The 54,917-nt window shown below is 59.5% G+C and carries 56 protein-coding genes (2 of these 56 only partly in view); 34 read left to right on the forward strand and 22 right to left on the reverse strand.

Features of this window, described 5'->3' with window-relative positions; all coding sequences use genetic code 11:
* Window positions 1–219: the 3' portion of a type IVa secretion system protein TapY2 gene (tapY2, locus tag I6L34_RS14055; protein ID WP_019445572.1), read on the forward strand. 63 nt of this gene lie to the left of the window's left edge; the window shows 219 of its 282 coding nt (coding positions 64–282); the start codon falls outside the window, past its left edge; the stop codon is at window positions 217–219.
* 27 nt (window positions 220–246) lie between these two features.
* On the opposite strand, the gene I6L34_RS14060 is transcribed toward tapY2, so the two are convergent.
* Together I6L34_RS14060 and I6L34_RS14065 are read right to left on the reverse strand one after the other, a co-directional pair.
* A complete protein-coding gene (locus tag I6L34_RS14060; protein ID WP_058058695.1) occupies window positions 247–774 on the reverse strand; it encodes a GspH/FimT family protein in 528 nt (175 codons plus the stop codon).
* Window positions 775–872: 98 nt separating this feature from the next.
* Complete coding sequence (locus I6L34_RS14065; protein ID WP_019445570.1) at window positions 873–1,391, reverse strand: GspH/FimT family pseudopilin; 519 nt, start codon at window positions 1,389–1,391, stop codon at window positions 873–875.
* A gap of 146 nt (window positions 1,392–1,537) precedes the next feature.
* Between I6L34_RS14065 and I6L34_RS14070 the strand changes: the two genes are divergently transcribed.
* The 5 genes from I6L34_RS14070 (at window position 1,538) to I6L34_RS14090 (ending at window position 5,046) form a co-directional block, all read left to right on the forward strand.
* Window positions 1,538–3,160 carry an NAD+ synthase gene (locus I6L34_RS14070; RefSeq protein WP_058058694.1) on the forward strand — a complete coding sequence of 541 codons (1,623 nt, stop codon included), beginning with the start codon at window positions 1,538–1,540 and terminating at the stop codon, window positions 3,158–3,160.
* 9 nt (window positions 3,161–3,169) lie between these two features.
* Window positions 3,170–3,508, forward strand: a complete 339-nt coding sequence (glnB, locus tag I6L34_RS14075; protein ID WP_005308848.1) for a nitrogen regulatory protein P-II — start codon at window positions 3,170–3,172, stop codon at window positions 3,506–3,508.
* A gap of 59 nt (window positions 3,509–3,567) precedes the next feature.
* The gene (locus I6L34_RS14080) at window positions 3,568–4,161 is read left to right on the forward strand and encodes a hypothetical protein (protein ID WP_272502552.1); all 594 of its coding nucleotides are present in this window, start codon (window positions 3,568–3,570) and stop codon (window positions 4,159–4,161) included.
* Window positions 4,162–4,179: 18 nt separating this feature from the next.
* Window positions 4,180–4,689: an S-ribosylhomocysteine lyase gene (gene luxS, locus I6L34_RS14085; protein WP_058058693.1), complete on the forward strand. Its 510-nt coding sequence runs from the start codon at window positions 4,180–4,182 to the stop codon at window positions 4,687–4,689.
* A gap of 177 nt (window positions 4,690–4,866) precedes the next feature.
* Window positions 4,867–5,046: a DUF5363 family protein gene (locus I6L34_RS14090; protein WP_074042662.1), complete on the forward strand. Its 180-nt coding sequence runs from the start codon at window positions 4,867–4,869 to the stop codon at window positions 5,044–5,046.
* Here I6L34_RS14090 and tppF read toward each other — a convergent pair.
* On the reverse strand, window positions 5,015–5,629 hold the full coding sequence (gene tppF, locus I6L34_RS14095; RefSeq protein ID WP_026034953.1) for a type IVa pilus pseudopilin TppF: 615 nt from the start codon (window positions 5,627–5,629) through the stop codon (window positions 5,015–5,017). The genes I6L34_RS14090 and tppF overlap by 32 nt on opposite strands.
* A gap of 41 nt (window positions 5,630–5,670) precedes the next feature.
* Here tppF and I6L34_RS14100 point away from each other — a divergent pair, with 41 nt between their 5' ends.
* From I6L34_RS14100 to deoD, 7 genes are all read left to right on the forward strand, one after another.
* Window positions 5,671–6,444 carry a TatD family hydrolase gene (locus I6L34_RS14100; protein WP_216954859.1) on the forward strand — a complete coding sequence of 258 codons (774 nt, stop codon included), beginning with the start codon at window positions 5,671–5,673 and terminating at the stop codon, window positions 6,442–6,444.
* A 222-nt stretch (window positions 6,445–6,666) separates the two neighbouring features.
* Window positions 6,667–7,941 carry a NupC/NupG family nucleoside CNT transporter gene (locus tag I6L34_RS14105; RefSeq protein WP_005340466.1) on the forward strand — a complete coding sequence of 425 codons (1,275 nt, stop codon included), beginning with the start codon at window positions 6,667–6,669 and terminating at the stop codon, window positions 7,939–7,941.
* 125 nt (window positions 7,942–8,066) lie between these two features.
* Window positions 8,067–8,237: a XapX domain-containing protein gene (locus tag I6L34_RS14110; RefSeq protein WP_005340467.1), complete on the forward strand. Its 171-nt coding sequence runs from the start codon at window positions 8,067–8,069 to the stop codon at window positions 8,235–8,237.
* A 424-nt stretch (window positions 8,238–8,661) separates the two neighbouring features.
* Window positions 8,662–9,435 carry a deoxyribose-phosphate aldolase gene (gene deoC / locus I6L34_RS14115; protein ID WP_005340468.1) on the forward strand — a complete coding sequence of 258 codons (774 nt, stop codon included), beginning with the start codon at window positions 8,662–8,664 and terminating at the stop codon, window positions 9,433–9,435.
* 109 nt (window positions 9,436–9,544) lie between these two features.
* On the forward strand, window positions 9,545–10,876 hold the full coding sequence (gene deoA / locus I6L34_RS14120) for a thymidine phosphorylase (RefSeq protein ID WP_216954860.1): 1,332 nt from the start codon (window positions 9,545–9,547) through the stop codon (window positions 10,874–10,876).
* Between the two features lie 14 nt (window positions 10,877–10,890).
* A complete protein-coding gene (locus tag I6L34_RS14125) occupies window positions 10,891–12,099 on the forward strand; it encodes a phosphopentomutase (RefSeq protein ID WP_216954861.1) in 1,209 nt (402 codons plus the stop codon).
* Between the two features lie 80 nt (window positions 12,100–12,179).
* Window positions 12,180–12,896 carry a purine-nucleoside phosphorylase gene (deoD, locus tag I6L34_RS14130; protein WP_005340471.1) on the forward strand — a complete coding sequence of 239 codons (717 nt, stop codon included), beginning with the start codon at window positions 12,180–12,182 and terminating at the stop codon, window positions 12,894–12,896.
* 67 nt (window positions 12,897–12,963) lie between these two features.
* On the opposite strand, the gene I6L34_RS14135 is transcribed toward deoD, so the two are convergent.
* The gene (locus tag I6L34_RS14135; protein WP_005340472.1) at window positions 12,964–13,584 is read right to left on the reverse strand and encodes an AhpA/YtjB family protein; all 621 of its coding nucleotides are present in this window, start codon (window positions 13,582–13,584) and stop codon (window positions 12,964–12,966) included.
* A 120-nt stretch (window positions 13,585–13,704) separates the two neighbouring features.
* On the opposite strand from I6L34_RS14135, the gene serB reads away from it, so the two are divergent.
* Window positions 13,705–14,715: a phosphoserine phosphatase SerB gene (gene serB, locus I6L34_RS14140; protein ID WP_216954862.1), complete on the forward strand. Its 1,011-nt coding sequence runs from the start codon at window positions 13,705–13,707 to the stop codon at window positions 14,713–14,715.
* A 28-nt stretch (window positions 14,716–14,743) separates the two neighbouring features.
* Complete coding sequence (locus I6L34_RS14145; protein ID WP_216954863.1) at window positions 14,744–15,649, forward strand: alpha/beta fold hydrolase; 906 nt, start codon at window positions 14,744–14,746, stop codon at window positions 15,647–15,649.
* Window positions 15,650–15,703: 54 nt separating this feature from the next.
* On the opposite strand, the gene I6L34_RS14150 is transcribed toward I6L34_RS14145, so the two are convergent.
* Window positions 15,704–18,082 (reverse strand): PilZ domain-containing protein, encoded by a 2,379-nt coding sequence (locus I6L34_RS14150; protein WP_058056750.1) that lies wholly within the window; start codon window positions 18,080–18,082, stop codon window positions 15,704–15,706.
* Window positions 18,083–18,182: 100 nt separating this feature from the next.
* Between I6L34_RS14150 and radA the strand changes: the two genes are divergently transcribed.
* Window positions 18,183–19,550, forward strand: coding sequence for a DNA repair protein RadA (radA, locus tag I6L34_RS14155; RefSeq protein ID WP_005340481.1), 1,368 nt, complete (start codon window positions 18,183–18,185; stop codon window positions 19,548–19,550).
* Window positions 19,551–19,629: 79 nt separating this feature from the next.
* Here radA and I6L34_RS14160 read toward each other — a convergent pair whose 3' ends face one another.
* Window positions 19,630–20,010 carry a PilZ domain-containing protein gene (locus I6L34_RS14160; RefSeq protein WP_005340482.1) on the reverse strand — a complete coding sequence of 127 codons (381 nt, stop codon included), beginning with the start codon at window positions 20,008–20,010 and terminating at the stop codon, window positions 19,630–19,632.
* A gap of 100 nt (window positions 20,011–20,110) precedes the next feature.
* Window positions 20,111–20,593, reverse strand: coding sequence for a sigma D regulator (rsd, locus tag I6L34_RS14165; protein ID WP_216954864.1), 483 nt, complete (start codon window positions 20,591–20,593; stop codon window positions 20,111–20,113).
* 337 nt (window positions 20,594–20,930) lie between these two features.
* Between rsd and hupA the strand changes: the two genes are divergently transcribed.
* The gene (hupA, locus tag I6L34_RS14170) at window positions 20,931–21,203 is read left to right on the forward strand and encodes a nucleoid-associated protein HU-alpha (protein ID WP_005340484.1); all 273 of its coding nucleotides are present in this window, start codon (window positions 20,931–20,933) and stop codon (window positions 21,201–21,203) included.
* Between the two features lie 127 nt (window positions 21,204–21,330).
* On the opposite strand, the gene I6L34_RS14175 is transcribed toward hupA, so the two are convergent.
* The 3 genes from I6L34_RS14175 to I6L34_RS14185 all read right to left on the reverse strand — a co-directional run bounded on the left by I6L34_RS14175 (window position 21,331) and on the right by I6L34_RS14185 (window position 24,129).
* Window positions 21,331–21,774 carry a PACE efflux transporter gene (locus I6L34_RS14175; protein ID WP_005358045.1) on the reverse strand — a complete coding sequence of 148 codons (444 nt, stop codon included), beginning with the start codon at window positions 21,772–21,774 and terminating at the stop codon, window positions 21,331–21,333.
* A 162-nt stretch (window positions 21,775–21,936) separates the two neighbouring features.
* A complete protein-coding gene (locus tag I6L34_RS14180) occupies window positions 21,937–22,794 on the reverse strand; it encodes a hypothetical protein (RefSeq protein ID WP_216954865.1) in 858 nt (285 codons plus the stop codon).
* A 111-nt stretch (window positions 22,795–22,905) separates the two neighbouring features.
* On the reverse strand, window positions 22,906–24,129 hold the full coding sequence (locus I6L34_RS14185; protein WP_216954866.1) for an Nramp family divalent metal transporter: 1,224 nt from the start codon (window positions 24,127–24,129) through the stop codon (window positions 22,906–22,908).
* Window positions 24,130–24,366: 237 nt separating this feature from the next.
* On the opposite strand from I6L34_RS14185, the gene rpsF reads away from it, so the two are divergent.
* The 4 genes from rpsF to I6L34_RS14205 all read left to right on the forward strand — a co-directional run bounded on the left by rpsF (window position 24,367) and on the right by I6L34_RS14205 (window position 26,355).
* Window positions 24,367–24,753, forward strand: coding sequence for a 30S ribosomal protein S6 (gene rpsF / locus I6L34_RS14190; RefSeq protein WP_005308887.1), 387 nt, complete (start codon window positions 24,367–24,369; stop codon window positions 24,751–24,753).
* 30 nt (window positions 24,754–24,783) lie between these two features.
* Complete coding sequence (gene rpsR / locus I6L34_RS14195; RefSeq protein WP_005308890.1) at window positions 24,784–25,014, forward strand: 30S ribosomal protein S18; 231 nt, start codon at window positions 24,784–24,786, stop codon at window positions 25,012–25,014.
* Window positions 25,015–25,066: 52 nt separating this feature from the next.
* Window positions 25,067–25,513 carry a 50S ribosomal protein L9 gene (rplI, locus tag I6L34_RS14200; protein ID WP_005340490.1) on the forward strand — a complete coding sequence of 149 codons (447 nt, stop codon included), beginning with the start codon at window positions 25,067–25,069 and terminating at the stop codon, window positions 25,511–25,513.
* Window positions 25,514–25,614: 101 nt separating this feature from the next.
* Window positions 25,615–26,355, forward strand: a complete 741-nt coding sequence (locus I6L34_RS14205) for a ferredoxin--NADP reductase (RefSeq protein WP_216954867.1) — start codon at window positions 25,615–25,617, stop codon at window positions 26,353–26,355.
* Between the two features lie 49 nt (window positions 26,356–26,404).
* Here I6L34_RS14205 and I6L34_RS14210 read toward each other — a convergent pair whose 3' ends face one another.
* Window positions 26,405–26,755: a hypothetical protein gene (locus I6L34_RS14210; RefSeq protein WP_058056756.1), complete on the reverse strand. Its 351-nt coding sequence runs from the start codon at window positions 26,753–26,755 to the stop codon at window positions 26,405–26,407.
* Between the two features lie 19 nt (window positions 26,756–26,774).
* Window positions 26,775–27,071, reverse strand: coding sequence for a hypothetical protein (locus I6L34_RS14215; protein WP_005348982.1), 297 nt, complete (start codon window positions 27,069–27,071; stop codon window positions 26,775–26,777).
* A gap of 255 nt (window positions 27,072–27,326) precedes the next feature.
* Here I6L34_RS14215 and I6L34_RS14220 point away from each other — a divergent pair, with 255 nt between their 5' ends.
* Complete coding sequence (locus I6L34_RS14220) at window positions 27,327–28,337, forward strand: Preprotein translocase subunit SecY (protein WP_216954868.1); 1,011 nt, start codon at window positions 27,327–27,329, stop codon at window positions 28,335–28,337.
* 54 nt (window positions 28,338–28,391) lie between these two features.
* Here the strand turns inward: I6L34_RS14220 and I6L34_RS14225 are convergent, their stop codons facing one another.
* On the reverse strand, window positions 28,392–28,559 hold the full coding sequence (locus I6L34_RS14225; protein WP_162484561.1) for a hypothetical protein: 168 nt from the start codon (window positions 28,557–28,559) through the stop codon (window positions 28,392–28,394).
* Window positions 28,560–28,615: 56 nt separating this feature from the next.
* On the opposite strand from I6L34_RS14225, the gene I6L34_RS14230 reads away from it, so the two are divergent.
* From I6L34_RS14230 to gshA, 4 genes are all read left to right on the forward strand, one after another.
* A complete protein-coding gene (locus I6L34_RS14230) occupies window positions 28,616–29,593 on the forward strand; it encodes an NADP-dependent oxidoreductase (RefSeq protein WP_216954869.1) in 978 nt (325 codons plus the stop codon).
* Window positions 29,590–30,027 carry a YqaA family protein gene (locus I6L34_RS14235; protein ID WP_005348990.1) on the forward strand — a complete coding sequence of 146 codons (438 nt, stop codon included), beginning with the start codon at window positions 29,590–29,592 and terminating at the stop codon, window positions 30,025–30,027. The genes I6L34_RS14230 and I6L34_RS14235 overlap by 4 nt, the downstream gene beginning before the upstream one ends.
* Before the next feature lie 27 nt (window positions 30,028–30,054).
* Window positions 30,055–32,868, forward strand: coding sequence for a pitrilysin family protein (locus tag I6L34_RS14240; protein WP_216954870.1), 2,814 nt, complete (start codon window positions 30,055–30,057; stop codon window positions 32,866–32,868).
* A 61-nt stretch (window positions 32,869–32,929) separates the two neighbouring features.
* Complete coding sequence (gene gshA, locus I6L34_RS14245; RefSeq protein ID WP_216954871.1) at window positions 32,930–34,528, forward strand: glutamate--cysteine ligase; 1,599 nt, start codon at window positions 32,930–32,932, stop codon at window positions 34,526–34,528.
* An 81-nt stretch (window positions 34,529–34,609) separates the two neighbouring features.
* Here gshA and I6L34_RS14250 read toward each other — a convergent pair whose 3' ends face one another.
* The gene (locus I6L34_RS14250) at window positions 34,610–36,400 is read right to left on the reverse strand and encodes a long-chain fatty acid--CoA ligase (RefSeq protein WP_216954872.1); all 1,791 of its coding nucleotides are present in this window, start codon (window positions 36,398–36,400) and stop codon (window positions 34,610–34,612) included.
* Window positions 36,401–36,585: 185 nt separating this feature from the next.
* On the opposite strand from I6L34_RS14250, the gene I6L34_RS14255 reads away from it, so the two are divergent.
* Window positions 36,586–37,131 (forward strand): hypothetical protein, encoded by a 546-nt coding sequence (locus I6L34_RS14255; RefSeq protein WP_216954873.1) that lies wholly within the window; start codon window positions 36,586–36,588, stop codon window positions 37,129–37,131.
* A 38-nt stretch (window positions 37,132–37,169) separates the two neighbouring features.
* On the opposite strand, the gene rimI is transcribed toward I6L34_RS14255, so the two are convergent.
* Together rimI and I6L34_RS14265 are read right to left on the reverse strand one after the other, a co-directional pair.
* Complete coding sequence (rimI, locus tag I6L34_RS14260; protein ID WP_005340505.1) at window positions 37,170–37,619, reverse strand: ribosomal protein S18-alanine N-acetyltransferase; 450 nt, start codon at window positions 37,617–37,619, stop codon at window positions 37,170–37,172.
* Between the two features lie 118 nt (window positions 37,620–37,737).
* Window positions 37,738–38,172: a DNA polymerase III subunit psi gene (locus I6L34_RS14265; protein ID WP_216954874.1), complete on the reverse strand. Its 435-nt coding sequence runs from the start codon at window positions 38,170–38,172 to the stop codon at window positions 37,738–37,740.
* A 314-nt stretch (window positions 38,173–38,486) separates the two neighbouring features.
* Between I6L34_RS14265 and I6L34_RS14270 the strand changes: the two genes are divergently transcribed.
* From I6L34_RS14270 to I6L34_RS14280, 3 genes are all read left to right on the forward strand, one after another.
* On the forward strand, window positions 38,487–40,100 hold the full coding sequence (locus I6L34_RS14270; protein WP_047436342.1) for an ATPase RavA domain-containing protein: 1,614 nt from the start codon (window positions 38,487–38,489) through the stop codon (window positions 40,098–40,100).
* A gap of 9 nt (window positions 40,101–40,109) precedes the next feature.
* Window positions 40,110–41,564 (forward strand): ATPase RavA stimulator ViaA, encoded by a 1,455-nt coding sequence (gene viaA / locus I6L34_RS14275; protein WP_216954875.1) that lies wholly within the window; start codon window positions 40,110–40,112, stop codon window positions 41,562–41,564.
* Window positions 41,565–41,791: 227 nt separating this feature from the next.
* Window positions 41,792–43,639 (forward strand): diguanylate cyclase, encoded by a 1,848-nt coding sequence (locus I6L34_RS14280; protein WP_216954876.1) that lies wholly within the window; start codon window positions 41,792–41,794, stop codon window positions 43,637–43,639.
* A gap of 142 nt (window positions 43,640–43,781) precedes the next feature.
* Here I6L34_RS14280 and I6L34_RS14285 read toward each other — a convergent pair whose 3' ends face one another.
* Window positions 43,782–44,504 carry an SDR family oxidoreductase gene (locus I6L34_RS14285; RefSeq protein ID WP_040067517.1) on the reverse strand — a complete coding sequence of 241 codons (723 nt, stop codon included), beginning with the start codon at window positions 44,502–44,504 and terminating at the stop codon, window positions 43,782–43,784.
* 429 nt (window positions 44,505–44,933) lie between these two features.
* On the opposite strand from I6L34_RS14285, the gene prfC reads away from it, so the two are divergent.
* A complete protein-coding gene (gene prfC, locus I6L34_RS14290) occupies window positions 44,934–46,523 on the forward strand; it encodes a peptide chain release factor 3 (RefSeq protein ID WP_085942070.1) in 1,590 nt (529 codons plus the stop codon).
* A 251-nt stretch (window positions 46,524–46,774) separates the two neighbouring features.
* Here the strand turns inward: prfC and I6L34_RS14295 are convergent, their stop codons facing one another.
* Together I6L34_RS14295 and mdtH are read right to left on the reverse strand one after the other, a co-directional pair.
* On the reverse strand, window positions 46,775–47,686 hold the full coding sequence (locus I6L34_RS14295; RefSeq protein WP_216954877.1) for a bifunctional helix-turn-helix transcriptional regulator/GNAT family N-acetyltransferase: 912 nt from the start codon (window positions 47,684–47,686) through the stop codon (window positions 46,775–46,777).
* Between the two features lie 139 nt (window positions 47,687–47,825).
* Complete coding sequence (mdtH, locus tag I6L34_RS14300) at window positions 47,826–49,022, reverse strand: multidrug efflux MFS transporter MdtH (protein WP_005340523.1); 1,197 nt, start codon at window positions 49,020–49,022, stop codon at window positions 47,826–47,828.
* A gap of 92 nt (window positions 49,023–49,114) precedes the next feature.
* Here mdtH and I6L34_RS14305 point away from each other — a divergent pair, with 92 nt between their 5' ends.
* Window positions 49,115–50,008 (forward strand): LysR family transcriptional regulator, encoded by an 894-nt coding sequence (locus I6L34_RS14305; RefSeq protein WP_005340524.1) that lies wholly within the window; start codon window positions 49,115–49,117, stop codon window positions 50,006–50,008.
* A gap of 32 nt (window positions 50,009–50,040) precedes the next feature.
* Here I6L34_RS14305 and I6L34_RS14310 read toward each other — a convergent pair whose 3' ends face one another.
* Window positions 50,041–51,816: a M4 family metallopeptidase gene (locus tag I6L34_RS14310; protein WP_201987899.1), complete on the reverse strand. Its 1,776-nt coding sequence runs from the start codon at window positions 51,814–51,816 to the stop codon at window positions 50,041–50,043.
* A gap of 347 nt (window positions 51,817–52,163) precedes the next feature.
* On the opposite strand from I6L34_RS14310, the gene I6L34_RS14315 reads away from it, so the two are divergent.
* Both I6L34_RS14315 and rimJ read left to right on the forward strand, forming a co-directional pair.
* Window positions 52,164–52,718 (forward strand): GNAT family N-acetyltransferase, encoded by a 555-nt coding sequence (locus I6L34_RS14315; protein WP_058058672.1) that lies wholly within the window; start codon window positions 52,164–52,166, stop codon window positions 52,716–52,718.
* Window positions 52,718–53,269 carry a ribosomal protein S5-alanine N-acetyltransferase gene (rimJ, locus tag I6L34_RS14320; RefSeq protein ID WP_058058671.1) on the forward strand — a complete coding sequence of 184 codons (552 nt, stop codon included), beginning with the start codon at window positions 52,718–52,720 and terminating at the stop codon, window positions 53,267–53,269. The genes I6L34_RS14315 and rimJ overlap by 1 nt, the downstream gene beginning before the upstream one ends.
* Window positions 53,270–53,331: 62 nt before the next feature.
* On the opposite strand, the gene I6L34_RS14325 is transcribed toward rimJ, so the two are convergent.
* On the reverse strand, window positions 53,332–53,580 hold the full coding sequence (locus tag I6L34_RS14325; protein ID WP_005340533.1) for a hypothetical protein: 249 nt from the start codon (window positions 53,578–53,580) through the stop codon (window positions 53,332–53,334).
* Between the two features lie 309 nt (window positions 53,581–53,889).
* Window positions 53,890–54,917: the 3' portion of an oxidoreductase gene (locus I6L34_RS14330; protein ID WP_216954878.1), read on the reverse strand. It continues 22 nt past the right edge of the window; only the last 1,028 of its 1,050 coding nucleotides appear in the window; the start codon falls outside the window, past its right edge; its stop codon occupies window positions 53,890–53,892.

The raw sequence follows: 54,917 nt of genomic DNA on the forward strand, positions 1-54,917 counted from the left end.
ATGAAATGTTATGTCACTCTGGAAGGTGGCGTGCAGATGGTGTTGCAGCAACCGGTTGCTGATACGAGCAAGGCAAATCTGGTCAGGGTGTTTAAACAGAAAGGTTATGAGATTGATGGGGTGGTGCATCTTGTCACAGAGGTAATCGAGTGCGTTCCTTTGGCGGCTACCTTTTCGCTGGCTGATGCAAAAAAACAAGATGAAATCCAACCCAGATAACGTTGGTTATTGAGTAGGGTAAAGGGGCTAAGAACAACTCAGCCCCTTTTTTTCGCTTCTGCTTCTGCCGGATGGGGAAACGATGATATCGACTCGGGGGGCCTGGTCGATACAAAACCGGAGTGTCATATTGGTGCCAATCGCAGTGCCATCTGGACTAAATCGCACAAATTGTCGATTGGCCGTCACGGTATGTTTTTCAAGAAAGGGTTCTGTTGCTGATAACAAGATATCGCCATTTGCAATATCGAATTGGCGATCCTGATTGGTGTCGATAAAGACAAGCATGCGCTGAGCGCCGGTTTGATTTGCGAGTACACAACCTTCTTTTGTGGAGTTTCTGACAGGCATGGCAAGACATGCTGTGACTGGTTGCTGCTGTGTGATGGCTTGCCGTTGGCCGAAGATCAGGTGGTCCTGCAGGTTTCTTGTGTAGATGTCGCTGTCGGTAGATGTCAGCAGATTTGCCAATGACGGCAGTCCCAAGGTCAGCAGGATGGTTGTCAGGCTTGCCGATATTAAAAACTCAAGCAGGGTAAATCCATTTCGTGCCATAGCGTATGAGTCCTTGTTCAAAGGAGACTCTAAGCATAGCTATTGGATTGAAATGGATCCTTTTGTGCTCGTGTGTGTTTCGCGGTAGTTAACGCAGGTCATGGACATACAGCACCACTTGCCTGGCTATGGGCACGCCCGGCAGGCATAACTGCAATCTCAATGCCCTTTTCACCGCTTACACAGAGTGAAAAGATGACCTCGCTATCAGACGTAATGGTGCCATCAGGGGTGAAGCGAAGCGCCTGTGCATCTGCAGAAATGGCCAGTTCTGCAGGAAACTCGGGACTTGCCGTCAGAGTTGTTTCGCTGCCATTGAGCTTCTGATCGCTATTAGTATCGATAAAAGCGATCTGCCGGGTCGCTCCATTTTGATTGGCAGTAACGCACTCTTCTACAGAATTATTGATAGTGGTCAGGCAGAGAGTAACCGTTTGCTGGTTAGAGATAGCCTGTTGCCTGGCATAGTTTAAGTGGTTGAGAAGACTTTTTTCCTGGGTCGCCAAATTATTGCTGCCAAGCAGGTTAGAGAGGGAAGGAATACCAATCCCCAAGAGAATGACGCCCAGCGCAATGGCTATCATCAACTCCATCAGGGTAAATCCGGCGTTTTTCATATCTGCGAAGGCCTGTCGTTCCGTGACTATCTACAGCTTATCCTTCCCGCAGGTTGCTGTCACACGGTTACGCCTGTCTTGAACTGGCAGATTGCCCCCCTTTTCTTTATCATTCCCCATCATTTTCGAATTCAAGATGCATCGCCATGGCAAAAGCCCTCTCTCTGATGCTTGCCCAGTTGAATCTGACGGTAGGCGCCATCGAAGATAACACTGACAAAGTGCTCGCTGCGGCAGCTCAGGCCGAGCAGCAAGGTGCCGATCTGCTGGTCTGCTCCGAGCTGGCCCTGACCGGCTATCCACCGGAAGATCTGCTGCTGCGCGCCGATCTGATGATCCGGGTCGAAGCCGCGTTGGCTCGTGTTGCCGAATGGCAGGGCAACTGTGCCATTTTGGTGGGTCACCCTTGGCGCGAAGGAGAGGCGCTCTACAACGCGGCTTCCCTCTATGAGCAGGGCCAGCTGATTGCCCGTTACTTCAAGCAGGATTTGCCCAACTACGGCGTGTTTGATGAGAAGCGCTACTTTACCGCTGCAACCGAGACCTGCGTGGTGCCATTCCGGGGTCACCAGCTGGGGCTGCTCATCTGCGAAGACCTGTGGCAGCCGGGTCCGGCGCTGGCCGCCAAGGCGGCGGGGGCCGAACTGCTGCTCACCATCAATGCCTCGCCCTATGATCAGGAGAAACCCTGGATCCGCCGCGAGCTGATGGCGGAGCGCTGCGATCAGACCGGTCTGCCGCTGGTCTACCTCAATCAGGTGTGCGGTCAGGACGAGCTGATTTTCGACGGCTGCTCCAAGGTGTTCAGCAGCCAGAGCGAGTTGACTCACAAGCTGGCCCCGTTTGCCGAAGAGCTGGCGCTAGTACGTTTTGCTGATGGCCAGCCGGTGAAGGAGCGGGAACCCGCTGCGCCGCTGGAGCCGTTGGCCGAGACCTATCAGGCGCTGGTGCTGGCGGTGCGCGACTATGTCACCAAGAACGGCTTTCACGGCGCTGTGCTGGGTCTCTCCGGCGGCATCGACTCGGCACTGACGTTGGCCATCGCGGCCGATGCCATCGGGGCCGACAAGGTGCAGGCGGTAATGATGCCGTTCCGCTACACAGCACAGATGAGTGTGGAAGATGCCAAGGAGCAGGCCGAGCGGATGGGGGTTGAGTTCAACATCATCTCCATCGAGCCGATGTTCGAAGGGTTTATGACCCAGCTGGCGCCGCTTTTTGAAGGTACCGCCCGCGATACCACCGAAGAGAACCTGCAGGCCCGCTGCCGCGGCGTGCTGCTGATGGCGCTCTCTAACAAGCGTCGTCGTATCGTGCTGACCACCGGTAACAAGAGCGAGATGGCGGTCGGCTATGCCACTCTGTACGGTGACATGGCCGGTGGCTTCGACGTGCTGAAAGATGTGCCCAAGACGCTGGTATTCAAGTTGTGCGAATATCGCAACTCGGTGGACTATGTGATCCCGCAGCGGGTTATCGACCGTCCTCCTTCAGCGGAGCTGGCGCCGGATCAGGTGGATCAGGACAGCCTGCCGCCATACGACATCTTGGATGCCATCCTCAAGCGTTACGTGGAAGAGGATGCGTCCGTGGCCGACATGGTGGCAGAAGGCTTCGAGGAAGCGGTGGTGCGCAAGGTGATCCGGCTGGTGGATCTCAACGAATACAAGCGCCGTCAGGCGGCGGTCGGGCCCCGCATTACGGCTCGCAACTTTGGTAAGGATCGCCGTTACCCCATTACATCCGGGTTCGGCAAACAGAACTGGTAAGGAGTCACCATGAAGAAGATTGAAGCCATCATCAAACCGTTCAAGCTGGACGATGTGCGCGAGGCCCTGGCCGAGATCGGCATCAACGGCATGACCGTATCCGAAGTCAAAGGCTTCGGCCGCCAGAAGGGCCATACCGAGCTCTATCGCGGCGCCGAATATATGGTCGACTTCCTGCCGAAAGTGAAGGTGGAGCTGGTGGTGCAGGACGAGGATCTCGATGCTTGCCTGGAAGCGATCCAGAACACCGCCCGTACCGGCAAGATTGGTGATGGCAAGATCTTCGTCTGCGAGGTGGAGCGTGTCATTCGTATCCGTACCGGCGAAGAGAACGAAGACGCGATCTGACCTTGGCTATCTCTTTACCTGACCAGAGGCGTGAAGTGTGGCCTCATTTGATGGGGTGGATGCGCTTCGTGGTGGTCGCCAGCCTGTTGGCGGGCCTGACTGCTTGCAGTACCCGTCCACCGGCCCAGCCGGAGAATCTGTGCCAGATCTTTCGCGAGAAGCCTGACTGGCACAAGGCCGCGCTCAAGATGAACGAGAAGTGGGGGACGCCGATTCATGTGGTGATGGCCATGATGTATCAGGAGTCCTCTTACGTACATGATGCCCAGCCGCCGATGCAGTATTTCCTCTTCATCCCGACCGGGCGGGCCAGTTCGGCTTATGGTTATGCTCAGGTCAAAGATGAAACCTGGGCTGATTACCAGCGAGAAACCGGCAACAGCTGGAGTGACCGCGATGATTTTGCCGACGCCATCGATTTTATGGGTTGGTACACTAACAAAGCCCAACGGCTCAATGGCACCTCCAAGTGGGATGCCTATGGCCAGTACCTCAACTATCACGAAGGGTGGGGTGGCTACCGGCGTGGCAGCTATCGCAGCAAGGGGTGGTTGATGAAGACCTCTCGCAAGGTAGAGGCTCGCGCCCAGCGCTACGGCGCCCAGTACCGTCAATGCAAGGATCAGCTCTCCCGCGGGGGCTGGTTCTGGTAACCAAATCAGGAGTCAGAAATGCCGTTATTGGACAGTTTTACCGTTGACCACACCCGTATGGAAGCGCCAGCGGTGCGTGTGGCCAAGACCATACAGACCCCGAACAAGGACACCATTACCGTGTTCGATCTGCGTTTCTGTGTGCCGAATCAGGAGATCCTCTCCGAGCGCGGTATCCATACGCTGGAGCACCTGTTCGCCGGATTTATGCGTGATCACCTGAACGGCAACGGCGTGGAGATCATCGACATCTCCCCCATGGGTTGCCGTACCGGTTTCTACATGAGCCTGATCGGCGCGCCGGACGAAGCCCGTGTTGGTGCAGCCTGGCAGGCGGCCATGAGCGACGTGCTCACCGTGCAGGATCAGGCCAAGATCCCCGAGCTGAACGAGTATCAGTGCGGCACCTACAGCATGCACTCGCTGGAAGAGGCGCACGCCATCGCCCGTCATGTGCTGGAGCGCGGTATCGGCGTCAACCACAACGACGAGCTGGCCCTGCCGGAAGAGAAGCTGAAGAGTCTGTGAGGCTGATGAGCTGTCGCTCATCGGATAACCTCTTCAGGGAATGTTAAAAGAGCCGGTCAGCCATGCTGACCGGCTCTTTTTTATTCCGCCTGATCGCGGTTATGGGGATGACTTGCTCCCCTTGCCGACTCTGATTAGGATGGTTTTTGACCTGAACCTGTTGGCGGAGGTGCGACGATGAAGGGGATATTGCTGCGTTGGCTGGCCCGTTACGACGCGTGGTGCGAGGAGTGGGGCCTCACCCAGGAGAACCGGCGCTGCTGTACGCCGGTTCGTTATGATGATGATTCAAGCAAAGAGCGAGCTTGCGCAGAAGAGGCTGAGCTCAATCAAAATTGCGGGTCACGGCACCGGTAACGCTGTTGTACTCGAAGCCGAGGCCGTTGGGGTGATCCGGGAGGCGGCCGATAGAATCGCGAAGAATATAACGGCAGTTATCGTGACGTAGCCCCCCGTCAATTTGGTCATCTGCAGCAATGATCTCAGAGGTGTAGTCTGTGTCCGTATTTTTGTCTGCTAGGTCAGGAACGGTTTGATTGGTATCAAGTAATCCAGTGAAAAGTAGTTTGCAGTCATCCGGGCTACTGACCGATATCTGGTCACTTGTGCCTCCGGGGAAAACAATATCAACACCTTGATTACCCTGATCCTCTTTTGTCCCCACAGGCCAGCCGTAGTGGTTGATATCCAAATCTTTATTGCCCATCCCACTGAAGTTATACAGTGCGAGGTCTTGTCCCTGCACTTTCACCGCCCAGCCAGCATGAGCCAGCTGAACTGCACTGGCAAAGCTGCCTGCGGTCGCCGAGACCGTGCTTTTCAGGGCATCATCCTTGATATTGATAAAGCGGGGCAGGGCGGTGACGGCCAGGATCCCCAGCACTATGATCACCAGCACCAGTTCAATCAGGGTAAAGCCGTTGTTTCTGTTGTTCATCATGTTCAATGACCCATTAAATACCGCAAACAGGTGTAAGTGATATGCAGCTGATAGATACCCATTGCCATCTCGACTTTCCGGTGTTCGACCAGGACAGGGAGGCACTGCTGGCCCGTTGTCGGGCATTGGGGGTGACGGAGTATATCATTCCTGCCATCGCAGAGGATAACTGGACTCGTGTGATGGCACAGGCAGATCAGCATGACGGCCTCTTTTATGGTCTGGGCATTCATCCCTGGTATGCAGGTGAACAGCGGGAGGGGGTGATGGAGCGGTTGCGAACGCTGGTAATGAGCCAGCCTGCCGGGCTGGTGGCCATAGGCGAGTGTGGGCTGGACCTGCGCTCTCACGTGCCGCAGGAGGGGCAGCTTGCGCTGTTTGAGGCTCAGATCCGGCTGGCTGCAGAGGCCGGGCTCCCCCTGATGATCCACTCGGTGCGTGCCAATGACACTGTGGCCAAGCTGTTGCGCCGCTTCAAGCCGCCTCGTGGCGGGGTGATCCATGCTTTCAGCGGTTCGTTGCAGCAGGCGGAGGCCTTCTGGCAACTGGGCTTTCGACTCGGGGTGGGCGGGGTGATCAGTTTTGAACGGGCGAACAAGACGCGAGAGGTATTTCGGGCCATGCCGCTCGAGGCTCTGGTGCTGGAAACCGATTCGCCCGATATGCCGTTGCAAGGCGCACAAGGCACCCGGAATACCCCGGAAGCGCTGCCGAAAATAGCGGAAATATTGATGACCTTGCGGGAGGAATCATCAGCAGATGTTGCCAAGGTGTTATTTGAAACTGCCCGACATATTTTCCATCACGACCAATAGCCATGAAACAATTTCGCAACACCTGATTTAGTTGTCAGGAAAAAAAATGAGCGTAAAAATCGTTTGCTGTCTAATTTTGTGACACTTGGACATTTTGATAACGATAAAATGTGACCAGCATTCTATTTTATCGGACTTTAATTAGTATAATGCGCTCCCCTTGATTAGTTGGGTTTGATAACAACTCGCTAACAAGCCAGGTGCTACTAGAGGAAGATAATAATGAATTTGTTCATGGGTCTGGTAGGGATGGCGACGCTCGTCCTTATCGCGGTGCTGTTCTCCAGCAATCGCAAGGCAATCAACGTCCGTACCGTTGTCGGTGCGTTCGCAATTCAAGCCGGTCTGGGGGCGTTTGTTCTCTATGTTCCGGTTGGTCGCGATATCCTGGTCGGCGTGTCCGACGCGGTATCCAGCGTGATCAGCTACGGCCAGAACGGGATCGACTTCCTGTTTGGCGGTCTGGTCAGCAACAAGATGTTTGAAGTGTTCGGTGGCGGCGGCTTTGTCTTTGCCTTCCGTGTTCTGCCGGTCATCATCTTCTTCTCTTCCCTGATTGCAGTGCTCTACTACCTGGGCATCATGCAGATGGTCATCAAGTTGCTGGGCGGCGGTCTGCAGAAAGTACTGGGTACTTCCCGCACCGAATCCCTGTCTGCAACTGCCAACATCTTCGTCGGTCAGACCGAAGCGCCGCTGGTGGTTCGTCCCTACATCGCCAAGATGACTGACTCCGAGCTGTTCGCCGTCATGTGTGGTGGTCTGGCTTCCGTTGCCGGTTCCGTACTGGCTGGTTACGCCTCCATGGGCGTGAAGATGGAGTACCTGATTGCTGCCTCCTTCATGGCTGCACCGGGTGGTTTGCTGTTCGCCAAGCTGCTGGTTCCCGAGACCGAGACCCCGAACTACGACGAAAGCTCTGCCGATGCCGAGCTGGATGACAAGCCTGCCAACGTCATTGACGCTGCTGCTGCTGGCGCCTCTGCCGGTATGCAACTGGCCCTGAACGTCGGCGCCATGCTGCTGGCCTTCATCGGTCTGATCGCCATGATCAACGGTATCTTCTCCGGTGTGGGTGGCTGGTTCGGTTATCCGCAACTCTCTCTGGAACTGCTGCTGGGCTGGATCTTCTCCCCGCTGGCCTTCCTGATCGGTGTGCCCTGGAATGAAGCAGTGGTTGCCGGTTCCTTCATCGGTCAGAAGCTGGTAGTGAACGAGTTCGTGGCTTACCTGAACTTTGCTCCGTACCTGAAAGACGAAGTGCTGATCAACGGTGTGGCCATGTCCGATCACACCAAGGCGATCATCTCCTTCGCGCTGTGTGGTTTTGCCAACCTCTCCTCTGTTGCCATCCTGCTGGGTGGTCTGGGGTCCATGGCGCCGAACCGCCGCGGCACCATTGCACGCTTTGGTCTGAAAGCCGTACTGGCTGGCTCTCTGTCCAACCTGATGTCTGCCACTATCGCAGGCTTCTTCCTGGCACTGTCCGGCATGTAATCGCCGCCTGACTGACAGGGTATAAACACGAACGCCACGGCATCTGCCGTGGCGTTCGCGTATGGAGCGGTGACAACCGTTTTCCTATCTAAACTAATAATAAAATGAGTCAAATCGGAGGTTATATGAATGAAGTGCTACTGGCGATGGTGGCCGGCTTTATAGTTGGTTTGTTGTTTTCTTTCCTCAAATTGCCGATCCCGGCGCCTCCCGTTTTGTCCGGGGTAATGGGGATCGTCGGGGTCTATCTGGGGGGATTGGCCTACTCCTGGATCCTGACCCGTTTCTTTTCGTAAGGCTTTTTTAGACCTGGATTTGCCAGATGTGAGGTACCTCTGAAATTGGCAAATCCGGCTTGCAAACAGGGGGTATCTCGGCTGAAATAGGCGTTGCCAGCAGGGTGCTGGCAATGACTAATACTCGATGAAATCGGGTGTTGGCGGTCAAATGGAATTGATTGGGAAGTCGGGTCAGATGCTGTCGGCCTTTCTCAAGTCTTCATGGAACCAAGTCCGCACTTTTGTAAGAAAGTGACAGGGCTCTTGCCTTATTTACAGTCGCAGTGCCTGCAGGGTGTTTTGAATAACATCCCGATAGTGCCGGTGCCTTCGCACTGTAATTCCATTCCCGTATAGCTGGGGATTACTGCCTGTGCATCCATCGCTGGATGGTATGGTGGTGCCCGGTTATCTGGATTAAATCGAGACTTTGGAGAACAGAATGACTGATCTGAAAGTGGCCGCTCAGCGCGCCCTGAACCTGATGGACCTGACCACCCTGAACGATGACGACACCGATCAGAAGGTGATCGACCTGTGCCATAAGGCCAAGTCACCGGCTGGCCTGACCGCCGCCGTCTGCATCTACCCCCGTTTTATCCCTATCGCTCGCAAGACCCTGCGTGAGATCGGCGCTGCCGACGTACGCATTGCGACCGTGACCAACTTCCCGCACGGCAACGACGACATCGAGATCGCCGTGGCCGAAACCCGTGCCGCAGTCGCCTACGGTGCTGACGAAGTGGACGTGGTGTTCCCGTATCGCGCCTTCATGGCTGGTAATGAACAGATTGGTTTTGATCTGGTCAAAGCCTGTAAAGAGGCCTGCGGTGCCAACGTGCTGCTGAAAGTGATCATCGAAACCGGCGAGCTGAAAGAAGAGGCGCTGATCCGTCGCGCTTCCGAAATCTGTATCGATGCCGGTGCCGACTTCATCAAGACCTCCACCGGCAAGGTGCCGGTCAATGCGACCCCGGAAGCGGCACGCATCATGATGGAAGTGATCAAGGCCAAGAATCCGAAAGTCGGCTTCAAGCCAGCTGGTGGCGTGAAAGATGCCGCCGTTGCCGGTCAGTACCTGGCCATGGCCGAAGAGATCCTCGGCAACGACTGGGTATCCGCCCGTACCTTCCGCTTTGGTGCATCCAGCCTGCTGGCCAGTCTGCTGGCCACTCTGGGGCATGGCGACAAGCCGGCCAACACCAGCGGTTACTAATAGGTTGATGAGAGGGCGGACTGCTGTCCGCCCTGTTAGCCCCCACCATGCGGTGTGCGGGCAAGGATTCAGGCTTGTGTAACGCCAGCAATGGCGGAGGGAATGAAAGATGTTTTTGCCTCAAGAAATTATTCGCAAGAAGCGCAACGGTGAAGCGCTCAGTACCCAAGAGATTCAATTCTTCGTTCAGGGCATTACCAATAACACCATCGGCGAGGGGCAGATTGCGGCGCTGGCGATGGCGGTCTACTTCAAAGACATGACCATGGATGAGCGGGTCGCCCTGACCTGCGCCATGCGCGACTCCGGCATGGTGCTGACCTGGGATCACCTCAATCTGGGTGGCCCGATTGTCGACAAGCACTCCACCGGTGGTGTGGGTGACGTTGTCTCCCTGATGCTCGGCCCGATGGTCGCTGCCTGTGGCGGTTTCGTGCCGATGATCTCCGGCCGTGGCCTGGGCCACACCGGCGGTACCCTCGACAAGCTGGACGCCATTCCTGGCTACCAGACCTCGGTCGACAACGATCGTTTCCTGAAAGTGGTGAAAGAGGCGGGTGTCGCAATCATCGGCCAGACCGGCGATCTCGCTCCGGCTGACAAGCGTATCTATGCAGTACGGGACATCACCGCCACCGTCGAATCTGTCGCCATGATCACCGGCTCCATCCTCTCCAAGAAGCTCGCCTCCGGGCTCGAAGCGCTGGTGATGGATGTGAAAGTGGGCTCCGGCGCCTTTATGCCGACCTTCGAAGCGTCCGAAGAGCTGGCCAAGAGCATTGTGGCCGTGGCCAACGGTGCCGGTTGCCGCACCTCTGCGCTCTTGACCGATATGAACCAGGTGCTGGCCTCCAGCGCCGGTAACGCGGTGGAAGTGCGTGAAGCTGTGCGCTACTTGACAGGTGAATATCGCAACCCGCGGATCCACGAAGTGACCATGGCGCTGTGTGCCGAGATGCTGATCTCCGCCGGTCTTGCCAGCGACGAGCGCGATGCCCGTGCCAAGCTGCAGGCGGTGCTGGATAACGGCAAGGCGGCCGAGATCTTCGGTCGCATGGTGACTGGCCTCGGCGGCCCGTCCGATTTTATGGAGCGTTACGACGCTTACCTGCCCAAGGCTGCCATCGTGCGCCCGGTCTTCGCGGCCAACAGCGGTTTCGTGACCGCCATGGATACCCGCGAGTTGGGTCTGGCCGTGGTCGCCATGGGCGGTGGTCGCCGCGCTGCCGGTGACAAACTTGATTATGCGGTTGGTCTGACCGACTTTATCCGCCTGGGTCAGAGTGTCGATGCTGACAAGCCGATCGCCATGATCCACGCTCAGACTGAAGAGCAATATGCTCAGGCTGCCAGCATGGTGCAGGCGGCTGTCCGGATTGGTGGCGAGCGGCCCGAGGCACTGCCTGAAGTGTACCGCCGTATCACCCTGGCTGATTTGTAACAAGGGGAAGTCCCATGAAACGTACCTTTATCCTGATGATGGACTCTTTCGGTATCGGCGCTGCCGCCGACGCTGACAAGTTCGGAGACACGGGCGCCAATACCCTTGGCCATATCGCCAAGGCGTGTGCGGCTGGTGAAGCGCAGGGCCGTGGTGCCCTCAATCTGCCTAACCTGAGCAAGCTGGGCCTCGGCCACGCTTGCGAACAGGCTTCCGGCACCTTCCCGGCAGGTCTTAAGAAAGATATCGAGGTGGTCGGTGCCTACGGCTACGCTCAGGAGCTCTCCTCCGGCAAGGACACTCCGTCCGGTCACTGGGAGATCGCCGGTGTGCCCGTACTGTTCGAGTGGGGCTACTTCAAGGATCACACCAACAGCTTCCCGCAGGAGCTGCTGGATGCCATTGTCGAGAAGGCTGGTCTGCCGGGTTACCTCGGCAACTGCCACGCCTCCGGTACCCAGGTGCTGGATGATCTGGGCGAAGAGCATATGCGCACCGGCAAGCCGATCCTCTATACCTCTGCCGACTCGGTGTTCCAGATTGCCTGTCACGAAGAGACCTACGGCCTCGAGAAGCTCTATGAGCTGTGCCACATCGTGCGTGAGCTGCTGGAGCCCTACAACATCGGCCGCGTCATCGCGCGTCCGTTCGTGGGCAGTGGCAAAGGCAACTTCAAACGTACCGGCAACCGTCACGACTACTCCGTGCTGCCGCCGGCACCGACCGTACTGGACTACATGAAGGACGCGGGTGGTCAGGTGGTTTCCATCGGCAAGATCGCCGACATCTATGCCGAGCAGGGCATCACCAAGAAGGTGAAGGGTACCGGTCTGACCGAGCTGTGGGATCGCACCCTGGAAGAGGTGAAAGCGGCCGGTGACAACACCATCGTCTTCACCAACTTCGTCGACTTCGACTCCTCCTACGGTCACCGTCGCGACGTGAAGGGCTACGCCGATGCGCTGGAGTATTTCGACTCCCGCCTGCCTGGGCTGTTCGACCTGCTGCAGGATGGCGACGTGGTGGTGTTGACCGCAGACCACGGTTGTGACCCGACCTGGAGCGGTACCGACCATACCCGCGAGTACATCCCGGTACTGTTCTACGGCAAGCCGGTCAAGGCCGGTTCCGTCGGCCGTCGCGAGACCTTCGCCGACATCGGCCAGAGCATTGCGGCGTACCACGGTCTGCCCAAACTGGCATACGGTACCAGCTTCCTGTAATTTACCCGCCCGCCACTCCGGTGGCGGGCAATTTTAATAAAGACAATAAAACTCAACCCAAGTGTGAAGGAATCAAGAGAATGGCAACTCCTCATATCAATGCGAAAGATGGCGCCTTTGCTGATACCGTGCTGATGCCGGGTGACCCCCTGCGCGCCAAGTACATCGCCGAGACTTTCCTGGAGAACGTCGAGCAGATCTGCGACGTGCGCAACATGTTCGGCTTTACCGGTACCTACAAGGGCCGTCGTATCTCCGTAATGGGCCACGGCATGGGTATCCCCTCCTGCTCCATCTACGCAAAAGAGCTGATCACCGATTACGGTGTGAAGACCCTGATCCGCGTCGGCTCCTGCGGTGCCGTGCGTGAAGATGTGAAACTGCGTGATGTAGTGATCGGTATGGGCGCCTGCACCGACTCCAAAGTAAACCGTCTGCGTTTCAAGGATCACGACTTCGCTGCCATCGCTGACTTCGACCTGGTTGCCAATGCTGTGCAGGCTGCCAAGAACAAGGGCGTTGCCGTGCGCGTGGGCAACATCTTCTCCGCCGACCTGTTCTACACTCCGGATCCCTCCATGTTCGACGTCATGGAAAAATACGGCATCCTGGGTGTCGAGATGGAAGCCGCCGGTATCTACGGCGTAGCCGCAGAGTACGGTGCCAAGGCGCTGACCATCTGCACCGTCTCCGACCATATCCGTACCGGTGAGCAGACCACCTCTGAAGAGCGTCAGCTGACCTTCAACGACATGATCGAGATCGCGCTGGATTCCGTCCTGCTGGGCGACAAGTAATTCCCTTGCGAATAAGAAACGGCGGCCTTCTGGCCGCCGTTTTTGTATCTGCTCACTGGTTGCGCCATCAATTTTCCGGAGGTGGCGAGGGGGGCGTACTCTTTTTCTTGTGCTTGCGCACCCGCATGTAGTTGCGGCGCACACCGTAGGAGATGAGCACCCCGGCAAGCAGGGCGACCAGCAGCATCAGCCGCTGTTTCTCCTGCACCACCTTGAGCCGGGTGTCCTTGTCTGCCAGCATCTGCTGCTCTTCCAGGGTGATGCGCAGGAAGCCGATGGTCTGCTCGCCATCCCGGATCTCCTGCACGAACTGGATCCGCCCCTTGCCCTGCTCCGGCAGTGACTTGTTATCGCTGCCGATGGGCAGCAGGCTCTCCAACGGCACCGCCTGCTCAGATTGGGCGAGGGGAATGCCGCGTCCGTCGTAGAGGGTGGCATCGAGGATCTCCGGCTCCGCCGCCAGATCCCGCGCCAGCCGCTCCAGCTCGCTGCTCTTCTCCTCCTTGATCCAGCGTTTCATGTCGCGGGCGGCATAGGCGACCAGCGCCTGCGCCCGGTTGCGCGCTTCGCTGTGCAGCGAGGCCTGGCTTTCACCTTGCATATGGATAAGCACACCGAGTACCCAGCATCCGAGCAGGATACCGGCACCCAGGCTGAGAACACGTTTGATGGGAAGATGACGCTGCAAGCGCGAGACCTCATGGTAACAAGGAGTGGCGGGATCTTGGCGCTTGCCTGTACAAAAAGCAATACGCTACTCTGGGCCAGCATTGTTAACCCCCTGATCACCAAGGAAGGCGTATCCCTTATGTTGTTGTCCCGGCTCCCCCCTCTGTTATCCGATTGGCCCGCGTTGTTGTCCGGCTCACCCTGTTGGCAGCTCCACGCAGATGCGTTGCAACCGACAGAGACTCCGCAAGCTGGCGGCTGGTTGGTGCTGTTTGGCAAGGGGCTGGGCGCCTCCCATCTGGCGTGTCTGTCACCTTTGTTGGCTGCACAGGGGTTGGCGGCCACCCTCTATCCTCCCACCGAGGTGGCGGGCGTGCCGTTGCTGCTGCTTGGCTGCGATCGCTTCTCTTCCGAGCTGGTGGCCGAGCTCAAGAGCGGTGAGTGGGAGATCGATCTCTGCCATCTACCCGCGCTACCGACCTTGAACGAGCCCGGCCTGCTGGTGATGGACATGGACTCCACCGCGATCCGCATCGAGTGTATCGACGAGATTGCCCGCCTTGCCGGGGTAGGCGAGCAGGTGGCGGCAGTGACGGCCGCGGCGATGCAGGGCAAGCTGGAGTTTTCCGACAGCCTACGCAATCGGGTTGCCCTGCTGGCAGGGGCGCCGGTCACCATTCTCGACGAGGTGGCGGCATGGATGCCCTGGATGCCGGGCTTGCAGCTGATGGTCGATACCCTCAAACAGGCGGGGTGGCGTGTTGCCATCGCCTCCGGCGGTTTTACCCGTTTTGCTGGCCAGTTGCAGCTCGAGCTGGGGCTCGATGCCATCTTCGCCAACGAGCTGGCGGTGGAGGGGGGCCAGCTGAACGGCAAGGTGAGCGGGCGCATCGTCGACGCCAGCGTCAAGGCCGAGGTGTTGCAGCAGTTGGCTCAGGAGTACGGCATTGCTGCCGCCCAGACCGTGGCCATCGGCGATGGTGCCAACGATCTCAAAATGATGGGGGTCGCGGGCCTTGGCATTGCCATTCACGCCAAGCCGCTGGTGCGGGCGCAGGCGGCGGCCACCCTCAATCATCACGATTTGGAGGGGGTGATCTGCCTGCTGGCGGCGCGGGCCTGTAGCGAGCAACGCTGGGACAAGCGCTGACAGTGTTTCAAGGAGGAAACCAATAAAAATGGAATTGTTGCAGCAGTCTCTGTTTATCCCCTGTGGTGGCCATCAATTGCATGTGCGCCACATCAAACCCCGGGTCGCCGTGCATGGAGAGCCGATCCTGATGGTGCATGGCGCCATCGAGAACGGGCGGATCTTCTATACCGAATCGGGCAAGGGGCTGGCCTGCTTTCTGGCCCGTCACGGCTATCAGGTCTATGTGGCTGATTTGCGGGGGCGGGGGCTCAGCACTCCTGCCATCGCCGAGCAGGCAGAGCACGGTCAGCATGAGCTGATCACCGAGGATCTGCCCGCCCTGCAGCGCTGGATTGCCGAGCGCCATCATGGCTTCAAGGTGCATTGGGTGGCCCACTCCTGGGGCGGTGTCATCATGGCCTCGACCCTGGTGCGATTCCCCGAGCTGGCGGATCAGGTGGCCAGCCTGCTGTTTTTTGGCACCAAGCGCGGTGTGTCGGTGCACAATCCCGAGCGCTGGCTGAAGGTGGATCTGATCTGGAATCGGCTGGCCCCCTGGCTGGCTCGCCGCCGTGGTTTTCTGGCGGCTCGTACTCTGAAGATCGGTGCTGACGACGAGCCGCTGCGCTATCTGCAGGAGACCATCCCCTGGGTCAAGTGCGGCCCCTGGCAGGATCCTCACGACGGTTTTGCCTATGACGAGGCGGCGGCACGGGTCAACTGGCCACCGCTCTGGATGATTTCGGCCAAAGCGGACAAGGTGCTGGGTCACCCGATCGATGTGCGCCGCTTCAGCGACGAGATGGGTTCGGCCACACGTCACACCCGATTGGGGCGGGACAACGGCAACCGCCTCGATTATGACCACATCAATATGCTGACCGCCCCGCAGGCCCAGGAGGATCACTTTCCCCAGATCCTCGACTGGCTGCTCAACCCGCAGGCGGTATGACAAAAAACAGGGCGCCTCGAGCGCCCTGTTTCATTTCTGTCTGTTTCCGGATCTTCAGTTCAGCGGCGGTGTGATGCCAAAGCGGAACAGGGTGGCCTGGGTGGTATCGGTCAGTTCTCCTACCCCCACCACGCTCCACAGCTCCTCTTCCAGCTTGCGCGCCTTGTGGATGGCGAACTTGGCGATGTAGTCCAACTCGTTGGCGATGAAGTTGGTGTCGGGCCGTCCGGTACGGGAGATGCCGACCAGCACCGAGTAGAACTCCCCCTGTTGCTGCGCCAGCTCGATGAACTGACGCTTCTCTTTGACATTGGCAAAGCTGCTGGCCAGCCGGCTGCTGAAGATGGGCAGGCCGGCCTTGGTCTGGATGCTGGCGATATAGACCTCGTCCTCTCTCGGTTTGTCCTCCCGCTCGATGGCACGCAGCGGGTTCATCAGCAGCTCCTTGAGCAGCTCCCCCTGAAACAGCGGGTAGAGGTTCTCCTGCTCCGGCAGCTCGGCACAGGCTTGCAGCAGCCGCTGCAGACTGCGCGGTTGCAGAGACTTGCCGATGGAGGCCGGTTTGGGCGCGCCTTTCAGCTTGTTGACGTAGACCGGCGAGTTGAACAGGTGGTGGGTATAGATGTTGCGCAGGGCCCGCGCCAGCCCGCGATAGCGGCGCTGCTCCTGCGCCGCCTTGAGCTTGTTCTGGTTGCTCTCGATCAGCAGGCTGAAGAATTGGCGGCCGGTATGGCGATCCGAATCCCCTTCGATGCAGAGGTGCAGCACGGTGCGGGTCATGTTGAGGCTGACCAGCCGGTAGGAGAGGCGCTGCAGATCCATGCTCTTGGAGAGCTCCTGCAAGCGGGGCAGGGCGATGGTCACCACATCGTTTTTCTCGCCGATAAAGGCATCTTCCAGCTCGATTTGCAGGCCGTGAGTCGAGATGTCGCGGGTCCAGCCGATCCAGGATTTGCCGTTGTGATGGATGGCGACCGCGGTCTTGTGGATGTAGCGCGACTCCTTGCGCAGCTGAACATAGTGCAGGGTCTCGATCTCGAACGGGGCAACCCCCTGTTCGTGACCAAAGCGTTGCAGCTCGTTGGCGTTGTTGCTGACCCCTTCCTGATGGAACTCTTCCCGCTGGGACTCCAGGCCGATCTCCTGCAGCAGGCCGCAATAGCCGATCTGTTTGAGCCGCTCGAGCAGCAGGATGTCTTGCAACTGCGGGTTGTCCTGCCCCTGCAGTTGCCCCACATCCGCCTCGATCAGATCGCATGCCTCCAGCGTGAACTTGTAGACACGCCAGCTGGGCCGGCGTGAGCCCACCTGGAAGAAGAGGGCGGTGAGGCCACTCTGACGCAGCTCCTCGGCGGTGGCGGAGAAGAAGTAGATGTGGCTGCGCACCGTGTGGGTAAAGCAGTAGATGATGGTCTCGGTGGTGGTGCCGGGGGCCGGGCAGAGCCGTTTCATCCGCTCTGCGCTGAAAAGCCCCGCGAGGGCATCGCGGTTTTTCTCATCGCGCCAATACTCCAGCAGGTGCTGGTTGTTTTCCGTACGCAGGGCAATCTCGAGATTTGGGCTGTCGCCGGTGCCGAAGAAGAGCGGCATGCCGGTCATCCGCGGCAGGTAGAACTGCTCATACCCCTTGATGATGGCGGCGGAGAGCAGATAGTCGACGCTGACCCGATAGCGGATCTTGTTGGCATCGATAAAGTCGCTGAGGAAGGCATCAAAGGCTGGCTGTTCGCCGGAGCGTACCAGCCGCAGCCAGTATTTCCCCTCTTTACTCTCTTCGCCAAGGATCTGATAGCCGACCGGCTGGTGCAGCACTGGATTAGGGGTGTCCCGCTCCAGTCCGGTAAAGAAGACCTCCACCTGGGCGCCGGTGTGATAGTTCGGCAGATAGGGAACCGAGACCCGCATGCCACCCAGCGAGAGATCGGAACTCTTGGCGAACAGCTTCTCACCATCCTGAAACTTGATCAGCACCGGCGAGCTGAAGTGCATCCGCTCCTGGCGGCGGCCATAGTAGCTGGCAAAGGCAATGGTATTGACATCATATTGCCGGAAGGGGCTGGCCGGTGGCGACAGCTGACCATCCACGCGGGCGTTGTGGTGCTGTTTTTGCCACTGTTGCAGCGCCTCGTAGACACCGAGGGTATAGATATCGCGGTAGAGATAGCACTGGGACTGGAACAGGGCAATCGCATCGGCGGGCATGAAGTGAGTGATGCCGTCAAACTCATGCACCAGGCACTCATCCTCCAGCTCATCGCGCATATCGATGACCCTGCGGCAGGGGGAGCACTTGCGCTTGAGCTCCATCTTGATCAGAAAACGGCTGTTGCTGTTTTCCTCCTGAGTCATGCGGTTGAAGATCTCCTCGAAATCTTTCTCCCGCAGCAAGGGGACGAGTTGTTCAATCAGATGTTGCTGGTGTTCTGAATCCATTTGTTCCTGCCACGGAAAGTCACTTTTCCGATTCTGGGTTTGATCTGTCGGTCGCAAACAAGTATATCAAGCAGGAATTCATCCTGTCCCCGAGTTATCAATGGCCAAAAATAAAACTGCTTATGTTTGTTCCGAATGTGGTGCCGACTTCACACGCTGGCAAGGTCAATGCAGCGAGTGCAAGGAGTGGAATACCATTACCGAGGTGCGCCTCGGTTCGGTGAGTCCCGCTGGCAAGAGTGCCCGTTACACCGGTTATGCCGGCGCGGTCGGCAGTCAGGTACAGACACTGGCAGAGATCGCCACCACCGAAATTCCCCGTTTTACCTCAGGTTTCAAGGAGCTGGATCGGGTACTTGGTGGCGGTGTGGTGCCCGGCTCGGCCATTCTGATCGGCGGCAACCCGGGGGCGGGCAAGTCCACCCTGCTGCTACAGACCATGTGTGGTCTCGCAGAGCGGATGAAAACCCTCTATGTCACTGGTGAGGAGTCGCTCCAGCAAGTCGCGATGCGGGCCAACCGCCTTGGGCTACCCACCGACAAGCTGCGGATGCTTTCCGAGACCAGCGTCGAGCAGATCTGCCTGATTGCCCAGCAGGAGCAGCCGCAGATCATGGTGATTGACTCCATTCAGGTGATGCATGTGGCGGATGTGCAATCGTCCCCCGGTTCAGTCTCTCAGGTGCGCGAAGCGGCTGCGTTGCTGACCCGCTACGCCAAGCAGAATCATGTGGCCATCTTTATGGTGGGTCATGTGACCAAGGATGGCAGTCTGGCGGGCCCCAAGGTGCTGGAGCACTGCATCGACTGCTCTGTGCTGCTCGATGGTGGCCATGATTCCCGTTTTCGGACTCTGCGCTCCCACAAGAACCGCTTCGGTGCGGTCAACGAGCTGGGGGTCTTTGCCATGACCGAACAGGGGATGCGCGAGGTGAGCAACCCCTCCGCCATCTTCCTCAGCCGGGGGCAGGAGCAGGCGCCCGGTTCCATCGTCATGGTGATCTGGGAGGGCACCCGGCCGCTGCTGGTGGAGTTGCAGGCGCTGGTGGACTACTCCCAGCTCTCCAACCCGCGCCGGGTGGCGGTGGGGATGGATCACAACCGGCTCGCCATGTTGCTGGCGGTGCTGCACCGTCACGGCGGGCTGCAGATGGCGGATCAGGATGTCTTCATCAACGTGGTCGGCGGGGTCAAGGTCGAGGAGACCAGCGCGGATCTGGCGCTGCTGCTGGCGATGGTCTCCAGCTTCCGGGATCAGGCGCTGCCCAAGGATCTGGTGGTGTTCGGTGAAGTGGGTCTTTCCGGTGAAATTCGCCCGGTGCCGTCTGGCCAGGAGCGGTTGCAGGAGGCGGCCAAGCACGGTTTCCGCCGTGCCATCGTGCCGCACGCCAATGCCCCCAAGCATCCCATCGAAGGGATGGAAGTGGTGCCGGTCAAGAAGCTGTCAGAGGCACTCGAGGCGCTGTAATCGTCCCGCATTGCAATCGAGAGAGCAGAACAACAAAAAGAGCGCCTCTGCGCTCTTTTTTATGGGCTGGAACCTGCCATCAGGGCTGGCTATGTTCCAGATGTTCGCTCAGCAGTTGTTCCAGCTCGCGGTGGAGCAGCTCTTCGTCGCCGACGTTAAGCTCGATCATCCGCTTGAGATGGGTGGCGCTGTCGATATCGATGTGGTGGCAGTAGAAACCCAGCTTCTTGCTGGCTTCGTGGGTCAGCTCGACCTGCATTTTGATCTCGATATCGCTACCGCTCAGGATAAAGCTGAGCTGGTACTCCTTGTTGTCACGGCTCTCCCAGTCGTCGGGGCGGATCAGCAGGGCTCCCTGCAAGGAGACGTCGACAAGCTGGGTCTGCCACTTCTGTTCCCCCTGGGTGAGTTCTGCCATGGTCAAGTAGAGGATCCGTGCAAAACGGCGGCGCTCAGACATGCTCATCTCCTGTATGCAATAAGTGTGGACGCTAGGGTCATTGCTCTGAGTGTAATCCACCTTGGTTGCCAGTATCTTGAACTTGCTCCGAAAATGGCATTCAGGCTTGCTGGGTACTCAAGGATTCCACTACATGAAGCGCCTTGACCAGGCGATCTTCCTGTTTGAACCGCTCTTCCAGAACCGGACCCAACTCGTTGAGATCATCATCCAGTAGCAGCAATTGGGCCTCGTCGGCATCACTGTATTTGTCGTTGAACTCGAGGGCGAATTCAGTGCTGTTACGAATATGGGGATAGATGCGCTTGGCCAGCTCCAGTGTTTCGCCGCTGGCTTGCTCGAAGGCGGTGACGACGTGGTGGTAGATCTCGAAATGGCCTGCACTGACATAGTCGACCAGCCGGTCGCAAAACTGATGCAGCTCTTCTGTTTTGGGCAGGCTGCGTTGCTTGATCCGCGCCGGAGTGAGGCCTGCCAGCTGCATGTATCCAACCAGCAACGCTTGCCTTGCATCCAGCCAGTCGTCGATAGCCTTATGCTTGCCTGCCAGCGCCTGCTTGGTCTGTTCCAGTTTCGTCAACATAATCCCTATCCCTCCGTGGGGCAAAGGCCGGCCGATTGTTCGGTATTCCGAGCCGTTTGAGCAGTGACACAACCTATAACTAGGGAAAATCTGGGCAAGCGTCAATAGCCATGGGGGGATAATGTTAAGTGGCGAAGAAATAGTCAGCGGATTGTGTCTGCGTGCTAGCAGGTTTCAGGCCTGCTCACGGTTTTTCGCGTGTGGAATGTGACTATTTCCGCAGATCTTGATGAAAACCCCAGCGTTTGACGCGTTCGGCTCGATAAAGGCTTTGCCTGTGCGTTTTTTTTTGCATAGAGTGACCCAGCGCTAAATGCCCGATCATAAAGGAAATGTTATGAACAAAGCTCAACTTGTCGATGCGATTGCCGCCAAAGCAGATCTGAGCAAAGCTCAGGCCAAAGTGGCTCTGGAAGAGATCATCAATGGTATTACCCAGAGCTTGAAAGAAGGCGATGCTGTGCAACTGGTCGGTTTTGGCACCTTCAAGGTCACCCACCGCGCAGGCCGCACCGGTCGTAACCCGCAAACTGGTAAAGAGATCCAGATTGCTGCTGCCAACGTGCCTTCATTCGTGGCTGGCAAGGCTCTGAAAGACGCCGTCAAGTAAGTCCGAAAGTCTGTTTTGTCCAATGCCAGTCAGCTTGCTGACTGGCATTGTTTTTATGGGATTCTCCCATCCTTCCTATTAGTCCTTCCTGACTTTTCCTTCTGTCAGCCTCGTTGCGGCTGAGGCCTTATGCCGTTTGCGGGTTGGATGGCAGCGGCCAGATCCGCTCATAGGCCCAGGTAAAGACCATGATGTAGACGAGGTAGAAGGCGACGAAGCCGAGATCCAGCATCAGGGCGTCCCACACTCCCAAATCGAGCCAGAACATGACACAAGGGAGGGAGAGCATCATAAAGCTCGCCTCATAGCCAAACGCATGCAGGAAGCGGTCCAGTGGTCGCTTGTTGGTGCGCCCGCAAAGTTTGAGCAACCCCTTGTCGAACAACAGGTTCCAGCCATAGGTCCAGGCGGTGGCGACGATGGAGAAGAAGATGGCCAGTGAACCGACCTCGGCGACGCCCTGACCGAACAGCTGGCTGATCAGCGGCGCGACCAGTGCCAGCCCTATGCCTTCGTAGAGAACCAGATAACGAAGTCGATCAGGGGTGGTGCGAAGTTGAGTACTACTCATGGGGATGTGCCTCCTGTGGGAGGCGCATTCTAATCAGGGTGTGGTTAAAAGAGAAGCATCGGTCCGTCATGACTGGCGTTTAGGGGCATGATGATGCCCCCTCTTTGCGATACTTCTCTATTGCCAATTTGGGCGTTAGCCCTGAGTAGTCAAGTCTGCGACTCAGGCGCCGGTTGGCGTGACCCGGGTCAGCATGGCAAAGTCCTCTTCCACTTGAGTGAGCTGTACCTTGGCCTCCCCCAACTCGGCGAGCGAGGCAACATGGGTGCCGCCACAGGGAATGGTGACCTCCTGGCCTTCCAGCGTGCAGTGCCAGTAGCGCGAATCGATGATCGCCTCTCCTGCGCGGCTGCGGCGGATTTCGCTCCCGGCTGCGATCCAGTCGGCCAGTTGCTGGTTGGCTTTCTCTTCAATCAGCGCCAGATCTGCCAGCAGCGCCTCGCTGTTAACCCCCTTCTTGCGCAGGCTCTTGCCTATGCGGTACTGCTCCCGCGATCCGCAAGGCTCGACCCGCGAGCTTTGAATAGCAAGACGATCGAAGTCGGGCTGGCCCAGTGCATCGCGCTCGCTTACCTCCTTGCGCCAGTAGGGGGTGAGTACTCGATTGAGCGCCAGCGCCGCCAGATGGCAGCCACTATGGCCCAGACTCAGGGCGTGGCGGGCAGCGCTATCTACTTGCAATTCGACCTGGCTGCCAACGGCTAGCGCGTGGTCACCGGTCATTGGATGGACCACCACGAAACGCCACCCCTCTGCGCCCCGCTTGACCGGAATGGCAGTATCGACGAACAGCTCGCCATCCGGGCTGATGGCCCCCATTCGGCAAGGGCCAATGGTGGCTTCGCCTCCTTCCCAGCGAACATGGCCCACATCCCCCGGCTGATCGGGCCAGAGGTGGCTCTGGGGATGAAAAGGGGTGAGGTCGGTGACCAGCAGTGTGGTGTCGCCACGCTGGCAGCAGACCACGCTGGCCTGCTCCTGATGATGGCCCAGCACGAAGCTGGCTCGGGTATGTTCCATGGCAAGGCTCCCGCAACGATAAATGAGAAGAGAAAGCGGCAGCATACGCCAAAGTGCGAAAGGGCTCATTAACCAGTGTTAATGAGCCCCTCTTCTCGGTTTTACGGTTCGCTAGATCATGGCGACCAGCAGATAGGCGTTGAGGCCAATCACCAGCGCAACGATAAGGCGGCCTATGGCTTGTGTGACCGGATGGTTGCGATGTTGCCCCATCAGCGCCCGATCGCCGGTCAGGATCAACAGCGGGATCAGGGCCAGCGCTATGCCAAAGCTCAGGATCACCTGACTCAACACCAGAATTTCGGTGGTGTTGAGCCCCATGGCGATCACCACGAAGGCGGGAGCCATGGTGATGGCGCGTCGCAGCCAGAGCGGGGTGGTAAAGCGGACAAAACCCTGCATTACCACTTGCCCGGCCAGGGTGCCCACCACGGTAGAGCTGATGCCGGAGGCGACCAGCGAGAGGCCAAACAGGGTGGCTGCTGCCTGACCCAGCAGCGGAGTGAGGGTCTGATAGGCGGATTCCAGCTCCGCCACCTGCTGGTGGCCCGAGCTGTGGAACGCGGCGGCCGCCATCGCCATCATCGCCAGATTGACGAAGCCGGCGATAGTCATGGCAATCGCCACATCGACCCGGGTGGTGTGCAGCCGCTGGCTGACCGAGCCTTGATCCTGCGTGTGCTGGGTCAGTGCCGAGTGCAGATAGATAACATGGGGCATCACGGTGGCACCGAGCACACCGGCGGCCAGATAGACTGCATCGCTATTGGGCAGACCGGGGAAGAGGGCCCCCTCCAGCAGGCTGGGCAGATGGGGGCGGGAGAAGATCAGCTCGACGATGTAGGCCGCCGCGACAAACAGCAGCAGGCCACCGACCACGAACTCCAGTGGTTTCTGACCACGGGACTGCAGCATCAGGATCCCCCAGGTCACCACGGCGGTGATACAGGCTCCTTCAAGCAAGGTCACGCCAAGCAGTAGCTTGAAGCCGACTGCGGCGCCGATAAATTCGGCGAGATCGGTGGCCATGGCGATGATCTCTGCCTGCACCCAGTAGGCCCAGACCGCCGGTTTTGGCAGTCGGTCGCGGATGTGCTCCGCCAGATTCTTGCCGGTGACGATACCGAGTTTGGCCGAGAGGGTTTGCACCAGCATGGCCATCAGGTTGGCCCATACCACTACCCAGAGCAGTTGGTAGCCAAAGGTAGAGCCCGCCTGAATATTGGTGGCGAAGTTGCCCGGGTCGATATAGCCGATGGCGGCGATAAAGGCAGGCCCGAGCAGGGTCAGTTTGAATTTGCGGGCTGGAATTGTAGTCGTCAGTGCGGGTTGCATGGCATCACCCTCCATAAGGATATGGAGAGAGAATAGATCTAAGTGATAATCATTATCAATTGTTGTTTCTGATGATTTCCATCGGGAAAAACATTTAAGGCAGTCAGTTGCAGTGAGGGATGTGATTTCGTACAATACGCCGCCCTAGAAAAGCAGCGACTAAACACCTTTATGTTCCTTGCCTCCGAGGTCTGGCTGCACCTGGGCGGAGGCTGAATTAATCCGTAAGGAGCTAAAATGCGTCATTACGAAATCGTCTTCATGGTTCATCCGGACCAGAGCGAGCAAGTTCCCGGCATGATCGAGCGTTACACCGGCGCCATCACCACCTCCGGTGGTACCATTCATCGCCTGGAAGATTGGGGCCGCCGTCAGCTGGCTTACCCGATCGACAAACTGCACAAAGCCCACTACGTTCTGATGAACGTAGAAGCAGAGCAAGCCGTTATCGATGAGCTGGAAACCAACTTCCGCTTCAACGATGCCGTTATCCGCAACATGATCATGCGTACCAAGCACGCCGTGACTGAAGTTTCTCCGATGGCCAAGGCCAAAGAAGAGCGCTTCACCCGTCGTGACGACGAGCGCCGCGAAGAAGCTACTGAAGCTGCTTCCGAAGAGTAATTCTGGATCACTGACTAGAGGATAAAGGCCATGGCACGTTATTTCCGTCGTCGTAAGTTCTGCCGCTTCACCGCCGAGAACGTTACCGAGATCGACTACAAAGATATCGTTACTCTGAAAAACTACATCACTGAATCTGGCAAGATCGTACCGAGCCGTATCACCGGTACCCGCGCCAAGTATCAGCGTCAGCTGGCACGCGCCATCAAGCGTGCTCGTTACCTGGCTCTGCTGCCGTACACCGATCTGCACAACAAGTAAGAATCGGCCCGGCACTTAAGCCTAACTCAACGAAATTTATAGAGGAAAGGTAATGCAAGTTATCCTGCTCGACAAAATCGCCAAACTGGGCGGTCTGGGTGACCAAGTTTCCGTGAAATCTGGTTATGCCCGTAACTACCTGATCCCGCAAGGCAAAGCTGTTATGGCCACCAAGGCCAACATCGAAGCTTTCGGTGCTCGTCGCGCTGAGCTGGAAGCCAAACTGGCTGCCAACAAAGCTGCTGCTGAAGAGCGTGCTGCCAAGCTGGCCGAACTGGCTACCGTGGTTATCGCTTCCAAGTCTGGCGACGAAGGCAAGCTGTTCGGTTCCATCGGTACCCGTGACGTGGCTGAAGCCATCACTGCTGCCGGCGTAGCCGTTGCCAAGAGCGAAGTCCGCATGGGCAACGTTCTGCGTAACACCGGTGACTACGAAGTTGCTGTTCAGCTGCACGCTGACGTTAAAGCAACCGTACAGATCCAGGTTGTTGCCCTGTAATAGCGATTCGCTTTTGCAGAGAAAACCCGCGCACTTGCGCGGGTTTTTTATTTTCAGGCCCGGGGGTAGAGTGAAGCTCTGTTCCTCTGGAGGAGATCTCTATGGCCTGGGTCGAAGGTCGCGTCATCGAACGCATCGAATGGACACCCACTCTGTTCTCCCTGCGGGTAGCGGCCGATCTGGCCCCCTACAAGGCAGGTCAATTCACCAAACTGGCCCTTGAGCAGGGCGAGCGGCGCATTCAGCGCGCCTACTCCTTCGTCAATCCTCCCTCTGCGCCATACCACGAATTCTATCTGGTCGAGATCCCGAGCGGTGAGCTGACCCCTTCCCTCGGCTCGCTGCAAGCGGGCGACACTCTGCTGGTGCAGTCTCTGGCCACCGGTTTTCTGACACTGGATGAGGTTCCGGCCGGACGCGATCTCTGGCTGCTCTCGACCGGCACCGCCATTGGCCCCTTCCTCTCCATGCTGGCCGAGGGCGAGGCCTTCAACCGTTTCGACAATCTGGTGCTGGTACATGGGGTGCGCAAAGGCGAAGAGCTGAGCTATCAGGATTTGATCGCCAGCTTTGCCGAGCAATATGGCGAGCGCTTTCGCTATGTCCCCTTTGTCAGCCGCGAGCCCTGGCTCGATGCAATGGCAGGGCGGATCCCGGCGGCGATTGCCAATGGTCAGTTGCAGGATCGAGTGGGGTTGGAGTTCTCACCCGAGCTGAGTCAGGTGCTGATCTGCGGTAATCCGGAGATGGTGAAAGAGACCCAGCAGACCTTGCTGGCGCTGGGGTTGGCCAAGAATCTGCGGCGGGCGCCGGGCAATATCAGTGCGGAGAATTATTGGTAAAACAATCAGCACAGGGGCACCAGGCCCCTGCTGCATCAGGAGAGGGCGTTCAGTTCTTCTTGTCGTTGCCCTTGTTTTTATCTTTCTGTTTGTCGTGACCTTGCCCGGGGTTATTGCCGCTGTGGATGCTGCGGTTGTAGTGATCCCGGTACTTGCCATCCATCTTGTCGCAGTTGAGTTTGATCCGGCTGTCGCCAATGCCAAGATCCAGACAGTTGTCCTGCCACCAGTCGTACTCTTTGTCATCCCAGTCGAGATTGATCTTGATGTCATCACCGGAGATCTTGATGCCATCGCCATTTTTGCTTGGCGGCGCCGCAACCGCGATGCCATGCGCCATCAGCAGGGAGAGCAGCAGGGCGCCACGCTGGATAACGGGGTTGTGTTTGGCTTGGGTCATCGCAAGGGTACTCCTGTCGTTATTGGCCACTCTGCGAGTTGGCAGGGAGCTGGTTGGTTTGCGGTGGCTGGTTGCGGTTCTCTTCATCTTCCAGATTGAATTTGACCGCCCTGCAGTCGGCCGGTGCGGTTTCGCCGACCCCCAAGTCGAGGCAGTCGTTCTGGGTCCAGCCGAACTGCTTGTCATCCCAGTCCAGATTGAATTTAAGCTCATCGACGGAGAATTCGGAGCCACTGCTCTCTTGATATTGCTGGGTCGCTGCGGCGCTGCCGGTAACCAGAAGAAGGGAGAGTAGCAAAGTGGTCTTACTGTTCATGATGGCCTCGGATAATTGCAACGGTGGATGAGTGTACAGACCGGAGCTGAACCCGGGCGGAACTGTTCCCCATCTCACCACATGATCAAGTCAGGGAGGGATTGTATCGCTTTTCTGCTGCCGATTTGTCCGTTTTGGTCGCACTCTGGGCAGCTGGTTGCCAATCTGAAGGAATTCAGTCATTTGCCCTTCTCTGGGCGAGTCTGGCGACTATAATCGGCAGCCAACTTTTCCTGCACAGCACACCCCTTCATCATGACCACACATGACTCCTCCACACTACGCTACCCCAAGGGGTGGTTTGCTCTGACGACGGTATACAGTTTCACCGGGTTGGCCATTCTGGCTTCCATTATCTTCTCCCTGCTGCTGTTCCTCTCCATCGATGACAACCCGCTGATGAAGTGGCTGTTCGGCGGCTTGGCCATCATCTTCGAGCTGGGCAAGTTTTACGTCTGGTACGAGTATGGCGAGCGCAAGGCGCGGCGGGATTTGAGTGGCGCTTTCTGGTCGCTGTTGTTCTACAGTGTGCTGGCGGCTATCTCCATCGGCGGCAGTATCGGTGGCATCAACAGCGCCACCAATACGGTACTGAGCCAGCAGGCGCGCCACGAGCGGGAGCTTGCCCGTTTCGATGAGCAGATCGCCAGCATCGAGCGGCAGATCCAGCTCAACGAGGAGGCAGCCCGCAAATACATCGAGCTGGAGCGGATCTCCAGTGGTGTCTCCTCGTTGCAGCACGCCAACACCAAGCTGCGCTTGCAGCAGGATGAGCTGCGTCAGCAGCGCGATGCCAAACCGGTCAATGAACAATCCTCCATGCTGGGGCTGATGAGCAGTCTGGCGGACGGGGTGGGGATGAGCATCAGTCAGGTGCAGTTCCTGCTGGTCTGCTTCCTCTCGGTGCTGCTCGACGTGTTCGGTGCCTTCTTCGTTAGTCTGATCGGCGAGGAGAACCGCTTTCGCCGGATGTGGCGCTGGCAGCAGGATCAAGCTCGCAGAGAGGCGCAGGCAGCGTTGGCGATGGCAGCCCAGCCCGAGCCCATCATGCCCCCAGAGCCAGCCCCCGAAGTGCTGGCGCAGGTGCGCGGTGCGCTGATGAGTGGTGAGCTCAAGTGCAGCAAGCGCTCGGTGGCACAGGCGCTGTCACTCTCGCTGGAGGAGGTGGATCGGGTGTTCCACCATCTGCTGTCGCAAGGGGTGCTGGGGCAGGGGAGCAATCGCCACTACTACCTCAATCCGGCGCTGGAGCAGCAACCCGGATAGTGAGAAGGCCACCGGAACGCTGTGGCCTTTTTCGTTATCGAGTGGCTGTGGCACTCAGTGAGTCAGCACCATCATCAGGCTGAGGAAGGCGGCCAGTCCGCCACCGATGCCGATGATCCAGTAAAACCCCTTGGCCCCCTGTTTGAGCGGGATGTGGAAGTAGAGCAGAAACGCCCACCACCCCAGTGCCAGCAACAGAGGAATAAGAAACATTCGAGCCATGGTGTCCTCGCTGTTATTCTGTTGACCCTTGATCAATCAACAGGATGGATTGTGCAATGACGCAACTACAGATTACCGCATTCGGTGACCCCTCGGTACTCAAGCTCAACCCTTCCCTCGATAAGGTGCCAGCCGATGGCGAAGTGCGGGTACGCATCTGCTTTGCGGGGGTCAATCCCATCGATGCCAAAACCCGCGCCGGTCTCGGCTGGGCGGCGGCCCAGAACAAGGACAAGCTGCCCTGGACACCGGGTTATGACATTTCCGGCGTGGTAGAGAAGGTGGGCCCCGGCGTGACCTCACTGGTCGAGGGGGATCGGGTGTGCGGCATGGTCGGTTTTCCCCTCACCGCCGGTGGCTACGGGGAGTCTGTGGTGGCAAGCGAGAACGAGCTGGTCAAGCTCGACGGGGTGAGCCTGCAGCAGGGGGCCGCGTTGCCGCTGGCCGGTCTCACCGCTTGGCAGGGGCTGTTTGAGCACGGCGCCCTCCAGAGCGGCCAGCGGGTCTTGATCCTCGCCGGTGCCGGTGGTGTCGGCCATCTGGCGTTGCAGTTTGCCAACGCCTATGGCGCCGAGGTGGTGGCTACCGCCAGCCCGGACAACCATGGCTTTCTGCATGCTCTGGGGGCGCGCTGGATGGTGGATTACCATGATGCGAACTGGCCAGTACGGGTGGTGGCAGAGGTCGGCCAGGTCGATCTGGTGCTGGATCTGGTGGGCGGCGAGAGCGGCAAGGCGGCGCTGGCCTGTGTCAAACCGGGTGGCCGCCTGGTGACTGTGCCTACCATTACCGCCCAGTTGATCAAGGATGCTGGGGCTGCGGCGGGGATCGAAGTGGTCGGCATGCTGGTTCACCCTGACCAGAAGCAGCTGGGTCAGATGTTGATGCTGCTGCGTCAGGGGGAGGTAAAGGTCACCCTAGCCGGTGAATTCCCCCTGGCCGAGGGGGCGCTGGCCCATCAGGCCATCGAAGGGGGCCATGTACGCGGCAAGTTGCTGCTGCGGATGCCTGCGGCCGATGGCTATCCCGGATGAGCGAGATGATGGAGATGGGACTGGGGTGGCTCTTTTTAAGCGCATTCACCTCTGCCACCCTGCTGCCCGGCAGCTCGGAAGTGCTGCTGGGGGCCATGGCGGCCAAAGGGGAGTGGAGCATGGCGAGCCTGCTGCTGTGGGCGACGCTGGGCAATACCCTCGGATCCATGACCACCTGGTGGCTCGGCTGGCTCGCCACCTTCAAGAAAAAACCGGAAGATTTTCAAGGCCGTGGGGAACAAAAAGCCTTAGGCTGGCTCAAACAACATGGTCACTGGTGTCTACTGCTTGCCTGGACGCCGGTGGTCGGTGATGGTCTCTGTCTGTTGGCTGGTTGGCTGCGCCTCTCCTTCTGGCGCTCTCTCATTTTGATCGGGCTCGGCAAATTGTTCCGTTATGCCCTGGTTTTTCTGCTGGCCAGTCATATTTTCTAGCCTGTTTTTGTCACTCACGAGGTTACCGTGAACAAAGTCATACCTTTAACGATTCTGCTGGGCTTCACCCTGCCGGTGCTGGCGGCACCGACCCTGATCGCCGAACAGGGCAAGGAGGAGGGCAAGCTCGCCATCCCCTACCAGATGTACAAGCTGGACAACGGCCTGACCGTGATCCTGGCCCCCGATCGCTCCGATCCGCTGGTACACCTTGATGTGACCTATCACGTCGGTTCATCCCGCGAGACGGTCGGCAAGTCCGGTTTCGCCCACTTCTTTGAGCACATGATGTTCCAGGGCTCGAAACACGTCGGTGATCAGGAGCATATGCGGATCATCAACGAAGCCGGTGGCGACATGAACGGCACCACCAACAAGGACCGCACCAACTACTACGAGACAGTGCCGGCCAACCAGCTGGAAAAAGTGCTCTGGCTGGAGGCGGACCGGATGGGCTTCCTGCTCGATGCGGTGAGCCAGAAGAAGTTCGAGATCCAGCGCGCCACCGTCAAGAACGAGCGGGCCCAGCGGGTCGACAACCAGCCGTACGGGCTGGTGAGCGAGAAGGTGGGGGAGGCGCTCTATCCGCGTACTCACCCTTACTCCTGGCAGCCTATCGGTTACGTGGAAGATCTCGACCGGGTCGATGTGAACGACCTCAAGCAGTTCTTCCTGCGCTGGTATGGCCCCAACAACGCCACCCTGACTCTGGGCGGCGACTTTGACAGCAAGCAGGCCCTCGAGTGGATCGAGAAGTACTTCGGCTCCATCCCGCGCGGCCCGGACGTGGCCGAGCCGACGCCAAAGCCGGTGACTCTGCCCGAGACCCGCTACGTGACGCTGCAGGACAAGGTACACCTGCCGCTGCTCTATATCAGCTACCCCACCGTCTCCCTTGGCGATCCGCAGGAGCCGGCACTCGACATGTTTGCCGACGTGCTGGGAGGTTCCGCCAGCTCCATGCTCTACCAGTCGCTGGTGAAAACCGGCAAGGCGATCGATGTGGGAGCGTCCCACTACTGTGAAGAGCTGGCCTGTACCCTCACCGTCTACGCCTATCCCAATCCGTCGGTGGATGGCAGCCTCAAGACCCTCAAGGGGGAGGTGGACAAGGTGATCGGCGAGTTCGCCCAGCGCGGCCTCAAGCCGGAAGATCTGGAGAAGGCGATCGCCAAGTACCGCGCCTCAGCCATCTGGGGTCTGGATAGCGTCTCCGGCAAGGTGAGCCAGCTCGCCATGGGTCAGGTGTTTGCCCAGGATCCCAACTATGTGTTCAAGACTCTCGATGCCATCGGCAAGGTGACACCGGAGCAGGTGAAGGCCGCCTACGACAAGTTCATCGCCGACAAGCCGGCGGTGGTGTTGAGCGTGGTGCCCAAGGGCAAGACAGAGTGGCAGGTTGCCACCCCGAACTTTACCCCCGCCAAGCGCGAGCTGCCGGATTACAGCAAGCATGACGAGGCGCTGGCCGAACGACCGGTAAAAGACAATTTCGATCGCAGCGTGCAGCCCAAGGCGAGCGAGGCGGTGAGCGTCAAGGTGCCCGCCATCTGGCACGGCAAGCTCGACAAGAACATCGAGATTATTGGCACCAAGAGTGACGAAATCCCGGCCGTCTCCATCATGATTGCCCTGCCGGGCGGCATTCGTGCCGAAGATAAGGGGCAGCTTGGGCTGGCCAATCTGACTGCCGCCATGATGGGGCAGGGCACGGTGCGCCTGACCGAGGCTCAGCTCAGCGACGAGCTGCAAAAGCTGGGCTCAAGCATTGATGTCTCCAGCGCCCAGTACAACAACCTCATCACCGTCAGCTCGCTGGCGGACAAGTTGCCCCAGACCCTGGCGCTGGTGCGCGAGGTGCTGGAGCGCCCGGGCATGCGGGAGGCGGACTTCGAGCGGGTCAAGGCGCAGCTGCTGCAAGGGATGCAACAGGCCCAGCAGCAGCCCGAGTGGCTGGCCGGGCAGGCGTTCCGCGAGCTGGTCTACGGCAAGCAAAACCGCCTCGGTCAACCTACCGATGGGGTGGCGGCCGATGTGGCCAAGCTGACCCTGGCCGACGTGAAGCACTTCTATCAGGCCTACTACAACCCCACTAACGCCAAAGTGGTGGTGGTCGGTGATGTGGGCCAGAAGCAGATCGAGGAGCAACTTGGCTTCCTGACCGAGTGGAAGGGGGCCACGCCGACTCTGGGGGATCTCAAGCTCAAGGGTGAGCAGGCCAAGCCGGGCATCTATCTGGTCGACAAACCGGGGGCGCCCCAGTCGGTGATCCGCATCGGTCGTCGCGCCATGCCGTTCGATACCACGGGGGATTACTTCACCGCCGGGCTGATGAACTTCAATCTGGGTGGCAACTTCAACAGCCGCATCAACCTCAACCTGCGGGAAGACAAGGGCTACACCTACGGCGCCAGCTCGGGTTTCTCCGCCAACCGCGAGGTGGGCACCTTCGCCACCGGCGCCAATGTGCGGGCCGATGCGACTGTGGATGCCATCCGCCAGTTCCTCAAGGAGATGGACAACTACCGCAAGAGCGGCCCGACCCCGGTCGAGCTGGCCTATATGCGCAGCGCGGTCTCCCAGCAGGATGCCCTCTCTTACGAGACCTTGGGCCAGAAGGCGGGCTTCCTGCTGCAGATGGTGATGTATGACCTGAAACCGGACTATGTGCAGGCCCAGAACAATCTGATCAAAACGGTGTCGCCCGAGGCGCTGAAGGCCAGTGCGGCCCGTTGGCTCAATCCGGCCGACATGGTGATCGTGGTGGTGGGAGACAAGCAAAAGCTTGAAAAACCCCTGAAGGAGCTTCATCTTCCCATCTATCCGCTGCAGTTGCCGTAACTGACGCTTTATAAAAATCAAGAGCCGCCCCGGATGGGGCGGCCTCACATGAGCCGTGAATATGACTACAACAAGCTTGTCGCTCACCGAGTTGCTGAATGCGTTGGGATCACCGGAGCGCCTCACCGCGCTCAAGGGGATCCGGCGCGGGATCGAACGTGAATGCCTGCGCATCACGCCGGATGGCCGACTCGCCCAGAGTGACCATCCACGGGCGCTGGGCTCGGCCCTGACCCATCCCAATATCACCACCGACTACTCGGAGAGCCTGCTGGAGTTCATTACCCCGGCTACCGACTCCATCGACAGCCTGATGGAGCAGCTCGGCGATATCCATCACCATGTGATTCAGCATCTGGGTGACGAGCGGATTTGGCCGCTCTCCATGCCCTGCTTCGTCGGTGGGGAAGAGAGCATCCGGCTGGCCCAGTACGGCAGCTCCAACATCGGCAAAATGAAGACCCTCTACCGTCAGGGCTTGAAGAACCGTTACGGCAGCCTGATGCAGGTGATCGCCGGGGTGCACTTCAACTTCTCCATGCCCGACAGCTTCTGGAGCGAGTGGCAGGATCTGGTGTGCGAAGGGTGCTGCAGCCAGCGCTTTATCTCCGATAAATACATGGGGCTTATTCGCAACGTCTACCGCTTCGGCTGGCTGGTGCCCTATCTGTTTGGCGCCTCACCGGCCATCTGCGAATCCTTCCTCAAAGGGCGCAAGAGCAACCTGCCGTTCGAGAAGACCGGCAAGGGCACCCTCTATCTGCCTTACGCCACCGCGCTGCGTCTCTCCGATCTCGGTTACACCAACAGCGCCCAGGCTGGGCTCAAGATCAGCCACGACAATCTGCCAGCCTATGTCAGCAGCCTGCGCCGCGCCATCAATACCCACAATCCCGACTTTGCCAAGATCGGGGTCAAGGTGGATGGGGAGTATCGTCAGCTCAACGACAACGTGTTGCAGCTGGAGAATGAGCTCTACGCCCCAATCCGCCCCAAGCGTACCCCGCGCAGCGGCGAGAAGCCCTCGGATGCGCTGGATCAGCGCGGCATCGAATACATCGAGCTGCGCACCGTAGACGTCAACCCTTTCACCCCGCTCGGTATCGATGCCGACCAGATCCGCTTTTTCGATCTGTTCCTGGTCTGGTGCCTGCTGCGCCCCTCTCCGGTGCTGAGTGACGAGGAGATTGCCCGCAACCGCCGCAACCAGAACAAGGTGGTGCTGGAAGGGCGTCGTCCCGGCCTGACGCTGGAAGATGAGCAGGGCAATGCCATTGGCCTCAAAGAGTACGGCCTCAAACTGTTTGACGAGCTGGCTCAGGTGGCCGATCTGCTGGATCGCTGCTGCGGCCGCAACCGCTATCGCGAGACGCTGGCAATGCATCGGGAGAAGCTGCTCGACCCCGAGCTCACCTATTCCGCCCGCATGCTCAAGGAGCTGCTGGAGAGTGGCAAGGACAATGGCTGCTACGGCGACAAACTGGCGACCCGCTATCGCGAGGAGCTGCTGGCAGGCGAACTGCAGTACTGGGATGAGGCCTACTTTGCCGGTGAGGCGAAGGATTCGCTGGCCAAGCAGCGGGAGCGCGAGCGCAGCGACAGCGTGTCGTTCGATGACTTCCTGGCCGACTACTTCGGGACCAGTAACACTACGGCCTGAAGGCGGGTTCGTACCAACCAAAGTGCCAACAAAAAGCCGCTCGAGTGAGCGGCTTTTTGATTTCTCTGAACCTGAGCGATATCAGACGTGGTTGTACATGGCCTCGATTTCGCTCTGGTACTTGGCCTCGATGATCTTGCGGCGCAGCTTCATGGTGGGGGTCAGCTCACCCAGCTCCATGGAGAAGGCGCTCGGCAGCAGGGTGAACTTCTTCACCTGCTCGAACTTGGCCAGCTCTTTTTGCAAGTCGGCGATGCGGGCTTCGAAGAACTCCATTACCCGGGAGTGGCGCAGCAGCTCGGTCTTGCACTGGTACTGCAGGTTGATGGAGCGGGCGTACTCCTCCAGCGACTCGAAGCAGGGGACGATCAGCGCCGAGACGAAGTGACGGGCATCGGCGACGATGGCGATCTGCTCGATAAAGCGATCCTTGCCGATGGTCCCTTCCACCAGTTGCGGGGCCACGTACTTGCCGTTGGAGGTCTTCATCAGCTCCTTGAGACGTTCGGTGAAGTAGATATTGCCCTGGCTGTCGAGCTCACCGGCATCGCCGGTACGCAGGAAGCCATCTTCGGTCATCACTTCGGCAGTCGCGTCCGGCTTGTTGTAGTAGCCGCGCATCACGGTGGGGGAGCGCACCAGCAGTTCGTTGTTCTCACCCAGCTTCACCTCGATGCCGTTCAGTGCCGTGCCGATGGAGCCGAGCTTAAACTGGCTGTCTTCGTAGCAGCAGACGGTGGCGGTGGTCTCGGTCATGCCGTAGCCGTACTTGAGGTTGAGTCCCATCGCCTGGAAGAAGAGGTTCACGTCGTCGGCCAGACGGGCGCCCGCCACCGGCAGGAAGCGGGTGCGGCCGCCAAAGCGGGCGCGCAGCTTGCGAAACACCAGTCGCTCGGCGAGCCAGAGCTGGCCGTAGAGCTGCGGGGAAGCGGACTTGCCCGCCTGACGGGTGGCAACCATCTGCTTGCCGACCTTGGTCGCCCAGCCAAACAGGGCGCGGCGCAGAGCCGGAGCCTGAGCGACTTTGGCCTGGATCATGGCGTAGGCCTTCTCGTAGAGGCGCGGCACGGCACACATCACGGTCGGCTGCACCTCGCCAATCACATCCATCACCTTCTGCGGATCGCGGATATAGACGTTCTCGGCGCCGCAATAGAGCACGTAGTAGCTCCAGGCCCGCTCGAACACGTGGCTGAGCGGCAGCATGCAGAGCGACACATCCTGCTGATTGAGGTCGAGGCGGCTGTTGTGCATCTCGAAACAGGCGGCGATGTTGCTGAAGTCGAGCATGACCCCCTTGGGCTCGCCTGTGGTGCCGGAGGTGTAGATCAGGGTCAGCAGATCATCCATCCGGTACTGGGTTTCCCGTACTCGCAGTTCCTGTTCACTGGGCTGATGGTTGCCGGAGACCAGAAATGTCTGGAAGTGGCTCGCATGCTCGCAGCCGCGCAGATTGACGTTGCCATCGAGAGCGACGATCTGGCGGATTTCGCCGTTTTGCAGCAGGTTCAGCGCCTGATCGAACTGAGGTTGTTCGCCAACGAACAGTACCTTGATGCCGGCATCTTTGACGATGTAGCGCAGCTGATCGAGCGTACTGGTGGGGTAGATAGGGACGCTGACACCGCGGGCGGCAAGGATGCCGAGATCGGCCTGGGTCCACTCCGGCATGTTGCGGGCATAGATGCCGACCATTTCGGTTGGCTGGTGGCCGGCCCGGATCAGCGCCTGTGCGCAGTAGTCCATGGCCTGGCCCAGAGTACGCCAGCCGATGGCGCGCCACTGGCCATCTTGCTGAACCCGCAGGGCAGCCTTGTTGCCAAGCTGGGCAATACGTTCACGCATCAGTCGAACCAGATGAAGCTTCGGCATCAGTTAAACATCCTTTAATTACAGTTGTACGCCCGCGAGGGCACTAAAAATCGGGCTAGAGTTTAAACTCCAACATTACGGCTTACAAGTGTTCGCCGTTTGTCTTGGATCACAAAGAGCGCAAATAGCTCTCCCTTTGCGCAGACTGGCCGATACTGCTAGGAGGCAGAGAGAGGGTTAATGATATGAATCTGTGGGTGAAAGGGGCGTTGGCCGCGGTTGGGCTGATGGTGGTGGGGGGCGTTGCGTTTTGGTTCTTTGCCGGAACCTCATCACAGGGGCCCGCCAATCCCTGGTATCAGGGGGCCGAGGGGTATCAGCAGGCGCAGCAACAGGCGCTGGCGTTGGGCTATCCGCTGCTCTATGTGCTGGAGACCCCCAAGTGCCGCCGCTGCGGCGATCTGGAGAAGAAATTCTGGCAGAGCAAGGAGATGGCTGGCCCGCTTGCCCGGCTGGTGAAGGTGCGGCTCAACCCGGGCAAGGGGGATGGCAGCGAGCAGATCCTGCGCCGCTTTCCCAAAGTCGCCACGCCGCCAGGCATCTATATTCAACAGCCGGGCCAGCCCCTCAGACCCATCAAGATAGTGGTGGATATCGACCAGATCTGGATGCCGGGGAAAACCTGGCTGCGTGGCTTCTATATGCCGCTCTCCGGTGCCGGATTCGAGGCGGTGGTGCATACCACCCTGGCCTTGCAGGATCCCGCGCTGGACAACGCCCCCCTCGATTGAGGGGGGACAAAAGGCTTGGGCGCGACGAACAGGCTGGATCAGCCGAAATCGAACAGTCGCGACATCAACACCGCATCTTCCCGGTCATTGCCGGTGCCGTAGTAGTCGGCGCGGCGGCAATACTCGGCAAAACCGGCGCTCTCGTAGAGGTTGATGGCGGTCTGGTTACCGGCCCGCACCTCGAGAAACCAGGCCTCTGCCCCGGCTTGCTTGCTGCGCGCCAGATAGGCCTGCAACAGCGCCCGTCCCAACCCCTTGCCTTGAAACGCCGGATGCACGCAGATATTCATCAGCGAGCTGTCACCGGCCACCAGATCCGAGATATAGAAGCCCGCCGGGCGACCATCGACCAGCATCAAGCCGTTGAGATAGCGAGGGCCGAAGCAGGAGAGCAGGTTGGCCTCACTCCACGGCTCCTTGTGAGCGGCTTGCTCGATGGGGTAGACAAGGTCGAAATCGCTCTCGAGCAGGGGACGAAATTCAGGCATGGGGGCTCCGGATGGCAAGATGTTGGGCACTGGGGTTAGCAGAGGTTGCAGAAGCGGCATTTGTAAAATCAGGTAAAAAGAGCAGCATCACAGTGGGACTTGGCGGCATGATGCAGGATCACGCCGCGTTGGCCGCAAGGTGTTGGCGCAGCTGTTGCCACAGGGCGCGCTTTTGCGCGGCGCTGGGGGCGAGCGGGCAGATCAGCGCATCAGGCCGTGCGGGGTTGGCCTCCGTCAGCCAGAGCAGAGGGGAGGCATCCGCCGCTTGCAGATCGGCAGGCGGCAGCTCGCTGAGCAGTGAGACCTCGTCGGGGGTCATGCCGAGCAACTGGCAGATATCCGCCAGCAGCGTGGTGGCAGGCAGCTGAGGCGCCAGCAACCAGAGTTTGCCGCTGGGTAGCGGAGCGCGGGTGGCCGGTGCCGTCTGGCCCGGCTGTGTGGCGTTTTGCTCAAGCTCGGGAGCGGGTGCTGCGCCCAGCAATGCCGGACGACGCAGTTGCCAGCTTTGAATGCCCATGCGGGCCAACATGCTCTGACGAACGGGATCTTGCATTTGAGGCGACTCACTCTTGATCTGCATTGGGGAAAATTGTGTTGCGCAGGGTACACTCGAACCGCTTTTGCTGCACCCTTTGCAACGCATCATCTGGCGCATGCGGGCATGGTGCTCATCACGACACTGGCTATGCATGGGCGCAGCACGCTGCCGATACGGTATCGCACTGCCCTTGCGTTTTTTCCTGCCAGAGGCGGGTATTGTGCGGCAAGAGATACCAGAATAAACATCATAACAAGACAAAACCCAAGGTCGAGCAAATGGATATCGCGCCTTGGGGCTAACATCATCCCAGCTTCGGAACACTCTCTATGTCGTCTTTAGCTCAAGCCCAGAATCCTGCGCGTCTTATTCCCATCCAGGAGCGGCTGCCCCGGCTGCTGGCCGCCCTCGGTGAGGGGCTCTACGAACGGCAGGATGCCCTGCGCCTCGGTCTGCTGGCAGCCCTCAGTGGCGAGAGTGTCTTCTTGCTGGGGCCACCCGGTATTGCCAAGAGCCTGATTGCCCGCCGCCTCAAGCTGGCCTTTCACGACGCCCGCCACTTTGAATACCTGATGACCCGTTTCAGTACGCCGGAGGAGGTGTTTGGCCCCCTCTCCATTCAGGCGCTGAAAGAGGATGGCAAATACCTGCGCCTCACCACTGGTTATCTGCCGGAGGCTGAGGTGGTGTTTCTCGACGAGATCTGGAAGGCAGGTCCAGCCATCCTCAACACCCTGCTCACCGCTATCAACGAGCGGCAGTTTCGCAATGGCGACAGCCAGCACCCCATCCCGATGCGCTTGCTGGTGACTGCCTCCAACGAGCTGCCGGCGCCGGACAGCGGGCTGGAAGCGCTCTACGACCGGATGCTGGTGCGGATCTGGATGGACCGGGTGCAGGAGAAAGCCAACTTTCAATCCATGCTGGCCAGCGATGGCCACGCTCACCAGAACCTGCCGGAATCCCTGCAGATCCGGGGGGATGAGTACGAGCAGTGGCAGAGCCAGATTGAACAGGTGCGCCTGCCGGATGCCTGTTTCGAGCTCATCTATCAGCTGCGCCAGCAGCTCGACAGCCAGCTGGCCCATCGCTGCTATGTGTCGGATCGTCGCTGGAAGAAGGCAGTACGGCTTATCAAGGCGAGCGCCTTCTTCAATGGCCGCGATGAGGTCGCACCGGTAGATCTGCTGCTGTTCAAGGATTGTCTCTGGCATGACGAGGAGTCCCGCACCGCCCTGCTGGAGATGATGACCGAATTCTCCCGTCTCTACGGCTATCAGCAACTGGCGATGACCCGTCAGCTACTCGCCCTTCGGGATCAGTTCAAACAGCTCAAACAGAGCGTGGCCCAGCGCCTGTGCACAAAGGCCCGGCAACGCAAGCAGTGGTTTGGCCGGCGGGCCCGGGGTATCGAGATCCCGCTTGCCAATGCCAGACCCTTTGGCAAGCAGGTGCACTTCCATCTGCTCACCCCGGCGCCGCTGGATGGCGGCGATCCCGAGCGTCTCACCCGCACCCTGGTGTTCGATCGCACCTTGCTCTCCCATTGGCATCCCACCGGTGAGGCGCTGGTGGGTTATGAGTTCGGCAACCCGAAAGAGGGGCATTACGAGCTGGTGCTGGACGATGAGCTGCGGCTGCAGGTGCTCGATATCCAGCGCCAGCAGATCCCGTTGGTGCTGATGGAGCGCAACGCCATCCCCGAGGTGGTGCTGGCGCCCTGGTTGCAGTCGCTCGACGAGCAGCTGGTTCAGGTCGGCAAGGTGATGCAGATGCTCAAGCAGCAGCGCAGCCTGTTCGAGCGTCACCAACAACACCTCTTTATCGACTCACGCTGGTTGCAGCAGGTGGAGGACAGCTTCTTCGTGCTGAACCGGGATCTCGAACTGCTGCGCAGCGAGCTGACCCAGTGGCGCGAGCGGTTGCCAAGGCTGGACGAGTAAGGAGCGCTCATGCTTGAGATCGGCATGCTGGATCTGGGGCTCCTGATTGGCGAAGGGGAGCTTGCGGGTGAGGTGGCGCTCCTGCTGGCAGCCTCACCCAAGATTTCCGAATTTATCAAACGCTCCCCGCTACAGGGCAAGCTGCTGAAAAAGCGCCTGCAGAGCTGGGGCGAGCAGCTTGGCGAGGAGATCCGTCACAAACCGGTGCCGGTGGCGCTGGAGCAGGAGTACCTGCTCTATCAGGCGCATCGGCAACTGCCGATGACCGAGCTGATTGGTCGCCTGCCCGGCTTGCTGGAGTCGCTGGAGCAGTACAGCCCCTTCGCCGGTGAGGCCCGCTCCTTGGTGCGTCAGCTGACGGCCCACCCCACCGAGGGGCTGCGCCAGCTCTTTATCGACAAGTGGCGCGCCAGTCTGGTGGGGAGCCTGTTGCAACTGCAGCAGCAGATCGCCGAGGCGGAGCGGGAGAAGCAGCGTCAGGAGATTGAAGATCAGCTGCTGGCGAGCCGCACCCTGGCCGATGCCCTTGACCCCAACCAGATCTCCGCCGGTGGTTTGTGGGATCTGGCGCAGGGGCACTGGCACAAGCGCAGTCTGGTGCTGGTCAAGCAGTATGCCCGCATGTTGCAGCGCGAGCCCTTGCTGGCGGAGATTGCAGGTCTGCTCGGGCGCAGCGAGCGGGATCGGCGGGCGCAGGAGCAACCTGTGCCGCCGGTTCAGGTGCTGGAGTTGGAGCCAGCACCCAGCGACGATGTGCCGGACGATCTGGTGGGCATCCATCAGGCCAGCGATCTGATGCGGCTACTGCCAAGCGAGGCGGTGATGCTGGGGCTACCGGAGCTGGAGCTGGAGTTCTATTGCCGCTATCTGGAGCGGCGACTGCTCAGCTACCAGTCACGTGGCACCTTGCCGCGCCAGCGCATCATGCTGCGCACTCCGGAGCAGGGGGGGCAGCAGTTGCAGCAACGGGGCCCCTTTATCGTCTGCGTCGATACTTCGGGCTCTATGGGCGGTTATCCCGAGGAGTGTGCCAAGGCGCTGTTTCTGGCGCTGCTCAAGGTGGCGATGGATGAGAAGCGAGGCTGCTACCTGATGCTCTTCTCCACCGAGGTGGCGACCCTCGAGATCACCGCGGATACCGGTCTGGACAAGGCGGAGCGCTTCCTCTCCATGAGTTTTCACGGCGGTACCGACCTGGTGCCCTGCCTGGAAAAAGCGCTGGCCAAGCTCGATGATCCTGCCTTTGCCAAGGCGGACGTGCTGGTCATCTCCGACTTTATCGCCCAGAGCCTGCCCCATCCCCTGCTCGATCAGATGAACCGCTATCGCCAGCGCCAGACCCGTTTTCACGCCGTCGCCATGTCCCGCCACGCCAAGCAGGCGCTGTTGCGGGTCTTTGACAACAGCTGGCTGCTCGATTGCGGCCTGCGCGGCCGACTGCTGCGGCGCTGGCAGCACCACTAGTGACCGGGAGGGGGCAACCCCTCTTGAGTTGTTATCCCGCCCCCTCTTTTTCGCTGTGCGTCCCCGCTTTCATTTCAACGCGATGATATCGCAGTAAAATGTGACTAGCCTGCCATTCGGGCTCTCTGTCCGGGTGATAGCCTTTACAACCATTGTTACAGGGGAAAAGATGATGATTTTCCGGCATCGGCTTGCCCGATGATCTTTCCCATTGATCCGGAGTGTGTATGAGCCGACTTGCCTTGCTGCTGTTGCTGGCGGTGTTCGGGCTGGCAGCCAACCCCTTGTCCCCCGAGCAGTTGGAAAATGAACTGGGAGGGATGGAGCGGGTCTATCAGCCGATCGAGTTGTTGCGGGAACGCGTTGCCCGTTTGCAGCGGGACGGCAACGCCTATCCGCCGTCGCAGCAGATGCGGATCAGTCGTCTGGCTTGCTGGGCCCAATCGGCCGATGACATGCAGGAGTCCCGAACCGCCATCGCCAATGCAGAGCGGATGCTGATCGTTGCGCGCGAGCAGGGTAATGACGCCGCCGTGGCGGAGCTGACGATTTGCCGCGGCTGGTTCAATCAGCTGCTCGGCGAGGTAGCGAAGGCTCGTCACGATTACGATGAGGGGCTGCGGCTGGCAAGGGAGGCCGCCGTGCCGAAGCTGGAGGCGCTGGCGCTGGCCCGCCGGGGGGCCATGCTGTCGTTTCAGGGGGTCTCAGGCCAGGGACTGATGGATCTCACCAAGGCGCACAATATCTATGAGCAGCTGGGGTTGCCCACCTGGTATCACCAGGCACAGCTCGAGATTGCAGCCACATTTCGTCGTATGGGCCTCTACGCCGAAGCGCTCGCCACCCTCAACCGGTTGAGCGAACACTTTGCCAGGAGCCACGATGGATTTGGCTCGGCAAGGCTAACTGATCAACTGGCGATGGTCTATCTGCAGACCGGGCGTTATCAGGATGCGCTGGGCGAGCTTGAACGCAGTGCGGCCTTTTATAATCAGCCTCAATACCTGATTGAGCATGCCGAACGCATGGTGATGCAGGCCGAGGCTCTGCTCGGGCTGGATCGCCCCGCTGATGCCGGACGCTTGCTGGCACAAGCGGCGAAGGTGCTCTCTCCCGACGTTGACCCCATCCTCCATGCGCATCTCGAGCTGGTGCGGGCGAGGTTGAGAGTCGAAGAGCAGAAACCGGTGCCAGCCTTGCATGCGCTTGAGAAGATTGAGTCGATTTTGAAGGTGGAAGGGCACGTACGCTTTTTGCTCGAGCTCTACTGGGTACGCAGTCGGGCGCTCGAGTTGCAAGGCGATTATCCGGCGGCACTGGCCGCATTGCGGGAGCATCTGGTGCAGGAGCAGCGGCTCGATCAGCTGTTACGGGAACAGAGCACGGCCTGGGTTCGCGGCGAGTTTGAGCTGGCCCGTCAGGAGGGGGAGAACGAGCGACTGCGAGTCGAGCAGCGACTGCAGCAGCAGGAGCTGGAGCAGGTCAAGGAGCGTCGTTTCTGGCTGCTGGTGGTGATGGTGCTCTGCGGGGTACTGGCGCTGCTGACGATGGGGTGGCTGCTTGATCGCAACCGTCGGATGCGTCGTCTGGCCTTTACCGATGAGCTGACCGGCATCAACAACCGCCGTCGGGTGCTGCGGCAGGGCAGCGATATGCTGGCGCTGGCTCGCAGGCAGGGCACGCCATTTTGTCTGCTGGTGTTCGATATCGATCACTTCAAGCGGATCAACGATACCCTGGGCCATCATCAAGGAGACAGGGTGCTGCAATGGGTCTCTCGGGCGGCAGATCGTCAGCTGCGGCACCAGGATCAGTTGGGGCGTACCGGCGGAGAGGAGTTCTTGATCCTGCTGCCGGATACCAGCCTTGAAGAAGCGTGCCGGGTGGCTGAGCGGATCCGTCACTCGGTCGCCAACCGGGCGCTGCCCGGTATGTCGTACCCGGTAACCATCAGCATCGGATGTGCCTCTCTGCGAGACGATGATCAGGATCTGGCGGCCTTGATCCAGCGTGCCGACAATGCTTTGTATCGTGCGAAAGAGGCGGGGCGCAACCGGGTGGAGACAGACGAGTGACGGGCTGGGTATTGTCACTCACCAGGGAGTCATCGATATTGGGGAGCACACTGATACGGCGATGATGCTCGTCCCCCTGCGCTCGTTCTTGCCTGCGATGACAGATTGGCAAGCGCGAGCGCAGAAGACCGTCAGAAGGGCGTTATGCCCAGGCGCTGCCACCATTGAGATGAAGCACCTCACCATTCATGTTGTTGTTGCTCATCAGGAACAGCGCGGCCTGCGCATAATCCTCTCCCTCTCCCAAGCGCTTCAACGGCAGGCTTTGCGCCACGGCCGCCACTTTTTGTGGGTCATTGCCCAGTGCTTTAAGCAGCATGGGAGTGCGCATGGGGCCCGGGTTGATGACGTTGATCCGACGGGGGGTCAGCTCGGTAACCAGACTGTGAGCCAGCGTTTCAACCGCGCCAGCTGCAACGGCAGGGAGTGCTTTACCCAGTTGTGGGCGGCGCGTCACCATCCCGGACGTGAGCACGATGGAGCCGCGCTCGGACAGTTTGGGTGCTGCGGCGCGGATCGCATGAACACTTCCCCAGAAGCGGCTGTCCATGTTGATTTTCAAATCCTCGATGGCAGCGGTGAGAAAGCTGCCTGGTCGCATGACGGCGGCGGTGATGACGAGATGATCCAGCGAATCCAGCTGGTTGAAAAAGTGATTGACGGAGTCGACGTCGAGAATATCCAGTTGATGGCCACTGGCACTTGGGCCCAGTTCAGCCAGCGCAGTGGCAAGCTGCTCACGGCTGGAACCGCCGATAATGACCTTGGCGCCTTGCTCGATCGCTTGTTGGGCGGTGGCCAGGCCAAGACCCGAGGTACCACCGATAATGACGATCTGTTGATTGTGCAGGGTGGAATGTTTCATGTAATGACCTCTCCATTATGTAGATACGATTTACATATTTGTAGCTGGATAGGGAAAGTCCAAGTATGAAAATTTATCAAGAGTGGTTGTTGCTGGCATGGGGAGGAGGCCAACTCCACGTGGTCCGGATGCTGCCATCCGATTCGGAGTGTTTGATTTTCTGTTCAGTTGGAACCTGTGGAACGGCTGAGCGGCCAAATTATCATCTCTTGTCAGGCTGGGTATTTTTCACTCGCGCGGGTATAATGTCGCGCAATTTTGCTTTGACTCAGGCGAGAAGACCCATGTAACGCAACCCTCCTCCCTCTCTCCACCAGGTTGGCAACACGCCAGCTGGCGTGGCTTTCGTTGCGTATACATGTGCCGTGAGCGGCATTCCGGATTTATTCCCACGGTGGTTGATGCCACCGCTCAATAGAAGAACGTTGAATTATGTCAGCTGAATTTCTGAGTGAAGTCTCCAAGAGACGCACTTTTGCGATCATTTCGCACCCGGATGCGGGTAAAACTACCATCACCGAAAAGGTTCTGCTGTTCGGACAGGCCATTCAGCGCGCCGGTACCGTCAAGGGCCGTGGCTCGGGCCAGCACGCCAAATCCGACTGGATGGAGATGGAGAAGCAGCGTGGTATCTCTATCACCACCTCGGTGATGCAGTTCCCCTATGCCGATTGTCTGGTCAACCTGCTCGATACCCCGGGTCACGAGGACTTCTCTGAAGATACCTACCGTACCCTGACCGCGGTCGACTGCTGCCTGATGGTCATCGACGCCGCCAAGGGTGTTGAAGACCGGACCCGCAAGCTGATGGAAGTGACCCGTCTGCGTGATACCCCCATCCTCACCTTCATGAACAAGCTGGACCGCGAAGTGCGCGATCCGATGGAAGTGATGGACGAGGTGGAGCGCGAGCTGAAGATCATGTGCGCCCCCATCACCTGGCCTATCGGCTGCGGCAAATCCTTCAAGGGGGTCTATCACCTCTACAAGGATGAGACCTATCTCTATCAGAGCGGTCAGGGCCACACCATCCAGGAGAAGCGGGTGGTCAAGGGACTGAACAACCCGGATCTGGATGCCGCCGTCGGCGAAGATCTGGCCCGGCAACTGCGCGACGAGCTGGAGCTGGTGCAGGGCGCCTCTCCCGAGTTCGATCACGATGCCTTTATCGCTGGCGAGATGACCCCGGTCTTCTTCGGTACCGCGCTCGGTAACTTCGGTGTTGACCACATGCTGGATGGCCTGACCGACTGGGCGCCGTCTCCCATGCCGCGCAAGGCCGAGAGTCGCGAAGTGGTGGCGACCGAGGAGAAGTTCTCCGGCTTCGTGTTCAAGATCCAGGCAAACATGGATCCGAAGCACCGTGACCGTATCGCTTTTATGCGTATCGTGTCAGGTACTTACAGCAAGGGCATGAAGATGCGCCATGTGCGTATCGGCAAGGATGTGAACATCTCCGACGCCGTGACCTTTATGGCTGGTGACCGTGAGCAGGCGGAGGACGCCTTCGCCGGTGACATTATCGGTCTGCACAACCACGGTACCATCCAGATCGGCGACACCTTCACCCAGGGTGAAGATCTCAAGTTCACCGGTATCCCGAACTTTGCACCGGAGCTGTTCCGCCGCATCCGCCTGCGCGACCCGCTCAAGCAGAAGCAGCTGCTCAAGGGGCTGGTCCAGCTCTCTGAAGAGGGGGCGGTGCAGGTGTTCCGTCCGCTGATCAGCAACGATCTCATCGTTGGTGCGGTCGGTGTGCTGCAGTTTGACGTGGTGGTTTCGCGCCTCAAGAGCGAGTACAACGTCGAGGCCATCTACGAGGCGGTCAACGTCTCCACCGCCCGCTGGGTGGAAGGGACCGACGTCAAGAAGTTCGAAGAGTTCAAGCGCAAGAACGAGGTCAACCTGGCCCTCGATGGCGGTGACAACCTCACCTACATCGCACCGACCATGGTCAACCTGCGCCTGGCTCAGGAGCGTCACCCGGACGTCGAGTTCCGCCAGACTCGCGAGCACTGATCACTGCTGGTTTGCTTATTGGCAGATAATCAAAGAGACCCCGCTTCGGCGGGGTCTCTTGTTTTGTGCCGTTTTGCCTGTTTTAAGGAGGGATGCAGGGGGGAATGGTTCAGCATATACCAGTCGCAAGCAGCCCTCACCCTAGCCCTCTCCCAGAGGGAGAGGGAACCATCGGAGGTCAGCCTGAAAGATCGCGGAAGTGTTTTTGCCCCCTTCTCCCCTTGCGGGAGAAGGGTTGGGGATGAGGGGGGCTACCCCAGTGTCAGCACCATGCAGATCTCGCAATCCCCGTGGCCGGTGCAGCCAAGGGGGCCGGGCAGGTGTTCAAAGCCCAGTGATTCATAGAGGCTGGTGGCTTCGCGCAAGACCTCGGTCGTTTCCAGATAGCAGCGCTGATAACCAAGCGCGCGCGCCTCGTCCAGTGCCTGCAATACCAGCCGCTTGCCAAGGCCCAGTCCGCGCAGTGCTGGCATAAAGTACATCTTCTGCAGCTCGCAGACTCCCTCTTCTCCTGCCAATGGCGCGATACCACCACCGCCGAGGATGGAACCGTCCGGTCCTTCGATGACCCAGTAGCGACTCTTCTTCCCCTGATAGCTCTGGGAGAGGGTGTCGAGATTGGGATCCGAGACCCCATACCCCTTGTCAGCGGTGAGGCCATATTCGGCTGATACGGCGCGGATCACCAAGGCGATCTGGGCATTGTCCGCCGCCGTGATGGGGCGGATCCGGTAACCCCGCTGGCGACGGGCGCGGGAGAGGGCGCTGCGATAGAGCCGCAGCCCTTGCCACAGCTGCTCCCGTTCGGGCAGGCTCAACTGTGCCAGCATCTCCTCCATCGCCCCGTCCATCTCACGGTGCAACTCCAGCAGCATCCCCTGACCGTTGACGGTGAGGCGGGCCTCCTTGCTGCGGCCATCAGAGGGGTGCGGGTGCCAGCTGATAAGCTCCCGCTCGGCCAGGCGCGCCAGCGGACGGCTGGCGTTGGATTTGTCGATGTGCAGCTTTTCTGCCAGCTGCTGGTTGGTGGCCGGGGCGTTTTCCAGCTCGATCAGCAGGTGAGCCTCGATGGGGGTGAGGGCCAGATTGCCGCACTGCTGGGAGAGCATGCCGAGTTCGCGAACCAGATCGCGCGACAGGGCGCGCAGGGGACGGGGATCCATGTCGTGGTTTCCTTTTTAGTTGTGCATGACAACTAAAATAGCGTAAAAGTTGTAATTCGCAACCTTTTGCTGTGATGACTTGCAGAATATGGGGTGAGCGGCAGCACCGTTGATTGGGCTGCCGCAGGTGGGGCGGTCGTCAGGCGGCGGCTCTGATAGCCAGCTCCGGGCGGCGGGAGAAGCAGCGGGCCAGCAGCAACATGGTGGCGACGCCTATGGTACCGAGCACCAGCCAGGGGAGGGCCGGTTGTCCCTGTTGCAGCGAGAAGTCATAGAGGGAGCCGCCGCCCACGTAGCCGGTCATGCCCCCCAGCGCCAGTCCGAGGCGGCTGAAGCCCATGTAGCTGCCGCGGGCTGTGGGGTTGGCCAGCCGGGTCATCAGGGTCTCCCGGGCCGGTTCACAGATGATGATCCCCAGATAGAAGCAGGCCAGCAGTACGAAGATGCCGGAGAGGGTGCTGACGAAAGCGACCAGCCCGATCCCCACCGTCATCAGCAGGATACCTGCCATCAGTCGGCTCTCCAGCCGATAGCGCCGCTCGCTGAAACGGGCGATAGGGTAGAGCAGCGCCAGTGACAGCGCCGTTTCCAGGCTGTACATCCAGCCCACCGCCGTGGTGGTACCGGAGAGCTGCTTGACCAGAATGGGGAAAATCAGCATCACCTGTACCCACAGCATGTAGTAGCCGCTCAGGATCAGTACCAGTCGGCAGAAGGCGCGATCCGCCAGCACCTGTCCCAACCCTTCCCGCATCGGGGTCGGTTTGACCGAGAGGCGGTAGGCGGGCAGCAGGGTCCAGTTGCACAGGGCCGCCAGGGTGAAGAGTCCGGCGCCCAGCAGGCAGACGTAGGTGAAGTCAAAACGCAGCAGCCAGCTGCCGAGCAGGGCACCGGTGACGGCTCCCGCGCTCTCCAGCATCATCAGCAGGGAGATAAAGCGGCCCCGTTCATGGGGACGGGTAAATTTGATAACCAGTGCGGCCCGTGGCGGATCGAACAGGCAACCGCCCAGTCCGGAGAGGAAGCAGGAGAAGATCAGCATGGCGCCGCTGTCGGCCCAGGCCAGGGTGGCAAAGCCGACGGCGCGCAGCAACATGCCGGTGACGATGAGCGGGCGGGCGCCGAAGCGGTCGGCCAGCGAGCCGCCAAAGATCCCCAGCCCCTGCTGGGTCAGCTGGCGCAGGCCGAGGGCCAGCCCCACCAGACCGGCCGCCCAGCCGAGTTGATCGACGAAGCGCAGGCTGATCATCGGCATCACCACAAAGAAACCAAGGATCACCAGTGTGGTATCCAGCGCCAGAAACCAGCGTCCCCAAAACCTCGCCCTATCGACCATAACGCCCTCTCATTCACAGATACCTTCATTCTGGAGAGGGTTTAGATATAGTGGTAGACGACAACTACCTATATTTCATATCAGGATTATTTATGTCTATGGATCTGGACGATCTGCAACTGCTGCTGGATGTGGCCGAGCTGGGCAGCTTCAGTCAGGCGGCGGCCATTCGTGGCTGGTCACAGCCGCTGGTGAGCCAGCGGATTGCCCAGCTGGAGGAGAGTCTCGGGGCGCCGCTGTTTCAGCGTCATCGGCGGGGGGTGACGCCGACCCGTGCCTGCGAGGAGTTTCTCCCTGCCGCCCGCTCGGCGCTGGCCACTCTGAGCGAAGGGCGGCTGGCACTGCAGGGGGCGCCTGCGCTGCCTTGTATCCGTCTCTCCAGCCTGCCATCCCTCACTTCGGTGGTGTTTGGCTCGTTATTGATGGAGCTGGTGGACGAGCCGTTCGAGATCCGCTGCACCACGGATCACTCCGGCGAGATCATGCAGTCGCTACTGACCGGCGAGGCCGATATCGGCTTTGTGCTCAAGCGCCCGCCGGTTGCGGGTCTGCAGATGGAGCTGCTCTGTTGCTCCCCCATCATCGCTATCGCCTCGCCATTGCATCCGCTGGCCGGTTGTCACGGCCTCACCCTGGAGGATATTGCCGACCAGCGGCTGGCGCCTCAGGTGTGGGGGCCGGGGTGTGACGTCTTTATCCAGCAGTTGCGGCGGCTGCGGCGGGCCGCCAGCCCCCTGCATGCGGTGCAGCCCGCCAGTGCGGCGCGGGATCTGGCGCTGGAACACGGGTTCATCACCCTGATGCCGGAACTGGCCATCAAGCGGGATCTGGAGGTGGGGCGGCTGGTCAGGCTCGATGTGCGCAATCTGCCGCAGGAACATTGGGATGTGATGATGGCGTGGCGCGGTGGCAAGCGGCCCAACCCGGCCAGGGAAACCGTGTTGGCCACCGCCCGCACGCTGGCGAAACGGTGGCGCAATGAGTAGAGCGATGCGGGACAAGGCCCGCATCGGGTGGATCAGTAGCTGGCCTTGAGGGTTACGCCACTGAACGCGGAAAACCCTGACAGCTGCACATGCCAGGTACCCGCCTTGGGATTGGTGAACGAGCAGCTTTCGTTGTTACCGCCCTTGTAGGGACGGCAGTCATAACTGCTGCTGGTGGGGGCACTGCCAAAGCGGACGTAGAGGTCGGCATCTCCGGTGCCGCCGCTGCTGCTGATCTGCAGCGACCTGGTGCCCGCCGGTACGTTCAGGGTGTAGTTGAGCTTGCCACCCTTGCTGGCGGCGAGGTTGCTCACCGGCACGCCGTTTTGCAGTACGTTGTCGCTTGGTGGCGGCGTGGTGCCGCAGCTGGCATCGACCCCGACGGTCTGGAAGGCCCGTGCTACATCCGCCTGACTGTAACCCAGATCGGCGGTCGCCCGGCTGACGCCGCAGGCCCCTTGCTGGTAGTTGGTGTTGGCGCCCCAGTAGAGGCGGTTGGCCAGCAAGAACACTTCAAATGCCTTGCGGGTGTTCCAGCCGCTGCTGGTGGCGAGCAGGTAGAAGGCGCGGTTATAGACCCCGGAGCTGTGGTGTACATCCATCCCCTCCTGATAATCCGCCGCATGGCCGATGGATCTGCCATCCCGGGTCGGATCCTCGAAGTAGCGCAGGGAGCCGTTACCCTTGAAGATCTGGGCACCGACCAGCCAGTCGTTGCTCCCCTTCATGTAGAACTCGGCCGCTTCACCCGCCATATCGGAGAAGGCCTCGTTGATACCGCCGGATTGTCCTGAATAGATCAGCCCGGAGTTCTGCTCGGTAAAACCGTGGCTCACCTCGTGGGCCGCCACATCAAGGCTCACCAGCGGGTGGAAGGTGGTAGCGCCGTCACCGAAGGTCATCTGGCTGCCATCCCAGAAGGCGTTCTCGTAATTCTTGCTGTAGTGAACCCGCATCTTCAGTTTGAAGGTGAGGGGCGCCGTGTTGTACCAGTTGCGGTACATGTCGAACACCACGTTGCCGAAGTAGTGGGCGTCGTTGAGGGGCGAGTAGGCGCCGTTGATCTCCTTGACCCGGTTCTCCGGACAGGTGAACTGGTGGATGGCACCGCCTGAGGTGGCGTGGTTGAGGTTGATGGTATCGACGTTGGGGCTGGTCATCCGGCAGTTGTCATCCACGATGAGCGGGCCAAAGTCGGTGCCGTAAAAGTATTTGCCGGTCTTGATGTTGCCCCCGGGGCCGGTGGCGTCCTTGTGGTTGATCCCCTCCCAGCGTTTGAGCTCCTCACCGCTCTGGGCATCAAGAATGACGAAGGGGCGGCTTGGCTTGTCACCTTCCGCAACGAAGGAGACCTGATAGACCAGTCGGGCCAGACCGTTCTCGTCCTGCATCACGTAAAGCTTGATCTGCTCGTTGCTCCCCTTGCTGCCCGCCTTGGCCTTGCTGGCGGCATCCTGTGGCGAAAGGGTGGCGACCGGGCTTGCCACATCCTGATCGATCTGGCGCAGCATGCGTCCACTGGCCTGTTGCAGCTGGCCGTTCAGGCTCTTGTCAGCCACCACCACCTGACCCATTACCGGGATGCCGTTCCAGACCTGCTCGTAGCGGATCCGCTGCTGGCCGTTGGGCAGCTTGACCACCCGCACCTGACGAAACTCGCCATCTTCCAGCTGCAAGGTACCACTCGCGGCACTGAGACCTGTCATGGCCCGGATGCCGTTTGCCGTTACGTTGATCTCTACCTCTTGCGCCGCCAGTGCGGCGCTTCCCCAGCAGGCCAGCGCAACGGCCAGATAAATTTTATTCATCTCTTCTTTCCTTAAATCGATGAGGTTGATAAACCGACCGAAGGTCGGGCGTTTTGAAGCTAGTGCCGGTGGGGGAAAGTGCACCCTGTCAAAAGTGACAGCGCAGCACAAAGGGGTAGCAGGATCTGCCAAAGTGCCGTTTTGGGGCATTCGTCGGCGCCATGTGGAGAGCATTATCCGGTTTCAGACACCCACCCTCCTCTTTTGAGGGAGGAGAGATCGTGCGCAGTCACCCTCTGCTAAGCCTGCCGGAGGAGGGCCGTAAAAGTGGCTGGCGCGGCCAGTGGCGATTGGCTACATTGGGTGGCTGGTTCGCTATTTGATCACTGATTTGAAAGGAGAATCCCATGTTTTCATGGCAGTTGGACGACGAGCTTGCGCTGCTCTTCTTGCAGCCCGATATGGCGAGCGAACTGTTTGCCCTCTGCAATGACAACCGGGAGTACCTCTCCCAGTGGCTACCCTGGCCGCCACTGATCCAGCGCCCTGTCGACAGCGCCCTCTTCATTCGCAGTGCCATCGAGAAGTTCGCCCGGGGCGAGGGGCTCACCACCGCCATCGAGTATCAGGGGGAGGTGGTGGGGGTCATAGGTTACAACAGCATCAATCACGACCTTGGCAAGGTGGTCATCGGTTACTGGCTGGCGGAGCGCTGGCAGGGCAACGGTATCATCACCCGGGCCTGTCAGGCCCTGATCCACCACGCCTTCGAGGAGATGGGGATGGAGAAGGTGGAGATCAGCGCCGCCACCGATAACGAGCCCAGCAGGGCTGTTTGTGAACGGCTCGGGATGCAGCTGGAGGGGGTGACCCGGCGTGCAGAGCGGCTGGGCAACCGGATTGTGGACCATGCCCACTACAGCTTGCTGCGCGATGAGTGGCTAAGACAGCGGGAGTCCTGATGTCGCTGCCACATATCAAGACGGCCCGCACCCACCTGACCATACTGTCGCCGGATCAGGCCCCCATGATGCTCGACTTCTACCGGCGCAACCGTGCCCATCTCGCCCCCTGGGAGCCGCTGCGCGATGACCATTTCTACACGCTTTCTTACTGGCATAACCGGCTGCAGGATAGCTACAGCCAGTTCTTCAACGGTACCGGCGTCAATCTGGTGGCCCTCGATCCGGCTGGCGAGCGGGTGATCGCCACCTGCAACTTCAGCAATATCCTGATGGGGGTCTTCAAGGCGTGTCATCTGGGCTATGCCATCGACCAGCAGCATCAGGGGCAGGGGGTGATGGGAGAGGTGCTGTCAGCCGCCATCGACTACCTGTTTCAGGAGCACGATCTGCATCGCATCATGGCTTGCTATATGCCTGCCAATCAGCGCAGTGGCGCCTTGCTGGAGCGGCTCGGTTTCGAGCGTGAGGGATTCGCGCGGGCGTATCTGATGATCAATGGCCGCTGGGAGGATCACATCCTCACCTCGCTGATTAATCCGGCGCCCTGAACGACAGATAAAAAAACGGGCCCGAAGTTGCCTTCGGACCCGTCTTCGAATGAGGTGCAGGCTTAGTTGGCCTTGGCATCGCTCACTGCAGCTTCAACCTTGGTAGCGGCTTCGGTAGCAGCTTTTTCTACGGTTGCAGTCGCTTCGGAGGTGGCCTTCTCTACGGTAGAGGTGGCTTCGCTAGCGGCTTTTTCTACAGTGGCAGCAACTTCGGCGGCCGGAGCAGCAGCAGGAGCGGCAGCTTTTTCTTCTTTCTGACCGCAAGCAGTCAACATCAGACCCAGGATACCGGCTACCAGTACTTTGTTCATGTGCATTCCCTCAAAAAAAGATGGAGAGATGGTCTGTGCAACCATCACAGCGCCCACCGTTGCCCGGTATTGAAACAAGAAGCCGGGAGGCAGCAGGCGGGCGCAATATAGCCCCATTAGTTACCGATGAAAACGGATATCACAATGACATTTTTTCGTGCCGTGGATAAAAAGCTCCACTGCAACGACTGATATCAATACAAGATGCCGTTAAATGGCACTGATTGCACAATAAAACACCACTTTACTGCCATCTTGTGGCGGTTTAGCAAGGTCAAGGTTGGTCAAGCGCGGCCGATGACCCGCACCTTAGTCAGACAGCTTCTGACAGGGCAGCCGTTTTCCCTCAAGGTGGCTCTGACGGGCCAGATCCAGCAGCGCCATCACCGCCAGCGCTTCACTTGCTGGCACCGGGTTGCTCCCTTCGCCCTTGATGGCGGCGCAGACACCGCGATAGTAGGCGCCATAATCCCCCGCCTCACCCACCACGCTCTGCTGCTGCAACTGACCATCGACAATGCGGCTGAGCTGACCGGGTTCGCTATCCATGCCCCAATCCGCCGCCGGCGGCCGCTTGCCCAGCTTGAGTTGATCTTCCTGCACATCCATACCGAATTTCACGAACGAGCCCTGGCTGCCGTGGACGATGAAACGCGGCATGGTGGCCGAGACCAGACAGCTGCCATGCAGAATAACCCGCAGAGCACCGTAACCCAGCACCACATGGAAGTAGTCGTCCGCCAGTGCGCCGGGGCGTTGCTCGGCCAGATCGGCCTGCAGCCAGTCCGGCTGGCCGAACAGCTGCAGCGCCTGATCCAGTACATGGGGGCCGAGATCGAACCAGAGGCCGGAACCCGGGCCACCCGCTTCGCGCCAGCGCTGGCGCACTTCGGGGCGATAGCGATCGAAGTGGGATTCGAACTGGGCGATCTGCCCCTGCGTCCCCTCGGCAATCAAACGGCGCACGGTAAGAAAGTCTCCGTCCCAACGGCGGTTGTGGAAGATGCTGAGCAGTCGCTGCTGCTTTTCGGCCAGTTCGACCAGCGCTTGCGCTTCGGCCAGATCCAGTGCAAAGGGCTTGTCGATCACCACATGTTTGCCTGCCAGCAGCGCCTGGCGGGCGAGGGGGGCGTGGGTGTCGTTGGGGGTGGCGATCACCACCAGATCGACGGTCTCATCGCTTAGCACCTCCTCCAGTGAACCGACCCGGCAGCCGGGCAGATCGGCCTGCACCTTGGCGGCATCGCGGCTTACCACCCAACTCAGGGACAAGCCCGGCGTGGTGGAGAGGAAGGGGGCGTGGAAGGTCTTGCCTGCAAAGCCATAGCCCACCAGGG

This window comes from Aeromonas sp. FDAARGOS 1404 (assembly GCF_019047085.1).
Lineage (GTDB): Bacteria > Pseudomonadota > Gammaproteobacteria > Enterobacterales > Aeromonadaceae > Aeromonas > Aeromonas veronii.

Bases quoted from the DNA above. Each gene is read 5' to 3' on its own strand.
- viaA (WP_216954875.1), top strand. From the start codon at position 40,110: ATGCTTGAGATCGGCATGCTGGATCTGGGGCTCCTGATTGGCGAAGGG.
- I6L34_RS14280 (WP_216954876.1), top strand. From the start codon at position 41,792: ATGAGCCGACTTGCCTTGCTGCTGTTGCTGGCGGTGTTCGGGCTGGCA.
- I6L34_RS14145 (WP_216954863.1), top strand. From the start codon at position 14,744: ATGGAATTGTTGCAGCAGTCTCTGTTTATCCCCTGTGGTGGCCATCAA.
- I6L34_RS14225 (WP_162484561.1), bottom strand. From the start codon at position 28,559: ATGGCTCGAATGTTTCTTATTCCTCTGTTGCTGGCACTGGGGTGGTGG.
- deoD (WP_005340471.1), top strand. From the start codon at position 12,180: ATGGCAACTCCTCATATCAATGCGAAAGATGGCGCCTTTGCTGATACC.
- rpsF (WP_005308887.1), top strand. From the start codon at position 24,367: ATGCGTCATTACGAAATCGTCTTCATGGTTCATCCGGACCAGAGCGAG.
- I6L34_RS14235 (WP_005348990.1), top strand. From the start codon at position 29,590: ATGAGCGAGATGATGGAGATGGGACTGGGGTGGCTCTTTTTAAGCGCA.
- rsd (WP_216954864.1), bottom strand. From the start codon at position 20,593: ATGTTGACGAAACTGGAACAGACCAAGCAGGCGCTGGCAGGCAAGCAT.
- I6L34_RS14100 (WP_216954859.1), top strand. From the start codon at position 5,671: ATGCAGCTGATAGATACCCATTGCCATCTCGACTTTCCGGTGTTCGAC.
- mdtH (WP_005340523.1), bottom strand. From the start codon at position 49,022: ATGGTCGATAGGGCGAGGTTTTGGGGACGCTGGTTTCTGGCGCTGGAT.
- I6L34_RS14315 (WP_058058672.1), top strand. From the start codon at position 52,164: ATGTTTTCATGGCAGTTGGACGACGAGCTTGCGCTGCTCTTCTTGCAG.
- I6L34_RS14185 (WP_216954866.1), bottom strand. From the start codon at position 24,129: ATGCAACCCGCACTGACGACTACAATTCCAGCCCGCAAATTCAAACTG.
- I6L34_RS14175 (WP_005358045.1), bottom strand. From the start codon at position 21,774: ATGAGTAGTACTCAACTTCGCACCACCCCTGATCGACTTCGTTATCTG.
- I6L34_RS14250 (WP_216954872.1), bottom strand. From the start codon at position 36,400: ATGCCGAAGCTTCATCTGGTTCGACTGATGCGTGAACGTATTGCCCAG.
- I6L34_RS14255 (WP_216954873.1), top strand. From the start codon at position 36,586: ATGAATCTGTGGGTGAAAGGGGCGTTGGCCGCGGTTGGGCTGATGGTG.
- I6L34_RS14125 (WP_216954861.1), top strand. From the start codon at position 10,891: ATGAAACGTACCTTTATCCTGATGATGGACTCTTTCGGTATCGGCGCT.
- I6L34_RS14270 (WP_047436342.1), top strand. From the start codon at position 38,487: ATGTCGTCTTTAGCTCAAGCCCAGAATCCTGCGCGTCTTATTCCCATC.
- I6L34_RS14180 (WP_216954865.1), bottom strand. From the start codon at position 22,794: ATGGAACATACCCGAGCCAGCTTCGTGCTGGGCCATCATCAGGAGCAG.
- I6L34_RS14090 (WP_074042662.1), top strand. From the start codon at position 4,867: ATGAAGGGGATATTGCTGCGTTGGCTGGCCCGTTACGACGCGTGGTGC.
- I6L34_RS14060 (WP_058058695.1), bottom strand. From the start codon at position 774: ATGGCACGAAATGGATTTACCCTGCTTGAGTTTTTAATATCGGCAAGC.
- I6L34_RS14215 (WP_005348982.1), bottom strand. From the start codon at position 27,071: ATGAACAGTAAGACCACTTTGCTACTCTCCCTTCTTCTGGTTACCGGC.
- deoC (WP_005340468.1), top strand. From the start codon at position 8,662: ATGACTGATCTGAAAGTGGCCGCTCAGCGCGCCCTGAACCTGATGGAC.
- hupA (WP_005340484.1), top strand. From the start codon at position 20,931: ATGAACAAAGCTCAACTTGTCGATGCGATTGCCGCCAAAGCAGATCTG.
- rplI (WP_005340490.1), top strand. From the start codon at position 25,067: ATGCAAGTTATCCTGCTCGACAAAATCGCCAAACTGGGCGGTCTGGGT.
- rimJ (WP_058058671.1), top strand. From the start codon at position 52,718: ATGTCGCTGCCACATATCAAGACGGCCCGCACCCACCTGACCATACTG.
- I6L34_RS14265 (WP_216954874.1), bottom strand. From the start codon at position 38,172: ATGCAAGATCCCGTTCGTCAGAGCATGTTGGCCCGCATGGGCATTCAA.
- I6L34_RS14065 (WP_019445570.1), bottom strand. From the start codon at position 1,391: ATGAAAAACGCCGGATTTACCCTGATGGAGTTGATGATAGCCATTGCG.
- rpsR (WP_005308890.1), top strand. From the start codon at position 24,784: ATGGCACGTTATTTCCGTCGTCGTAAGTTCTGCCGCTTCACCGCCGAG.
- I6L34_RS14105 (WP_005340466.1), top strand. From the start codon at position 6,667: ATGAATTTGTTCATGGGTCTGGTAGGGATGGCGACGCTCGTCCTTATC.
- deoA (WP_216954860.1), top strand. From the start codon at position 9,545: ATGTTTTTGCCTCAAGAAATTATTCGCAAGAAGCGCAACGGTGAAGCG.
- I6L34_RS14325 (WP_005340533.1), bottom strand. From the start codon at position 53,580: ATGAACAAAGTACTGGTAGCCGGTATCCTGGGTCTGATGTTGACTGCT.
- I6L34_RS14210 (WP_058056756.1), bottom strand. From the start codon at position 26,755: ATGACCCAAGCCAAACACAACCCCGTTATCCAGCGTGGCGCCCTGCTG.
- rimI (WP_005340505.1), bottom strand. From the start codon at position 37,619: ATGCCTGAATTTCGTCCCCTGCTCGAGAGCGATTTCGACCTTGTCTAC.
- I6L34_RS14150 (WP_058056750.1), bottom strand. From the start codon at position 18,082: ATGGATTCAGAACACCAGCAACATCTGATTGAACAACTCGTCCCCTTG.
- glnB (WP_005308848.1), top strand. From the start codon at position 3,170: ATGAAGAAGATTGAAGCCATCATCAAACCGTTCAAGCTGGACGATGTG.
- I6L34_RS14285 (WP_040067517.1), bottom strand. From the start codon at position 44,504: ATGAAACATTCCACCCTGCACAATCAACAGATCGTCATTATCGGTGGT.
- I6L34_RS14230 (WP_216954869.1), top strand. From the start codon at position 28,616: ATGACGCAACTACAGATTACCGCATTCGGTGACCCCTCGGTACTCAAG.
- gshA (WP_216954871.1), top strand. From the start codon at position 32,930: ATGACTACAACAAGCTTGTCGCTCACCGAGTTGCTGAATGCGTTGGGA.
- tppF (WP_026034953.1), bottom strand. From the start codon at position 5,629: ATGATGAACAACAGAAACAACGGCTTTACCCTGATTGAACTGGTGCTG.
- I6L34_RS14160 (WP_005340482.1), bottom strand. From the start codon at position 20,010: ATGTCTGAGCGCCGCCGTTTTGCACGGATCCTCTACTTGACCATGGCA.
- I6L34_RS14205 (WP_216954867.1), top strand. From the start codon at position 25,615: ATGGCCTGGGTCGAAGGTCGCGTCATCGAACGCATCGAATGGACACCC.
- radA (WP_005340481.1), top strand. From the start codon at position 18,183: ATGGCCAAAAATAAAACTGCTTATGTTTGTTCCGAATGTGGTGCCGAC.
- serB (WP_216954862.1), top strand. From the start codon at position 13,705: ATGTTGTTGTCCCGGCTCCCCCCTCTGTTATCCGATTGGCCCGCGTTG.
- I6L34_RS14070 (WP_058058694.1), top strand. From the start codon at position 1,538: ATGGCAAAAGCCCTCTCTCTGATGCTTGCCCAGTTGAATCTGACGGTA.
- I6L34_RS14310 (WP_201987899.1), bottom strand. From the start codon at position 51,816: ATGAATAAAATTTATCTGGCCGTTGCGCTGGCCTGCTGGGGAAGCGCC.
- I6L34_RS14295 (WP_216954877.1), bottom strand. From the start codon at position 47,686: ATGGATCCCCGTCCCCTGCGCGCCCTGTCGCGCGATCTGGTTCGCGAA.
- I6L34_RS14080 (WP_272502552.1), top strand. From the start codon at position 3,568: ATGCGCTTCGTGGTGGTCGCCAGCCTGTTGGCGGGCCTGACTGCTTGC.
- I6L34_RS14220 (WP_216954868.1), top strand. From the start codon at position 27,327: ATGACCACACATGACTCCTCCACACTACGCTACCCCAAGGGGTGGTTT.
- I6L34_RS14305 (WP_005340524.1), top strand. From the start codon at position 49,115: ATGTCTATGGATCTGGACGATCTGCAACTGCTGCTGGATGTGGCCGAG.
- I6L34_RS14110 (WP_005340467.1), top strand. From the start codon at position 8,067: ATGAATGAAGTGCTACTGGCGATGGTGGCCGGCTTTATAGTTGGTTTG.
- luxS (WP_058058693.1), top strand. From the start codon at position 4,180: ATGCCGTTATTGGACAGTTTTACCGTTGACCACACCCGTATGGAAGCG.